At 54.8% G+C, this 56,352-nt stretch carries 58 protein-coding genes, 2 tRNA genes and 1 pseudogene (1 of these 61 only partly in view); 33 read left to right on the top strand and 28 right to left on the bottom strand.

Annotated features, from left to right (window positions below; all coding sequences use genetic code 11):
* From malX to add, 3 genes are all read left to right on the top strand, one after another.
* A protein-coding gene (gene malX, locus ACOTZD_RS19885; protein WP_032658247.1) for a maltose/glucose-specific PTS transporter subunit IIBC crosses the window boundary here: on the top strand, positions 1-1,155 show its 3' portion. 438 nt of this gene lie to the left of the window's left edge; the window shows 1,155 of its 1,593 coding nt (coding positions 439-1,593); its start codon lies off the left edge, out of view; it ends in the stop codon at positions 1,153-1,155.
* 50 nt (positions 1,156-1,205) lie between these two features.
* The gene (locus ACOTZD_RS19880) at positions 1,206-2,378 is read left to right on the top strand and encodes a MalY/PatB family protein (RefSeq protein ID WP_174402254.1); all 1,173 of its coding nucleotides are present in this window, start codon (positions 1,206-1,208) and stop codon (positions 2,376-2,378) included.
* A 96-nt stretch (positions 2,379-2,474) separates the two neighbouring features.
* Complete coding sequence (add, locus tag ACOTZD_RS19875; protein WP_015570661.1) at positions 2,475-3,473, top strand: adenosine deaminase; 999 nt, start codon at positions 2,475-2,477, stop codon at positions 3,471-3,473.
* Positions 3,474-3,529: 56 nt separating this feature from the next.
* Here add and ACOTZD_RS19870 read toward each other — a convergent pair whose 3' ends face one another.
* A complete protein-coding gene (locus ACOTZD_RS19870; protein ID WP_045346491.1) occupies positions 3,530-4,570 on the bottom strand; it encodes an oxidoreductase in 1,041 nt (346 codons plus the stop codon).
* A gap of 239 nt (positions 4,571-4,809) precedes the next feature.
* Here ACOTZD_RS19870 and blr point away from each other — a divergent pair, with 239 nt between their 5' ends.
* The 12 genes from blr (at position 4,810) to gstA (ending at position 14,994) form a co-directional block, all read left to right on the top strand.
* Positions 4,810-4,935 carry a division septum protein Blr gene (blr, locus tag ACOTZD_RS19865; RefSeq protein WP_151884424.1) on the top strand — a complete coding sequence of 42 codons (126 nt, stop codon included), beginning with the start codon at positions 4,810-4,812 and terminating at the stop codon, positions 4,933-4,935.
* A 229-nt stretch (positions 4,936-5,164) separates the two neighbouring features.
* Complete coding sequence (gene ydgT / locus ACOTZD_RS19860) at positions 5,165-5,380, top strand: transcription modulator YdgT (RefSeq protein WP_000217941.1); 216 nt, start codon at positions 5,165-5,167, stop codon at positions 5,378-5,380.
* Between the two features lie 85 nt (positions 5,381-5,465).
* A complete protein-coding gene (locus tag ACOTZD_RS19855) occupies positions 5,466-5,906 on the top strand; it encodes a DUF2569 domain-containing protein (protein ID WP_015570663.1) in 441 nt (146 codons plus the stop codon).
* A 76-nt stretch (positions 5,907-5,982) separates the two neighbouring features.
* Entirely contained in the window at positions 5,983-6,564 is a 582-nt protein-coding gene (rsxA, locus tag ACOTZD_RS19850; RefSeq protein ID WP_003857582.1) for an electron transport complex subunit RsxA, read from the top strand.
* On the top strand, positions 6,564-7,142 hold the full coding sequence (rsxB, locus tag ACOTZD_RS19845; RefSeq protein WP_003857583.1) for an electron transport complex subunit RsxB: 579 nt from the start codon (positions 6,564-6,566) through the stop codon (positions 7,140-7,142). Before rsxA ends, rsxB begins: the two co-directional genes overlap by 1 nt.
* Positions 7,135-9,156 carry an electron transport complex subunit RsxC gene (gene rsxC, locus ACOTZD_RS19840; RefSeq protein ID WP_003857585.1) on the top strand — a complete coding sequence of 674 codons (2,022 nt, stop codon included), beginning with the start codon at positions 7,135-7,137 and terminating at the stop codon, positions 9,154-9,156. Before rsxB ends, rsxC begins: the two co-directional genes overlap by 8 nt.
* Positions 9,157-10,209, top strand: coding sequence for an electron transport complex subunit RsxD (rsxD, locus tag ACOTZD_RS19835; RefSeq protein ID WP_003857588.1), 1,053 nt, complete (start codon positions 9,157-9,159; stop codon positions 10,207-10,209).
* A 10-nt stretch (positions 10,210-10,219) separates the two neighbouring features.
* Positions 10,220-10,840: an electron transport complex subunit RsxG gene (gene rsxG, locus ACOTZD_RS19830; RefSeq protein ID WP_003857590.1), complete on the top strand. Its 621-nt coding sequence runs from the start codon at positions 10,220-10,222 to the stop codon at positions 10,838-10,840.
* A 2-nt stretch (positions 10,841-10,842) separates the two neighbouring features.
* The gene (locus ACOTZD_RS19825; protein ID WP_174402253.1) at positions 10,843-11,529 is read left to right on the top strand and encodes an electron transport complex subunit E; all 687 of its coding nucleotides are present in this window, start codon (positions 10,843-10,845) and stop codon (positions 11,527-11,529) included.
* Complete coding sequence (nth, locus tag ACOTZD_RS19820; RefSeq protein ID WP_003857594.1) at positions 11,526-12,161, top strand: endonuclease III; 636 nt, start codon at positions 11,526-11,528, stop codon at positions 12,159-12,161. Before ACOTZD_RS19825 ends, nth begins: the two co-directional genes overlap by 4 nt.
* Before the next feature lie 613 nt (positions 12,162-12,774).
* The gene (gene dtpA, locus ACOTZD_RS19815; protein ID WP_003857596.1) at positions 12,775-14,283 is read left to right on the top strand and encodes a dipeptide/tripeptide permease DtpA; all 1,509 of its coding nucleotides are present in this window, start codon (positions 12,775-12,777) and stop codon (positions 14,281-14,283) included.
* Between the two features lie 105 nt (positions 14,284-14,388).
* Positions 14,389-14,994 carry a glutathione transferase GstA gene (gene gstA, locus ACOTZD_RS19810; RefSeq protein ID WP_003857598.1) on the top strand — a complete coding sequence of 202 codons (606 nt, stop codon included), beginning with the start codon at positions 14,389-14,391 and terminating at the stop codon, positions 14,992-14,994.
* Positions 14,995-15,084: 90 nt separating this feature from the next.
* Here the strand turns inward: gstA and pdxY are convergent, their stop codons facing one another.
* The 5 genes from pdxY to anmK all read right to left on the bottom strand — a co-directional run bounded on the left by pdxY (position 15,085) and on the right by anmK (position 19,667).
* Positions 15,085-15,945 (bottom strand): pyridoxal kinase PdxY, encoded by an 861-nt coding sequence (gene pdxY / locus ACOTZD_RS19805; RefSeq protein WP_047054823.1) that lies wholly within the window; start codon positions 15,943-15,945, stop codon positions 15,085-15,087.
* Positions 15,946-16,011: 66 nt separating this feature from the next.
* Entirely contained in the window at positions 16,012-17,286 is a 1,275-nt protein-coding gene (gene tyrS, locus ACOTZD_RS19800; protein ID WP_003857600.1) for a tyrosine--tRNA ligase, read from the bottom strand.
* Between the two features lie 125 nt (positions 17,287-17,411).
* Positions 17,412-18,068 carry a pyridoxamine 5'-phosphate oxidase gene (gene pdxH / locus ACOTZD_RS19795; protein WP_003857601.1) on the bottom strand — a complete coding sequence of 219 codons (657 nt, stop codon included), beginning with the start codon at positions 18,066-18,068 and terminating at the stop codon, positions 17,412-17,414.
* 57 nt (positions 18,069-18,125) lie between these two features.
* Entirely contained in the window at positions 18,126-18,449 is a 324-nt protein-coding gene (mliC, locus tag ACOTZD_RS19790; protein WP_003857602.1) for a C-type lysozyme inhibitor, read from the bottom strand.
* Between the two features lie 93 nt (positions 18,450-18,542).
* Positions 18,543-19,667 carry an anhydro-N-acetylmuramic acid kinase gene (gene anmK / locus ACOTZD_RS19785; protein ID WP_023313969.1) on the bottom strand — a complete coding sequence of 375 codons (1,125 nt, stop codon included), beginning with the start codon at positions 19,665-19,667 and terminating at the stop codon, positions 18,543-18,545.
* A 255-nt stretch (positions 19,668-19,922) separates the two neighbouring features.
* Between anmK and slyB the strand changes: the two genes are divergently transcribed.
* Together slyB and ACOTZD_RS19775 are read left to right on the top strand one after the other, a co-directional pair.
* Positions 19,923-20,390 (top strand): outer membrane lipoprotein SlyB, encoded by a 468-nt coding sequence (slyB, locus tag ACOTZD_RS19780; protein WP_003857604.1) that lies wholly within the window; start codon positions 19,923-19,925, stop codon positions 20,388-20,390.
* A gap of 193 nt (positions 20,391-20,583) precedes the next feature.
* Positions 20,584-21,948: a GGDEF domain-containing protein gene (locus ACOTZD_RS19775; protein ID WP_023313968.1), complete on the top strand. Its 1,365-nt coding sequence runs from the start codon at positions 20,584-20,586 to the stop codon at positions 21,946-21,948.
* Between the two features lie 35 nt (positions 21,949-21,983).
* Here ACOTZD_RS19775 and slyA read toward each other — a convergent pair whose 3' ends face one another.
* Complete coding sequence (slyA, locus tag ACOTZD_RS19770) at positions 21,984-22,424, bottom strand: transcriptional regulator SlyA (protein ID WP_006808997.1); 441 nt, start codon at positions 22,422-22,424, stop codon at positions 21,984-21,986.
* A gap of 187 nt (positions 22,425-22,611) precedes the next feature.
* On the opposite strand from slyA, the gene ACOTZD_RS19765 reads away from it, so the two are divergent.
* Genes ACOTZD_RS19765 through ACOTZD_RS19755 form a run of 3 tightly spaced genes read left to right on the top strand, consistent with a single transcriptional unit; the run spans position 22,612 to position 25,744 of the window.
* On the top strand, positions 22,612-22,848 hold the full coding sequence (locus ACOTZD_RS19765; RefSeq protein ID WP_003857607.1) for a DUF1656 domain-containing protein: 237 nt from the start codon (positions 22,612-22,614) through the stop codon (positions 22,846-22,848).
* A gap of 2 nt (positions 22,849-22,850) precedes the next feature.
* Complete coding sequence (locus ACOTZD_RS19760; protein WP_032610212.1) at positions 22,851-23,711, top strand: HlyD family secretion protein; 861 nt, start codon at positions 22,851-22,853, stop codon at positions 23,709-23,711.
* Entirely contained in the window at positions 23,711-25,744 is a 2,034-nt protein-coding gene (locus tag ACOTZD_RS19755) for an FUSC family protein (protein ID WP_032610210.1), read from the top strand. Before ACOTZD_RS19760 ends, ACOTZD_RS19755 begins: the two co-directional genes overlap by 1 nt.
* Here the strand turns inward: ACOTZD_RS19755 and sodC are convergent.
* The 3 genes from sodC to ACOTZD_RS19740 all read right to left on the bottom strand — a co-directional run bounded on the left by sodC (position 25,723) and on the right by ACOTZD_RS19740 (position 27,507).
* Positions 25,723-26,241, bottom strand: coding sequence for a superoxide dismutase [Cu-Zn] SodC (gene sodC / locus ACOTZD_RS19750; RefSeq protein ID WP_023313963.1), 519 nt, complete (start codon positions 26,239-26,241; stop codon positions 25,723-25,725). The genes ACOTZD_RS19755 and sodC overlap by 22 nt on opposite strands.
* 81 nt (positions 26,242-26,322) lie before the next feature.
* On the bottom strand, positions 26,323-27,219 hold the full coding sequence (locus tag ACOTZD_RS19745) for an aldo/keto reductase (RefSeq protein WP_003857612.1): 897 nt from the start codon (positions 27,217-27,219) through the stop codon (positions 26,323-26,325).
* Between the two features lie 48 nt (positions 27,220-27,267).
* A complete protein-coding gene (locus tag ACOTZD_RS19740; protein ID WP_126542501.1) occupies positions 27,268-27,507 on the bottom strand; it encodes a DUF1289 domain-containing protein in 240 nt (79 codons plus the stop codon).
* A gap of 147 nt (positions 27,508-27,654) precedes the next feature.
* On the opposite strand from ACOTZD_RS19740, the gene eptA reads away from it, so the two are divergent.
* The 5 genes from eptA (at position 27,655) to rnt (ending at position 32,335) form a co-directional block, all read left to right on the top strand.
* Positions 27,655-29,280: a phosphoethanolamine transferase EptA gene (eptA, locus tag ACOTZD_RS19735; protein WP_032628380.1), complete on the top strand. Its 1,626-nt coding sequence runs from the start codon at positions 27,655-27,657 to the stop codon at positions 29,278-29,280.
* Positions 29,281-29,321: 41 nt separating this feature from the next.
* Entirely contained in the window at positions 29,322-29,921 is a 600-nt protein-coding gene (locus tag ACOTZD_RS19730; RefSeq protein WP_003857618.1) for a TetR/AcrR family transcriptional regulator, read from the top strand.
* A gap of 53 nt (positions 29,922-29,974) precedes the next feature.
* The gene (locus ACOTZD_RS19725; protein WP_015570682.1) at positions 29,975-31,072 is read left to right on the top strand and encodes an alkene reductase; all 1,098 of its coding nucleotides are present in this window, start codon (positions 29,975-29,977) and stop codon (positions 31,070-31,072) included.
* 99 nt (positions 31,073-31,171) lie between these two features.
* The gene (gene gloA, locus ACOTZD_RS19720) at positions 31,172-31,579 is read left to right on the top strand and encodes a lactoylglutathione lyase (protein WP_174402251.1); all 408 of its coding nucleotides are present in this window, start codon (positions 31,172-31,174) and stop codon (positions 31,577-31,579) included.
* Between the two features lie 96 nt (positions 31,580-31,675).
* Positions 31,676-32,335, top strand: a complete 660-nt coding sequence (gene rnt, locus ACOTZD_RS19715; protein ID WP_003857625.1) for a ribonuclease T — start codon at positions 31,676-31,678, stop codon at positions 32,333-32,335.
* Positions 32,336-32,413: 78 nt separating this feature from the next.
* On the opposite strand, the gene grxD is transcribed toward rnt, so the two are convergent.
* Complete coding sequence (grxD, locus tag ACOTZD_RS19710) at positions 32,414-32,761, bottom strand: monothiol glutaredoxin 4 (protein WP_003832760.1); 348 nt, start codon at positions 32,759-32,761, stop codon at positions 32,414-32,416.
* A 338-nt stretch (positions 32,762-33,099) separates the two neighbouring features.
* Between grxD and ACOTZD_RS19705 the strand changes: the two genes are divergently transcribed.
* Both ACOTZD_RS19705 and sodB read left to right on the top strand, forming a co-directional pair.
* The gene (locus ACOTZD_RS19705; RefSeq protein WP_023313959.1) at positions 33,100-33,858 is read left to right on the top strand and encodes a C40 family peptidase; all 759 of its coding nucleotides are present in this window, start codon (positions 33,100-33,102) and stop codon (positions 33,856-33,858) included.
* A gap of 122 nt (positions 33,859-33,980) precedes the next feature.
* Entirely contained in the window at positions 33,981-34,562 is a 582-nt protein-coding gene (gene sodB / locus ACOTZD_RS19700; protein ID WP_003857629.1) for a superoxide dismutase [Fe], read from the top strand.
* 37 nt (positions 34,563-34,599) lie between these two features.
* Here sodB and ACOTZD_RS19695 read toward each other — a convergent pair whose 3' ends face one another.
* Together ACOTZD_RS19695 and ACOTZD_RS19690 are read right to left on the bottom strand one after the other, a co-directional pair.
* Positions 34,600-35,766: an MFS transporter gene (locus ACOTZD_RS19695; RefSeq protein WP_003857631.1), complete on the bottom strand. Its 1,167-nt coding sequence runs from the start codon at positions 35,764-35,766 to the stop codon at positions 34,600-34,602.
* 161 nt (positions 35,767-35,927) lie between these two features.
* A complete protein-coding gene (locus tag ACOTZD_RS19690; protein ID WP_003857632.1) occupies positions 35,928-36,017 on the bottom strand; it encodes a YnhF family membrane protein in 90 nt (29 codons plus the stop codon).
* 297 nt (positions 36,018-36,314) lie between these two features.
* Between ACOTZD_RS19690 and purR the strand changes: the two genes are divergently transcribed.
* Positions 36,315-37,340, top strand: coding sequence for an HTH-type transcriptional repressor PurR (purR, locus tag ACOTZD_RS19685; RefSeq protein ID WP_003857634.1), 1,026 nt, complete (start codon positions 36,315-36,317; stop codon positions 37,338-37,340).
* A gap of 17 nt (positions 37,341-37,357) precedes the next feature.
* Here purR and punR read toward each other — a convergent pair whose 3' ends face one another.
* A complete protein-coding gene (gene punR / locus ACOTZD_RS19680) occupies positions 37,358-38,269 on the bottom strand; it encodes a DNA-binding transcriptional activator PunR (protein WP_003857638.1) in 912 nt (303 codons plus the stop codon).
* Positions 38,270-38,381: 112 nt separating this feature from the next.
* Here punR and punC point away from each other — a divergent pair, with 112 nt between their 5' ends.
* Together punC and cfa are read left to right on the top strand one after the other, a co-directional pair.
* The gene (punC, locus tag ACOTZD_RS19675; protein WP_061856167.1) at positions 38,382-39,581 is read left to right on the top strand and encodes a purine nucleoside transporter PunC; all 1,200 of its coding nucleotides are present in this window, start codon (positions 38,382-38,384) and stop codon (positions 39,579-39,581) included.
* Between the two features lie 298 nt (positions 39,582-39,879).
* Positions 39,880-41,028 (top strand): cyclopropane fatty acyl phospholipid synthase, encoded by a 1,149-nt coding sequence (cfa, locus tag ACOTZD_RS19670; RefSeq protein ID WP_003857641.1) that lies wholly within the window; start codon positions 39,880-39,882, stop codon positions 41,026-41,028.
* Positions 41,029-41,059: 31 nt separating this feature from the next.
* Here the strand turns inward: cfa and ACOTZD_RS19665 are convergent, their stop codons facing one another.
* Positions 41,060-41,701 carry a riboflavin synthase gene (locus ACOTZD_RS19665; protein WP_003857643.1) on the bottom strand — a complete coding sequence of 214 codons (642 nt, stop codon included), beginning with the start codon at positions 41,699-41,701 and terminating at the stop codon, positions 41,060-41,062.
* A gap of 225 nt (positions 41,702-41,926) precedes the next feature.
* Here ACOTZD_RS19665 and mdtK point away from each other — a divergent pair, with 225 nt between their 5' ends.
* The 3 genes from mdtK to ACOTZD_RS19650 all read left to right on the top strand — a co-directional run bounded on the left by mdtK (position 41,927) and on the right by ACOTZD_RS19650 (position 43,611).
* Entirely contained in the window at positions 41,927-43,300 is a 1,374-nt protein-coding gene (gene mdtK / locus ACOTZD_RS19660; RefSeq protein WP_045346480.1) for an MdtK family multidrug efflux MATE transporter, read from the top strand.
* Positions 43,301-43,453: 153 nt separating this feature from the next.
* Positions 43,454-43,530: transfer RNA gene (locus ACOTZD_RS19655), tRNA-Val, on the top strand.
* Between the two features lie 4 nt (positions 43,531-43,534).
* Positions 43,535-43,611, top strand: a tRNA-Val gene (locus ACOTZD_RS19650).
* A 302-nt stretch (positions 43,612-43,913) separates the two neighbouring features.
* On the opposite strand, the gene ACOTZD_RS19645 is transcribed toward ACOTZD_RS19650, so the two are convergent.
* The 13 genes and pseudogenes from ACOTZD_RS19645 to ACOTZD_RS19585 form a co-directional block, all read right to left on the bottom strand.
* Entirely contained in the window at positions 43,914-44,384 is a 471-nt protein-coding gene (locus tag ACOTZD_RS19645; protein ID WP_003857647.1) for an Hsp20 family protein, read from the bottom strand.
* Positions 44,385-44,556: 172 nt separating this feature from the next.
* Complete coding sequence (glgS, locus tag ACOTZD_RS19640) at positions 44,557-44,757, bottom strand: cell surface composition regulator GlgS (RefSeq protein WP_022650936.1); 201 nt, start codon at positions 44,755-44,757, stop codon at positions 44,557-44,559.
* Positions 44,758-45,113: 356 nt separating this feature from the next.
* Positions 45,114-45,509 (bottom strand): hypothetical protein, encoded by a 396-nt coding sequence (locus ACOTZD_RS19635; RefSeq protein ID WP_045339057.1) that lies wholly within the window; start codon positions 45,507-45,509, stop codon positions 45,114-45,116.
* 331 nt (positions 45,510-45,840) lie between these two features.
* Positions 45,841-46,284 (bottom strand): type VI secretion system baseplate subunit TssE, encoded by a 444-nt coding sequence (gene tssE / locus ACOTZD_RS19630; protein ID WP_003857652.1) that lies wholly within the window; start codon positions 46,282-46,284, stop codon positions 45,841-45,843.
* Positions 46,284-46,808, bottom strand: a complete 525-nt coding sequence (tssJ, locus tag ACOTZD_RS19625) for a type VI secretion system lipoprotein TssJ (protein WP_174402261.1) — start codon at positions 46,806-46,808, stop codon at positions 46,284-46,286. The genes tssE and tssJ overlap by 1 nt, the downstream gene beginning before the upstream one ends.
* Positions 46,789-47,883, bottom strand: coding sequence for a type VI secretion system baseplate subunit TssG (tssG, locus tag ACOTZD_RS19620; protein ID WP_174402250.1), 1,095 nt, complete (start codon positions 47,881-47,883; stop codon positions 46,789-46,791). Before tssG ends, tssJ begins: the two co-directional genes overlap by 20 nt.
* On the bottom strand, positions 47,838-49,601 hold the full coding sequence (gene tssF / locus ACOTZD_RS19615; protein ID WP_174402249.1) for a type VI secretion system baseplate subunit TssF: 1,764 nt from the start codon (positions 49,599-49,601) through the stop codon (positions 47,838-47,840). Before tssF ends, tssG begins: the two co-directional genes overlap by 46 nt.
* Positions 49,602-49,614: 13 nt before the next feature.
* Complete coding sequence (locus tag ACOTZD_RS19610) at positions 49,615-50,355, bottom strand: hypothetical protein (RefSeq protein ID WP_058647760.1); 741 nt, start codon at positions 50,353-50,355, stop codon at positions 49,615-49,617.
* A gap of 56 nt (positions 50,356-50,411) precedes the next feature.
* Positions 50,412-50,592 (bottom strand): annotated as a pseudogene (locus ACOTZD_RS19605) (hypothetical protein); the annotation flags it as partial.
* A 37-nt stretch (positions 50,593-50,629) separates the two neighbouring features.
* Positions 50,630-54,010, bottom strand: a complete 3,381-nt coding sequence (locus ACOTZD_RS19600; RefSeq protein WP_371875506.1) for an ImcF-related family protein — start codon at positions 54,008-54,010, stop codon at positions 50,630-50,632.
* Positions 54,011-54,067: 57 nt separating this feature from the next.
* Positions 54,068-55,252 carry a hypothetical protein gene (locus ACOTZD_RS19595; protein WP_058658207.1) on the bottom strand — a complete coding sequence of 395 codons (1,185 nt, stop codon included), beginning with the start codon at positions 55,250-55,252 and terminating at the stop codon, positions 54,068-54,070.
* 3 nt (positions 55,253-55,255) lie between these two features.
* Positions 55,256-55,513: a PAAR domain-containing protein gene (locus ACOTZD_RS19590; protein ID WP_072202906.1), complete on the bottom strand. Its 258-nt coding sequence runs from the start codon at positions 55,511-55,513 to the stop codon at positions 55,256-55,258.
* Between the two features lie 96 nt (positions 55,514-55,609).
* On the bottom strand, positions 55,610-56,352 hold a 743-nt coding region (locus ACOTZD_RS19585), incomplete at its 5' end, for a formylglycine-generating enzyme family protein (protein ID WP_421636360.1).

Below are 56,352 nucleotides of genomic sequence, written 5' to 3'. Positions count from 1 at the left end.
GGGATCCTTGGAGCCGTGATCGCGGGGGTGATTATCTGGATGCTGCACGAGCGCTTCCACAACATCCGCCTGCCCGATGCGCTGGCCTTCTTCGGCGGGACCCGCTTTGTGCCAATCATTACGCTGGTTGTGATGGGTCTGTTTGGTCTGATCATCCCTCTGATTTGGCCGATTTTTGCCATGGGGATCACCGGGATTGGCCGCATTATCAACGGCGCGGGTGATTTCGGCCCGATGATTTTCGGTACGGGTGAACGTCTGCTGCTACCGTTTGGTTTACAGCACATCCTGGTTGCCCTGATCCGCTTTACGGAAGCAGGCGGCACCATGGACGTTTGCGGTCATTCCGTTAGCGGCGCGCTGACCATCTTCCAGGCCCAGCTGAGCTGCCCGACCACTCACGGCTTCTCTGAAAGTGCGACGCGTTTCCTTTCTCAGGGTAAAATGCCTGCCTTCCTCGGCGGCCTGCCGGGTGCTGCGCTGGCGATGTACCACTGTGCCCGTCCGGAAAATCGTCATAAAATTAAAGGTCTGCTGATCTCCGGCGTTATTGCCTGCGTGGTGGGCGGTACGACAGAACCTATCGAGTTCCTGTTCCTGTTCGTGGCACCGGTACTGTACCTCATCCACGCCGTACTGACGGGCCTGGGCTTTACCGTGATGGCTGTGCTCGGTGTGACCATCGGTAACACCGACGGTAACGTGATTGACTTCGTGGTATTCGGTATCCTGCACGGCCTGTCCACCAAGTGGTATCTGGTGCCGGTTGTGGCCGCCATCTGGTTCGCGGTTTACTACGGGATCTTCCGCTTCGCCATCACCCGCTTTAACCTGAAAACGCCAGGCCGCGATGCCGATACGGCCACCAGCGTTGAACAGGCGGTGGCCGGTACCGTTGGGAAATCCGGATATAACACGCCGGCTATTCTGGCGGCGCTGGGCGGTGCGGATAATATTACCTCTCTGGATAACTGCATCACCCGCCTGCGTTTGTCGGTGGCGGACATGTCCAAAGTGGATACCAACGCACTTAAAGCTAACCGGGCTATTGGCGTAGTACAGTTAAATCAGCACAATTTGCAGGTCGTCATTGGCCCGCAGGTACAGTCAGTGAAGGATGAGCTGGCAACCCTGATGCGAACCGTCGAAGCCTGATGCCTCGCCCCCCCTCGTCATGAGGGGGTTTTACTTTACGGAGCACCGTCATGTTTGATTTTTCAACCGTCGTGGATCGACACGGCACCTGGTGTACCCAGTGGGATTATGTCGCTGACCGTTTTGGCGCTGCCGACCTGCTGCCCTTCACCATCTCTGATATGGATTTCGCCACCGCCCCCTGCATTACCGATGCGCTGCACCAGCGAATAAACCACGGGGTGTTTGGTTACAGTCGCTGGAAAAATGACGAATTTCTGGCCGCCGTGGCGCACTGGTTCCGGCAACGCTTTAACAGTCAGATTGATACCGAAACCGTGGTGTATGGGCCGTCGGTCATTTATATGGTCTCGGAGCTGATCCGCCTCTGGTCCTCGCCTGGCGACGGCGTGGTGGTCCATACTCCGGCTTACGATGCCTTTTATAAAGCCATCGAAGGCAACCAGCGTACCGTTGTTTCCGTGCCGATGCAGAAAACAGCGCATGGCTGGGAGGGGGATATGGCCTCGCTGGAAGCGGCGCTGGCAAAACCGGAAAACAAGGTGTTGCTGCTGTGTAGCCCGCAAAACCCGACCGGAAAAGTCTGGACTCGGGAGGCGCTGACCACAATGGCGGCCCTGTGTGAACGTTATGGCGTAGCGGTGATCAGCGACGAAATTCATATGGACATGGTATGGGGCACGCATCGTCATACCCCGTGGAATGAGGTTGCGCGCGGTAAATGGGCGCTGCTGACCTCGGGTTCCAAAAGCTTCAACATTCCGGCGCTGACGGGCGCCTGGGGGCTTATCGCCGATGACGCCAGCCGTAACGCCTATCTGAATGCATTAAAAGGTCGGGACGGACTCTCTTCCCCTTCCGTGCTGGCGCTGACCGCGCATATTGCTGCTTACCGACAGGGCGAACCCTGGCTGGACGCGCTGCGGACCTATCTCGAAGAGAATCTGCGGTATGTTGCTCGCGAATTAAACAGTGCTTTTCCGACACTCAACTGGCAACCGCCCGAGGCAACCTATCTGGCCTGGGTCGATCTCAGCCCTCTTGGCATTGATGACAAGACGCTGCAAAAGGTGCTTATTGAGCAGCAAAAAGTGGCCATCATGCCGGGATATACCTATGGAGCCGAAGGGAAAGGCTATGTGCGACTGAACGCTGGCTGTCAGCGTAGTAAGCTTGAACAGGGCGTTCAGCGCCTTATCGCTGGCATCAACACTCTGCTGTAAATCATTTGCGCAACGGAATATTCCCTTGCGCAAATAGCTTTTTACCCCGTTTTGTTTTTATAATATGGCGCACTTTAACCAGCAAAGAGTGCGACCATGATTGATACACGCCTGCCTTTAACTGATATTCACCGCCACCTCGACGGAAACATTCGTGCCCAAACCATTCTCGATCTTGGTCGCCAGTTCAATTTAACCCTCCCTGCCGAAACGCTTGAAACCCTGATCCCCCATGTTCAGGTCACGTCGAACGAACCGGATCTGGTGAGCTTTCTGAGCAAGCTCGACTGGGGCGTGAAGATGCTGGCCTCGGTCGATGCCTGTCGCCGTGTCGCCTTTGAAAACATCGAAGATGCCGCGCGCAACGGCCTGCACTATGTCGAACTGCGTTTCTCCCCGGGCTATATGGCGATGACCCACAATCTCCCCGTAGCGGGCGTGGTTGAAGCGGTCATTGAAGGCGTGCGTGAAGGCTGTAAAACCTTTGACGTTCAGGCGCGTTTGATCGGCATTATGAGCCGTACCTTCGGTGAAGCGGCCTGTCTTCAGGAGCTGGAAGCATTACTGGCGCATCGCGACCAGATCACCGCCATCGACCTCGCCGGTGACGAGCTGGGCTTCCCGGGCAGCCTGTTCCTGTCTCATTTCAACCGCGCACGTGATGCAGGATGGCATATTACCGTTCATGCAGGCGAAGCCGCGGGGCCGGAAAGCATCTGGCAGGCCATTCGTGAACTGGGTGCGGAACGTATTGGTCACGGCGTGAAAGCCATTGAAGATCGCGCGCTGATGGATTTCCTCGCCGAACAACGTATTGGAATCGAATCCTGCCTGACCTCCAATATTCAGACCAGTACAGTGGCATCGCTGGCGCAACACCCGCTGAAAACCTTCCTTGAACACGGGGTGCTGGCTTCACTGAACACGGACGATCCGGCGGTTCAGGGCGTGGATATTATTCACGAATACAACATCGCCGCGCCGCAGGCCGGGCTGAGCCGCGAGCAGATCCGTCAGGCGCAAATCAACGGGCTGGAGATCGCCTTCCTGACGCCTGAAGAGAAACAGGCGCTGCGCGATAAAGTTGCTCAGTAGTCCTCTTTACTGCCGGGTGGCGCTGCGCTTACCCGGCCTACGAAAGCGTTTGGCACTTATGCCAGACAGAGCGTTGCGCGATGTTTGGCAGATTCGATCCCCAGCTCAATGAGCTCCATAATCTGGATTGCCTGGCTTGCGGGAACCGGATTTTCACCTGAACCGTTCAGCGCGTCACGAATGGCGGCGTAATACGCCGGATAGTTCCCCGGCAGGGTCAATACCGTCTCTTCAACCAGCGCCTCACCCTCCGCACGCGTCACCACCCCGTCGCGCATGTCGTAGCCCCAGTCCTCCTGCGGTAAGCGTTCGCCATTTTTGAGGCGCTCTTCCTGCGGATCCTGGCCGAACTTCACATAGCTGCCGCGCGCCCCATGAATGATATAGCGGGCCGATTCCGCCGCCGCAAGCATTGTCCCGTGCAGCACAATGCGCCGCTGCGGATAACTCAAAATGGCATGGAAATAGTCGGTGGTCTGCGCCCCCGGCCTGAGCTGCGCTAAATCGACCGCCATGCTTACGGGCAGACCAAACAGATGAACGGCCTGATCGAGAAGATGCGGCGCTAAGTCATACCAGATGCCGCTGCCCGGTCCCGCCTGCTCGCGCCAGCGATCTCGCACCTGCGGACGATAACGATCGAAGTGCGACTCAAAAAAGGCAATTTCGCCGAGCGTGCCTTCGTTGATCAGCGCTTTGACCGTCAGGAAATCGCTGTCCCAGCGCCGGTTGTGAAAGACCGATAATAACCGACCCAGACTTCGCGCCAGCGCATCCAGCTCGCGCGCCTGTGACAACGTCACGGTGAAGGGCTTATCGACAACAACATGTTTGCCTGCCTCCAGCGCCGCTTTCGCCAGGGGGAAATGAGTGTCGTTAGGGGTAGGAATGACAATAAGGTCAATATTAGGATCGTTAAACAGATGCTTAGGCTCCGTTACCACCGGCACAGCTGGCCAGTCGGCGCGGACCTTAGTCTCATCGCTGCTTGTGATGGCCGCCAGTTCCATTCCCGGCGTGCCGGCAACCAGCGGTGCATGAAAGGTTTTGCTTGCGTACCCGTAGCCAATAAGACCGACGCGGATGTTTTCACTCATCGTTTGCCCCCTCGCTGTGCGCTTATTTATCACTGGCCTTGTGCTTAACGCACACATTAATAATGTGCCCTGTGAGTTAAAATAGCATCTCACGACAGCGTTTTTTGTTACCTCGCATTAAAGTGTGCATAGGGGCCCGGGGAATCGTTCCCAAAGCGCTTGCTCTGAAGAAAAGGGCGCTGTAACATTTGTAATCTGTATTTATGGATAAATTACAAACACAAATTATGACGTCAATAATTAATCGAATCATTGAATTAGCGGGATGGATTGTCCTTGGGGTTTCAGTCGTGTTGCTCGGCATTGCCAGCCATATCGATAACTACCAGCCGCCGGAGCCTGTGACTGTCGCACAACAAAAGTAAGCCGTGTCGTCATAAAGCGTGACACATTACGTCATGGAACATATTGCCAGCCGTAATGAACGGGGTTACCCTTCTCTTTCAGGCATCTCCTGATGCCTGATTCTTCGCAAAGAAAACTCCTAATTTCGTCGCGTTACCCGAGTGGACAGTTTACGTCTTTATTAATCCGTTTATTATTCGAACGCATTACCTTTATGGGTATTACCCTTTTATATGGAAACTTATTAATATGACAGTTCAGGACTATTTATTAAAATTTCGCAAGATCAATTCCCTTGAAAGCCTGGAAAAACTGTTTGACCATCTGAACTACACGCTGTCGGATAATCAGGACATCATCAATATGTACCGCGCTGCTGACCATCGTCGCGCCGAACTGGTCTCTGGCGGTCGTCTGTTCAATGTGGGGGAAGTGCCTAAATCCGTATGGCGTTACGTTGTATAAGAAAGTAGCCTTCGGCGTGAAATGTTATATACTCTCCGCCCTGCAAATTTCTGTATAACATTTCGCGCAGACTATGGGAGAGCGTATGACCGCATTGCCTGGAGAGAGAATTGGGGGCTGGTTAATCGCCCCGCTGGCATGGCTGCTGGTGGCATTACTAAGCGCTTCACTGGCGCTGTTGCTTTACACCACCGCACTGGTTACGCCTCATGCTATCCAGACACTGATGTCCCAGAGTGCGCTCAATATTGCGACGTGGTTTGTGTCGTTCGTTTTCGCGATCGCGATGTGGTATTACACGCTGTGGCTGACTATCGCCTTCTTCAAACGCCGCAAAAGCGTGCCAAAGCATTACATTATCTGGCTGCTGGTCTCCGTGCTGCTGGCTGTCAAAGCGTTCGCTTTCTCGCCTGTGTCTGACGCGCTGGCGGTTCGCCAGTTACTGTTTCCGCTACTGGCGACGGCGCTTCTGGTCCCTTATTTCAAGCGTTCGACGCGCGTTAAGAAGACCTTTGTCAACCCGTAATAACCTTACAGTTAACCTGTTGTGGCCTGTTGTCGTTTATCCGATAATAGGCGGCTATTTTATTTCAGGCTAAATAATGACCGATTACTTACTGCTCTTTGTCGGAACTGTGCTGGTGAATAACTTCGTACTGGTGAAGTTCCTTGGCCTGTGCCCGTTTATGGGCGTCTCCAAAAAGCTGGAGACGGCAATGGGCATGGGGCTGGCAACCACCTTCGTGATGACGATGGCCTCCATTTGCGCATGGCTGATTGATACCTGGATCCTAATCCCGCTCGACATGCTCTACCTGCGCACTTTGGCCTTTATTCTGGTCATTGCGGTCGTGGTGCAATTTACCGAAATGGTGGTGCGGAAAACCAGCCCTGCCCTGTATCGCCTGTTGGGTATTTTTCTGCCCCTCATCACCACTAACTGTGCGGTGCTGGGCGTGGCGCTACTGAATATCAACCTTGGGCATAATTTCCTGCAATCGGCGCTGTATGGTTTTTCCGCCGCGGTCGGTTTTTCTTTTGTTATGGTCCTGTTCGCCTCGATTCGCGAGCGTCTGGCCGCGGCGGATATTCCCGCGCCGTTTCGCGGTAACGCCATCGCTCTGGTGACCGCAGGTTTAATGTCTCTGGCCTTTATGGGCTTTAGTGGTCTGGTGAAGTTGTAATGAGTGCTATCTGGATTGCCATCGCGTCCATCAGCGTGCTGGGACTCGTCTTTGGCATCATTCTGGGTTACGCCTCCCGCCGGTTTGCGGTGGAGGACGATCCGGTGGTTGAAAAAATTGATGAACTTTTACCCCAGAGCCAGTGCGGGCAGTGCGGCTACCCTGGCTGCCGCCCTTACGCTGAGGCGGTGGGCGTGCAGGGAGAAAAGATCAACCGCTGCGCGCCGGGTGGCGAAGCGGTCATGCTTAAAATAGCTGCCCTGCTGAACGTCGATCCCCAGCCTGTCGACGGCGATGAACAGGCCCAGGAGCCTGTTCGTGCCCTTGCTGTTATCGACGAAGCCAACTGCATTGGCTGCACAAAATGTATTCAGGCGTGTCCTGTTGACGCCATTGTGGGCGCAACGCGCGCGATGCATACCGTTGTGGCGGATCTGTGCACCGGCTGTAATCTCTGCGTGGCGCCCTGCCCGACGCAGTGTATAGAACTGCGCCCGGTTGAAACGACTACCGAAAACTGGAAGTGGGACCTTCAGACCATTCCGGTTCGCAATATTCCTGTGGAACAACATGCTTAAGTTATTTTCTGCCTTCAGAAAAGAGAAGATCTGGGATTTCGACGGCGGCATTCATCCGCCTGAGATGAAATCGCAGTCTAACGGCACGCCGCTGCGCCAGATCCCGCTGGCGACCCGTTACGTTATGCCCCTGAAACAGCATATCGGCGCGGAAGGCGAATTGTGCGTGAAAGAAGGCGATAGCGTTCTTCGCGGCCAGCCGCTGACCTTTGGTCGCGGACGGATGTTGCCGATACATGCCCCGACTTCCGGTAAGGTGGTGGCTGTTGCCCCCCATACCGTTGCCCATCCGTCGGCGTTGTCTGAGCTGAGCGTGATCATTGAAGCCGATGGTGAAGACCGCTGGATCGAGCGTGACGGCTGGAGCGACTACCGTTCCCACAGCCGTGAAGCGCTGATTGAACGCATTCATCAGTTCGGCGTGGCGGGTCTGGGGGGCGCAGGCTTCCCGACCGGCGCTAAGCTTCACGGCGGCGGCGATAAAATCGAAACGCTGATCATCAATGCCGCCGAGTGCGAACCGTACATCACCGCCGATGACCGTCTGATGCAGGACTGTGCCGCGCAGGTGGTGGAAGGTATTCGCATTCTTGCGCATATCCTGCAACCCCGCGAAGTGCTGATCGGTATTGAGGACAATAAACCGCAGGCCATTTCGATGCTGCGTGCGGTTCTGGCGGACAGCCATGATATCGCCCTGCGCGTGATCCCGACCAAATATCCGTCCGGCGGGGCAAAACAGCTGACGCAGATCCTGACCGGCAAACAGGTCCCCCACGGAGGCCGTTCGTCCGACATCGGCGTGCTGATGCAAAACGTGGGGACCGCCTACGCGGTGAAACGTGCGGTGATTGACGGCGAGCCATTGACCGAGCGCGTCGTCACACTGACCGGCGAGTCCGTCTCCCGTCCCGGCAACATCTGGGCGCGTCTGGGTACGCCGGTGCGTCATCTGCTGGAACAGGCTGGCTTCTGCCCGGGTAGCGATCAACTGGTCATTATGGGCGGCCCGCTGATGGGCTTTACCCTGCCGTGGCTTGATGTGCCGGTGGTGAAGATTACCAACTGCCTGCTCGCCCCTTCCCTGACGGAGATGGGCGAAACGCAGGAAGAGAAAGGTTGCATACGCTGTAGCGCCTGTGCGGACGCATGCCCGGCAGATTTACTGCCGCAGCAGTTGTACTGGTACAGCAAAGGCCAGCTGCACGATAAAGCCCAGGCGCATAACCTGGCTGACTGTATTGAATGCGGTGCCTGCGCCTGGGTCTGCCCAAGCAATATTCCGCTGGTGCAGTATTTCCGTCAGGAGAAAGCTGAAATCTACGCCATCTCCATGGAAGAAAAACGTGCCGCTGAAGCGAAGGCCCGCTTTGAAGCGCGCCAGGCGCGACTGGAGCGCGAGAAACAAGCCCGTCAGGAACGCCATAAGCAGGCTGCCGTGCAGCCTGCGGCGAAAGATCAGGATGCCATTAACGCAGCCCTGGCCCGCGTACGCGAGAAGAAAGCCACCGCCGCCCAGACGGTTGTGATCGCTCCGGGAGAAAAACCGGACAACAGCGAAGCGATTGCAGCCCGCGAAGCGCGGAAAGCCGAAGCACGCGCGCGTCAGGCGGAGAAAGCGCAAAACGCCAAACCGGAAGCCGACATCGACCCGCGTAAAGCGGCGGTGGAAGCGGCTATTGCCAGGGCAAAAGCCCGCAAAGCCGGTCAGCAGACAGTGGTGGTTGAACAGGAAGCGACGGATCCGCGCAAGGCGGCCGTTGAAGCCGCTATCGCCCGCGCCAAAGCACGTAAAGCGGCACAGCTACAACCTGCCGAAGAGAGTGAAGCCCCTGTCGATCCGCGTAAAGCCGCCGTTGAAGCGGCCATCGCCCGTGCCAAAGCACGAAAAGCGGCACAGCAGGACGAACTGCCTGCGGCCGCTAATGACGATCCACGCAAAGCCGCAGTCGCCGCCGCGATTGCGCGCGTTCAGGCAAAGAAAGCCGCGCAGCAAGCCGTTAACGAGGATTAAATGGTTTTCAGAATTGCAAGTTCCCCTTATACCCATAACCAGCGCCAGACATCGCGTATTATGATGCTGGTGTGCCTGGCCGCGCTGCCAGGTATTGCCGTACAGTGTTGGTTTTTCGGCTGGGGTACGCTTTTCCAGTTAGTTCTGGGTTGCGCCAGTGCCGTCGCAGCGGAAGCCGCGATCCTGAAGCTGCGCAAAATGGAGGTGACTCGCATCCTGAGCGATAACTCCGCCCTGTTGACCGGCCTGTTGCTGGCCATCAGCATTCCCCCGTTCGCCCCGTGGTGGATGGTGGTATTGGGAACGGTGTTTGCGGTGATCATCGCCAAGCAGCTGTACGGCGGGCTGGGCCATAACCCGTTTAACCCGGCGATGATTGGCTACGTAGTACTGCTGATCTCCTTCCCGGTACAGATGACCAGCTGGCTGCCGCCGCATGAGATCGCCGCCACGGTGCCCGGCTTTATGGATGCCCTGCACGTTATCTTTACCGGCCACACCGCGCTGGGCGCAGATATGAACGCGCTTCGCATGGGCGTGGACGGCATCAGTCAGGCCACTCCGCTCGATACCTTCAAAACCTCCCTGCGTGCCGGACAAAGCGTGGAGCAGGTGATGAAATCGTCTATTTACAGCGGCGTACTGGCAGGTGCTGGCTGGCAGTGGGTCAATCTGGCCTACCTGTTGGGTGGCGCGTTCCTGCTGCAACAGAAGGCGATCCGCTGGCATATTCCGGTGAGCTTCCTGGTGACGCTGGCCGTCTGCTCGACGCTCGGCTGGGTTATCTCACCTGAGTCACTGGCCAGCCCGCAGCTCCATCTGCTCTCCGGCGCGACCATGCTCGGGGCATTCTTTATTCTGACCGATCCGGTCACCGCCTCTACCACCAACCGTGGTCGTCTGATTTTCGGCGCGCTGGCAGGCTTGCTGGTCTGGCTTATTCGCAGCTTTGGCGGCTATCCGGACGGCGTGGCATTTGCCGTGCTGCTGGCTAACATCACCGTTCCGCTCATCGACTACTACACGCGTCCACGCGTGTACGGTCATCGCTAAGGGTCGCGCCATGCTAAAGACAATGCAAAAACACGGCGTCACGCTGGCGATCTTCGCCGCCGCCCTCACCGGGCTGACCGCGCTGGTAAATGAACTGACGAAAACCACCATTGCAGAGCAGGCAATGAAGCAGCAAAAAGCGCTGTTCGATCAGGTGATCCCATCCGATCTCTACGATAACGACCTGCAAAAAAGCTGCTTTGTCGTGCAGGCTCCGCAGCTTGGTAAAGGACCCCATCGCGTTTATATTGCCCGCAAGGGCGATAACCCCGTGGGCGCCGTCATGGAAGCCACCGCGCCGGACGGTTACTCCGGTGCGATTCAGCTGCTGGTGGGCAGCGATTTTTCCGGCACCGTACTGGGTACGCGCGTGACGGAACATCACGAAACGCCGGGCCTTGGCGACAAAATTGAAACACGCTTAAGCGACTGGATCTTACACTTCGCCGGAAAGATGATTCATGGCGAGGACGATCCTGCTTTCGCGGTGAAAAAAGATGGCGGCGAATTTGACCAGTTCACGGGCGCCACGATTACCCCGCGAGCGGTGGTCAACGCCGTAAAGCGCGCCGGGCTGTATGCCGAAACGCTGCCCGCGCAGATCAATCATCTTTCCACCTGTGAGGAGTGACCATGAGCCAGGTTAAAGAGGTTATCGTCCAGGGTCTCTGGAAGAACAACTCCGCGCTGGTGCAGCTGCTTGGGCTATGTCCGCTGCTGGCGGTGACGTCTACCGCCACCAACGCGCTCGGGCTGGGGCTGGCGACCACGCTGGTGCTGACCCTGACTAACTTTTCCATTTCTGTTTTGCGCCGCTGGATGCCGTCAGAAATCCGTATTCCGATTTATGTCATGATCATTGCGTCGGTGGTCAGCGTCGTGCAAATGCTGATTAACGCCTACGCATTTGGCCTGTACCAGTCGCTCGGGATCTTCATTCCGCTTATCGTGACTAACTGTATTGTCGTAGGCCGCGCTGAAGCCTTCGCGGTGAAAAACAATCCGGCCATATCCGCGCTGGATGGGTTTTCCATCGGCATGGGCGCGACTGCCGCCATGTTCGTCCTCGGCTCTCTGCGTGAAATTTTGGGCAACGGTACGCTCTTCGACGGTGCGGACGCGCTGCTTGGCGGCTGGGCGAAGTCGCTGCGTATTGAGGTGTTCCATACGGACACCCCGTTCCTGCTGGCCATGCTACCTCCTGGCGCCTTCATTGGCCTTGGGATGATGCTGGCGTTAAAATACCTGATTGATGAAAAACGTAAACGCCGCGCCGCTGAACGCAGCGTACAGGAAGGGATCCCCGAGAAAGCAGTATGAATAAAGAGAAACGCATTGCGATCCTGACGCGCCTGCGCGATGAGAATCCTCATCCAACGACAGAGCTGAACTTTAACTCGCCGTTTGAACTGTTGATCGCGGTGCTGCTCTCTGCACAGGCGACGGACGTGAGCGTCAATAAAGCCACTGCCCTGCTCTACCCTGTCGCCAATACGCCGCAGGCCATGCTGGAGCTGGGCGTTGAAGGTGTGAAATCCTATATCAAGACCATTGGCCTGTTTAACAGCAAGGCCGAAAACGTCATTAAGACCTGCCGGATCCTGCTGGAGAAGCACGGCGGTGAAGTCCCTGAAGATCGCGCCGCGCTGGAAGCGTTGCCGGGCGTCGGGCGTAAAACGGCAAATGTGGTGCTGAACACGGCGTTTGGCTGGCCGACCATCGCCGTGGATACCCATATCTTCCGCGTCTCAAATCGCACCCGTTTCGCGCCGGGTAAAAACGTGGAAGAGGTTGAAGAGAAGCTGTTAAAAGTCGTTCCTGCGGAATTTAAGGTGGACTGCCACCACTGGCTGATCCTGCACGGCCGGTATACCTGTATTGCCCGTAAGCCACGCTGCGGTTCCTGCATTATCGAAGATCTCTGCGAATACAAAGAAAAAGTCTATCCCTGAGCGTAAACCACCTTACTTCTTACCTTTTCAAGCCCTTAGAATTAACAAGGGCTCTGATATCTTCTCATTTGACCATAAATTACCCTCTTTTTCTCCTTTACGCATTGTCGATTCTTCGGTCATTTAACACTCAAACAGGTTAATAGTTTTTTCATCACCAAAAATTTCTATACATCTGTGATCGCGATCACTCTGATAACCTGATGTTGGATTTTTGTTGTTAAAACCCGCCCAACCCCTTTGTCAGACAAGATTTCGTCTATTCCACACCGCACATAAGACCAGTCATTTTTCAGAACATGGGCTATATCACTGCCAATCACCCGAAATAGCAGAACATATCGCCATACAGCCATTAAACAGGGTCACTCACAGTCAAAAAAACCACTAATTTTCAACCAATGAAATTTAAAGCTGCATAACATTTGCGTGAACCGATGATTATACCGCCAGAGTTATATGTAACAGATTATTACAAACGTATTGCCAGATGGGGCTGGATAGTGAACATTACCCGCCGTTTCCCCTCCCAATATAACTATAAAGCGGATGGACTACGGTCATCACGCTATGAACACCCCCGTTAATATGGGATGTAAAAAAAGAGGTATATGTGTCTACTGCAAACAATAAACCAACAGATGAGAGCGTAAGTCTTAACGCTTTCAAACAGCCTAAAGCGTTCTATCTCATTTTCTCTATCGAATTATGGGAACGTTTTGGCTACTACGGCCTGCAAGGGATCATGGCGGTTTACCTGGTTAAACAGCTGGGTATGTCTGAAGCCGATTCCATCACGCTATTCTCTTCCTTCAGCGCCCTGGTGTATGGCCTCGTCGCTATCGGCGGCTGGTTAGGCGATAAAGTCCTCGGTACTAAACGAGTCATTATGCTGGGCGCCGTTGTTCTGGCGATTGGCTATGGGCTGGTTGCCTGGTCCGGGCACGATGCAGGTGTGGTTTACATGGGCATGGCTACCATCGCGGTAGGTAACGGCCTCTTCAAGGCGAACCCATCTTCCCTGCTCTCTACCTGCTACAGCAAAGATGACCCACGTCTGGACGGTGCATTTACCATGTACTACATGTCCATCAACATCGGCTCCTTCTTCTCTATGCTGGCAACCCCATGGCTGGCCGCAAAATTCGGCTGGAGCGTAGCGTTTGCGCTGAGCTTCGTGGGTATGCTGATCACCGTTGTGAACTTCCTGTTCTGCCGTAGCTGGGTTAAAGACTATGGTTCAAAACCAGACTTCGAACCCGTGCACATGGGCAAACTGCTGGCAACCATCGTCGGCATCGTGATCCTGGCCGCTGTCGCCACCTGGCTGCTGCATAACCAGGGCGTTGCACGTGCCGTACTGGGCGTGGTTGCGCTGGGTATCGTGATTATCTTCGCGAAAGAAGCCTTCGCGATGCAGGGTGCGGCACGTCGTAAGATGATTGTGGCGTTCATTCTGATGCTGGAAGCAATCATCTTCTTCGTTCTGTACAGCCAGATGCCAACGTCTCTGAACTTCTTCGCTATCCGCAACGTTGAGCACTCCATCCTCGGTATCGCGTTCGAGCCGGAGCAGTATCAGGCCCTGAACCCGTTCTGGATCATGATTGGTAGCCCGATTCTGGCCGCTATCTATAACAAGATGGGCGACCGTCTGCCTATGCCGCACAAATTCGCTATCGGTATGGTGCTGTGCTCTGGCGCATTCCTGGTGCTGCCGCTGGGGACGAAATTCGCGACCGACGCGGGTATCGTTTCTGTTAACTGGCTGATCCTGAGCTATGCGCTGCAATCCATCGGTGAACTGATGATCTCCGGTCTGGGCCTGGCGATGGTTGCGCAGCTGGTCCCTCAGCGTCTGATGGGCTTCATCATGGGTAGCTGGTTCCTGACTACCGCTGGCGCGGCCATCATCGCAGGTAAGATTGCGAACCTGATGGCGGTACCAGACAACGTTACCGACCCGCTGGTTTCCCTGAATGTCTACGGCACCGTGTTCATGCAAATTGGTATCGCGACCGCCGTGATTGCCGTACTGATGCTGCTGACCGCACCTAAACTGAATCGTATGACGCAGGACGACGACAAATCCGCTAAAGCGATTAAAACCGCGAACGCGTAATGTCATCGGGAAACGACTGAACAGAAGCCGCTAATTGATTAGCGGCTTTTTTTTTATCCGAACGCGCACTAACATAGCTGGAACCTCAGCAAAAAGGAGTTACCGATGAAACTATTCTATAAACCGGGCGCCTGCTCTCTTGCTTCCCATATTACGCTTCGCGAGAGCGGTAAAGATTTCACGCTGGACGGCGTTGACTTGATGAAAAAGCGCCTGGAAAACGGGGATGACTTTTTTGCGATTAACCCAAAAGGGCAGGTTCCGGCCCTGCTGCTGGATGATGGCACCCTGCTGACCGAAGGGGTGGCGATTATGCAATTCCTGGCGGACAACGTACCGGATCGTCAGCTCCTAGCCCCCACCGGCAGCATTGCACGTTATAAAACGCTGGAGTGGCTGAACTATATTGCCACCGAACTGCACAAAGGCTTTACGCCCCTGTTCCGCCCGGACACGCCAGAAGAGTACAAACCTACCGTGCGCGCGCTGCTGGAGAAAAAGTTGCAGTACGTTAACGACGCGCTGAAAGACGACCAGTGGATCTGTGGCTCGCGTTTCACTATCGCCGATGCCTATCTGTTTACCGTTCTGCGCTGGGCGCGCGCGGTTAAGTTGAACATGGAAGGATTAGACCATGTCGCATCGTATATGACGCGCGTGGCGGAGCGTCCTGCGGTGGCGGCGGCGCTGAAAGCGGAAGGGTTGAATTAACGGAGCGGCCTGGGGAGCCGGGTGGCGCTGACGCTTACCCGGCCTACAAATTCCGTAGGCCCGTGCAAGCGCAGCGCCGCCGGGCAGTGTCTATAGCTGCGTTGCGCTAAAATAGTGCTCCGGCTTCGCGATGCGATCCTGTGCCGCGACGACCTGGAGCTCATATTCCTGCATCGTCTTCGTCGCAATCATGATTTCATAAACGGCTGCGGTTACGTGCTCCAGCGCATCGCGCAGGCTCGCGCCCTGCAATAGCTTCACCAGCAGCAAACCGCTGGTCACATCCCCGACCCCGACAGGCTGACGTGTACCGAAATCCACCAGCGGTCGACTGATATGCCAGGCTTCATCCTTCGTCACCAGCAGCATTTCAAAACGGTCCTGGCTCAACCCTGCGCGTGCCAGGTGCTTAACCAGCACAATCTCTGGCCCCTGGGCGATCAGCTCGCGAGAGGCGCTTACAGCCTCTTCTACGCTGTTAACCGGATGCTCGCTGAGGATCTCCAGTTCAATCAGGTTGGGGGCAATAATATCGCTGGCGGGCAATGCATGACGGACATGAAACTCCGCAACGCCCGGCGCTACGATGCAGCCTTTTTCAGGATGTCCCATCACCGGATCGCAGAAATATTTCGCCGCGGGGTTTGCCGCTTTCACCTGGCGCACAATGCCGAGGATATGTTCCCCCTGCTCCGCCGAACCCAGATAGCCGCTCAGTACGGCATCGCAGCGTTTAAGCTGGTCGATATCCGCAATCCCCTGAACGACTTCCGTCAGATGCGACGGCGGCATCACGCAGCCGGTCCATTTACCGTACTGGGTGTGATTCGAAAACTGGACGGTATTGAGGGGCCAGACGTTAACGCCGAGGCGGCGCATCGGGAATTCCGCAGCGCTGTTGCCAGCATGTCCAAACACAACGTGGGACTGAATGGCGAGGATGTTCTTCATGTTGTACTTACCAAACCCTGTCAAAACAAAAGGGGCGTGGTTTCCCACGCCCCTGCATACTTTTAATTACTTCCAGCAGACCAGGCAGTAATTTTTCTTACCGCGACGCAGCAGCGTGTAGCGACCATAGAGACGGTCGTTCTCGGTAAAGGTGTATTCCGGATCGGCCTGTTTTTCGCCATTAATGGTGATCGCGTTAGAGGCGATGGTTTTACGCGCCTGACCGCGAGACGGCTGGAGCTCGGAGTCCACCAGCGCCTGCATCAGATCGGCGCCTTTTTCCATCTCCACCATCGGTACGCCATCCTGCGCCAGCTGTTCGAAATCCGCTTCGCTTAAATCGCTCAGGGTCCCGTTGAACAGGCTCGCCGTAATGCGTTTCGCCGCCGCCAGACCTTCTTCGCCGTGAACCAGTTTGGTTACTTCGTCCGCCAGCACGTACTGGGCGCGTGGTGCTTTACCGCTGTTCTTGTCTTCTTCTTCCAGCGCATTGATTTCTTCGATATCCATAAAGGTGAAGAACTTCAGGAAGCGATAAACGTCGGCATCCGCCGTGTTGATCCAGAACTGGTAGAATTTATACGGGCTGGTTTTCTTCGGATCCAGCCATACCGCGCCGCCTTCGGTCTTACCGAACTTGGTACCGTCTGCTTTGGTGATCAACGGCACGGTCAGACCAAACACCTGATTCTGGTGGAGGCGACGGGTCAGATCGATACCGGAGGTGATGTTACCCCACTGGTCGGAACCGCCAATTTGCAGAGATACGCCGTGCAGCTTGTTCAGGCAGGCAAAGTCATACCCCTGCAACAGGTTGTAGGAGAACTCGGTGAAAGAGATACCTTGGTCGTCACGGTTAAGACGCTGCTTCACTGCTTCTTTGTTAATCATCTGGTTAACAGAGAAGTGTTTGCCGATGTCACGCAGGAACGTCAGCACGTTCATGCCACCAAACCAGTCGTAGTTGTTCGCCGCAATCGCAGAGTTCTCACCGCAGTCGAAATCCAGGAATGGTGCAACCTGTTTACGGATCTTATCCACCCACTCCTGCACGGTATCTTCGGTATTAAGCTTACGCTCAGCGGCTTTGAAACTTGGGTCGCCAATCAGACCGGTCGCGCCGCCAACCAGAGCGACAGGCTTATGGCCGGCCATCTGGAAGCGTTTCAGGCATAACAATGGAACAAGATGCCCCAAATGCAAGCTGTCAGCGGTGGGATCGAAGCCGCAATAGAGCGCGATCGGGCCTTGCGCCAGTCGCTCTGCTAACGCTTCCTCGTCCGTCACCTGGGCCACGAGGCCCCGCTCTTGCAATTGTTTAATCAAGTTACTGCTTGCCATCAAATTCTCCATGTATAAACGACTGCACCTTTGCCGGTACACGACTTTTCGCCTGATGCGAAAGGACCATAGAATAAAGCGCCAGCGCGGTGTGCGCTAGCGCTTAAATCAACAAATTTTGGGGATTACGGTGCCAGTCTGTCGATTTTCCAGCCACCGTTGTCGCGCTGGTATAAAAAGCGGTCGTGGAGACGGTGTTCACCGCCCTGCCAGAATTCCATCTGCTCAATGGGGATGCGGAACCCGCCCCAGAAACTCGGCAGCGGTACTTCACCCTGCTGAAACTTCTGTTTGAGTTCGAGGAATTTACTCTCCAGCACGCCGCGGGCTGAGATTCGGCTGGACTGTTTAGAGACCCAGGCACCGATCTGACTGTCGCGCGGGCGGCTGTGGAAATATTTCACCACTTCGAGCGTAGAGAGGCGCTCCGCCTTGCCGGTAACCATCACCTGGCGCTCAAGCATATGCCACGGGAAGAGCAGGCTAATACGCGGATTATTTTCAAGGTGATGCGCTTTACGACTGCCCAGGTTGGTGTAGAACACCAGCCCTTTCTCGTCATAATGCTTGAGAAGAACGATGCGTTGATACGGCTGACCATTTTCATCAACCGTGGCAACAACCATCGCGGTCGGGTCGGCCAGTTTCGCTTCGCAGGCCTGCTTCAGCCAGCGTTCAAAAAGCACCAGCGGTTCGGCGGGAAGATCCTGGCGTCGCAGACCGCCTTTGGTGTATTCACGGCGCAGATGCGCAATTTGCTGTAGTTCGTCGTTATCTGACATGGCGTTAGCTGAAAGTGAGATTGGGTGGCGCTATTGTGCGCGCCCCCTTCAAAAATCTCAACGCTTCGGATTTTGAAGCTGACAATTGTTCAGCACAATGCGGTCACGCTTGTAGACGGTGGCGCTGTCGCCTTTCGACCAGAAGACGTAGATCCCGTCTGAGTAGCGCGCACCGGAGGCCGACATTCCCTGCTTCAGCGTCAACAACTTATTGTCATAAACAAAGCTGGCTTCCTGACGCGGGTTGTTCAGCTTCACCGTCAGCGGTTTTTCATCACAACGATATTCCAGCGTATCGGTTTGCATACGCTCAACGAACTGGTTATAGACGCTGCATCCGGTCATAAGAAAAGGTACAGCAATGAGAAGAAGTTTTTTCATGGGCAGATTCCGAAGACTATCCTGGTCCTGGAGGGCCTAACCGCCCTCCTGTTTTTCCCTATTTTACGGGTTACGCCTCCCGCTGAATTTCAGTTAACTCTGATTATGGCGCGGGTTTGCGGGGAAAATGGCCCCGAGGACGCTCGCCTCCCGCGCACCGGTTACGGAGGGTAAATTACCCGGCAGACCGGCAACCGTACGCCAGGCAAGCCAGGCGAAGGCCAGCGCTTCCATATCGTCTCCGCTGATCCCGGCTTCATCAGTGGTCGTGACTTCGGTGCCCGGCAGCAAGGCGGCGAGGCGTGCCATCACCAGCGGGTTTCGGCTTCCGCCTCCGCATACCAGCAAGCGCTCACACCCGCCGCTCAGCAACACCTGTTCAGAGATCGACACCGCGGTGAGCTCCGTCAGCGTAGCCTGCACATCCTGAGGCGCAAGGCCGGGGAAGCGCGCCAGCTGACGTTCAAGCCAGCCGTAGTTGAAATATTCCCTCCCCGTGCTTTTTGGCGCAGGCAGAGCAAAGAAAGGATCGCTTAACAGGGTTTGCAGCAAGGGAAGGATCACTTTCCCCTGGCTGGCCCACTGCGCGTCTTTGTCATAGGCTTTGCCGCTCTGACGCCAAATCCAGGCATCCATCAGCATATTACCGGGTCCGGTATCGTACCCCCGCACGGGCTGCCCGGGAATAAGCATCGACAGGTTGGCGATCCCGCCGATGTTCAGGACCATCCTGCGCTCTAACGGGTGCGCCAGCAGCGCTTGATGAAAAGCCGGAACCAGCGGCGCCCCCTGCCCGCCGAGGGCCATATCGCGACGACGGAAATCACCCACCACCGTCACGCCGGTTTTTGCCACAATCTGGTTGTTATCGCCAATTTGCATCGTGTGCGGCGCCTCGCCGACAGGTTCATGCCAGACGGTCTGCCCATGGCAGCCTATTGCCACGATATCCTGCGGGTGGAGTCTTTCCTGCTGCATCAGGGCCAGTACCGCATCAGCAAACAGCGCCCCCAGACGCACATCCAGTTGGCCCAGTTGGGAAAGCGTCAGCTGTTGCCCCTGGCAGATGTTCAGGATCTCTTCTTTTAACGAGACCGGAATTGGCCAGGTCAGGCTTGCCTGCTGCGCCACCATGTTTTCATCAATGGCGGCCAGAACGACATCCACACCGTCAAGACTGGTACCAGACATCACACCGATATAGCGACCCGATTTCATGCGCTTTCCTTACGTTACATGGGCTAAGTGCAAACACTCCATCATAAATAACGCGGCTTTGCTATGCGGTGATAATAATTTTTAACAATCTCAGACCTGTAGCACAGGCGATGTTTGTTTATGTCCCGTTAAGCCCTGTTCAGGTAAAATTTATTTATTCGGCATGCAAAGATATGAACTGTGGTCAGGAATGCCATATAATTTAGCCATGACGGATGCCCCAACCGGGCGTTTTTTGGTGAACAGGAGAGTCAAATGATTTTACGTGTACTGGGCGTTTCGCTGATTGGTTTAACACTGGCGGGTTGTGTGAATGACAGTTCACTCTCCGGCGACGTATATAGTGCTTCTGAAGCTAAACAGGTACAGAACGTGACATACGGTACTATCGTTAATGCCCGTCCTGTTCAGATTCAGGGTGGCGATGACACGAACGTGGTGGGCGCAATCGGCGGTGCTGTGCTGGGTGGTTTCCTGGGTAATACCATTGGCGGCGGCACCGGACGTTCTCTGGCGACCGCAGCGGGCGCAGTTGCAGGCGGCGTAGCGGGTCAGGGCGTTCAGGGTGCGATGAACAAAACTCAGGGCGTTGAGCTGGAAATCCGCAAAGACGATGGCAGCACTATTATGGTTGTGCAGAAACAGGGTAACACCCGCTTCTCTGCTGGCCAGCGTGTTGTTCTTGCAAGCAACGGCAGCCAGGTCACCGTCTCCCCGCGTTAATATCCTGATGGATGTGGTCTTTCAGACCGCATCCATTTACCAAAATCATCATTTCCAATAATATATTGGCACAATATATTCACATGGTGAATTATTCATTTCACCCGTTCTTGTCCGTGCGCAAAGTATTTTTTATTTCCCTCGCTTAGACTCTTCGCAATCTCTTTTTCCTTTTTTAATTTTTAAATTCTCTATGCTTGCGATCTGTCGATTTGTAAAGAACCGCTTTGTGGCCTTCGCGCTTGGGTGCATTGTTATCATTGCCGTATTACAAGGTTTTTTTATAAAACTTGTTGAATGGGTTCCTTCGTTTTCACCTTTGTTTTTCCCTACGCTGACGATATTTCTTCTGGTGTTCCATCTGTTTATTGCCTGTTTTATGGCAATGAAATACTGGTGCGACAAAAGGCGATTATATCTTGTTCCCATTGCCCTGGCCTTTGCCGGTTCGGCGTTACTGATGGTGGGGACACTGGCCAGCTTCCCGGCCTGGCTTGATCTCTATCAGTTCAACGAAGCGAACTATAACGACGCCATGATTTTCTACATGTTCCGCCACTTTTTAATGGCGGTGCTGATGATCGTCGCAGCATTACTGTATACCCTGCGCAATTCTGCGCTCTCACGAAGCGCCCATGTTGGTATCGTTGTCGGCGCCTCGCTCTTTACGGGCTGTATGCTTGGGCTGGCATTGTTCTATTCCAGCCATTCAACCCTGCTCACACTGGACCTGGTGGATAATGAAACCCGACAGTTTATGGTTCTCTGGAGCCAGGCGATCAATATCATTTTGATCGTCCTGTGGGTAGTAACGTTAATCACCCTGTTGGCCATTACCCGCGTGAGGAATTTGTTTTGGGTCGGCGGCAATTTTTTATGTGTCTGTTATATCGTCACTCTGCTCATGCTATTGTTAGGCGGACACGCTGAAGATATTTCATGGTACCGGGCACGGTTATTCGAAACTGTCGCTACGTTAATGATTATTTTCATCTTACTTTCCGACGTATTTAATTTGTATCGTGACTCGCATGTAAAATATCAGCAGTCTTATCAAAATTCCATCCGCGACCCCCTCACCCGTCTTTATAATCGCAGCTATTTCTATGATTCATTAAATCACGCGCTAAACACGGCCACGGTGACACATCCGGTGTCGGTGGTCGTGAGCGATCTTGACCGTTTTAAACGCATTAACGACTGCTACGGTCATTTGCAGGGGGATAGGGTTTTACAGTTTGTCTCAAACCTGTTGACCGATTCGGTGCGACCGCAGGATATCGCGGCGCGGATCGGCGGCGAAGAGTTTGTGCTCATGCTGACAAATACACCGTCCGATGTCGCGCATCAGGTTGCCGAACGTATTCGCCTCAAGTTGAGCGGGTTTGACAAGGCCAGCAGCGGTGGGCAGCTTCCGGAACCGATTACCATTAGTATGGGAGTATTCACCGCAACATCGCCGGAAACCAGCGCTGAAACCTGTGTGGAAAGCGCGGATAAAGCCATGTACGAGGCAAAAGAGACGGGCCGCAACCGGGTGGTGGTGTTCAGAACATGACAAAGGCCTTGCACGAGCAAGGCCAGTGAACAACGTCAGTCGCGCGACTGTAAATCGTGGATGTTTTGCTCAAGACGGGCGATGAGTCCGATCAGCATCTCCAGCTCAGCGGGTGAAATACCGGCCAGGATCTCCCCTCGCGTTTTACTGATGACGGTTTCCATCTCAGTAATAATCGGGGCCGCTTTTTCCGTCAATTTGATCCGCTTGGCGCGACGGTCGCTGGCGCAGGTTTGTCGGGAGATGAGTCCCTTCTCTTCCAGCTGGTCAAGGGTACGCACCAGGGAAGGCTGTTCAATACCAATCGCTTTTGCCAATTGGATCTGTGACTGATCGGGCGGAAGCTGATGGATGTTGTGCAGCGTAACCCAGTGCGTCTGTGTGAGTTCCAGAGGTTTCAGGCGATGGTCAATCAGAGCACGCCAGATGCGTACCAACCTTGCCAGATCAGAACCTAATGGCGATTCCAATTTCATCTCCTTATAATTAGCTTGCTAAGTGATTATAGTGATTTTAGAATAGTTTGCAGTATTTGTATTGCCAAAACAAATGCAATCACGGTATTCATCATTCCTTAAAGGATGATTTACACTGAACGGTAATGCGCCATCGCATTGAAATCTGCCATTGTGGCCCTCATTCCACCGCAAAGGATCGCTGCTTGTGACGTTGTTTTCCTTCTCCGCAGGGTTGCCCCTCCAGGATCTGATTGTTGGCGCATCGGTCTACTTTCCGCCACTGTTTAAAGCCGTGATGGTCGGTTTTGTGATCTGGCTCATTGCGCATCGTCTGCTGCGCGACTGGATGTATTCCGGTGAAATCTGGCACCCGATGTTAATGGATCTCTCCCTGTTTACCCTCTCCGTCTGTCTTGGCCTTGCCGTGTTAACCGTGTGGTGAGAATAGCATTGAAAACGTTAAAATATTTTTCCACTCTTTTCGTCTTAGCGCTGGCGCTTATCGCCGGCTGGTGGCTCTGGAATTATTACATGCAGTCGCCCTGGACGCGTGACGGCAAGATCCGCGCGGAACAGGTCAGCATCACGCCACAGGTGTCCGGCAGTATCAGCGCGCTGCTGGTGAAGGACAACCAGTTCGTTCATGCGGGTGATGTGTTATTCCGCATCGACGAGACCCCTTTTCACATTGCGGTGCTCAATGCCCAGGCGCAGCTCGCAAAAGCTCAATCCGATCTGGCAAAAGCCAATAACGAAGCCGAACGTCGCCGACATCTGTCGAGGAATTACATCTCTGCGGAAGATCTCGATACCGCCAATATCAATGTAAAAGCCATGCAGGCCAGCCTGAAGGTTGCAGAGGCAACGCTGAAACAGGCCGAGTGGCAACTGACCCAGACCGTTGTCAAAGCTCCGGTGGATGGATGGATCACGAGCCTGTCGACCCGTGTGGGGGATTACGCCACCACAGGCCAGCCGGTCTTTGCCCTGGTCGACAGCCGCTCTTTCTATGTTGTAGGTTATTTTGAAGAGACCAAGCTGCGCCATATCCGCGAGGGAGCGCCTGCCCGAATCACGCTTTACAGCGGCGCAGAAACGTTACAGGGTCACGTTAGCAGCATAGGTCGGGCAATTTACGATCAGAGCGTGGAAACCGATTCTGGCCTGGTGCCCGACATCAAACCCAACGTACCGTGGGTGCGTCTGGCTCAGCGGGTGCCTGTTCGCGTCGAGTTTGATCAACTGCCGAAAGACATTACCCTGGTCTCTGGCACAACCTGCACCGTCGCCATCGGATCGCGATGATGAACCTGGGAGCTCTCTCCTGGCGCAATACGCCGTGGATAAAAGCGACACGGCCGCAGTGGCGTTACGCGCTGCGTAACGGCATCGCCATGTGCCTTGCGCTTACGGTTGCCTATTATCTGAATCTGGATGAGCCTTACTGGGCGATGACCTCTGCGGCGGTCGTCAGCTTCCCAACCGTCGGGGGCGTTATCAGTAAAAGCCTCGGGCGCGTGGCGGGTAGCCTGCTGGGGGCAACCGCCGCACTGCTTCTTGCCGGCCATACTCTGAACGATCCCTGGCTCTTTTTGTTAAGCATGTCGGCATGGCTGGGGCTGTGTACCTGGGCCTGCGCTCATTTTACCAATAACGTTGCCTATGCGTTTCAACTGGCGGGTTACACCGCGGCCATTATCGCCTTTCCGGTCGTCAACGTGCTGGATACCACTGAGCTGTGGGATATCGCCCAGGCACGCGTGTGTGAAGTGATGGTCGGCATTCTGTGCGGGGGCGTCATGATGATGATCCTGCCCAGCACCTCAGATGGCACTACGCTTATCACCGCCCTTAAAACGATGCACGCACGTTTGCTGGAACATGCCAGCCTGCTCTGGCAGCCTGACAGCAGCGATGACATCCGCCTCGCGCACGAAAAGGTCATCGGCCAGATCCTGACCATGAACCTGTTGCGCATCCAGGCTTTCTGGAGCCACTACCGTTTTCGTCGCCAGAACACGCTTCTGAACTATTTATTGCACCAGCAATTGCGGATGACGAGCGCGATCTCGAGCCTTCGTCGGATGTTGCTGAACTGGCCTGCACCGCCAGCCCATACCCGGGAGATTATCGAGGCGCTGCTCGCTACCCTTGCGCGTTCGGATGCCGATATTTATACCGTGGCCCGCATTATCGCGCCGCTCGCCCCAGCGGATGAATATGACTACCGGCATCGCGCCTTCTGGCAGCGTCTGAACTATTTCTGCCGCCTGTATCTGCGCAGCAGCCGCTGGTTAAAAGCCGTCGAGAATGCCACGCCCGTCACCGAATTTTCCGTTCCCGGTAGTCCTGCTCTGGCGCGGCATACCGACGCAATGGAGGCGCTGTGGAGCGGTTTTCGTACGTTTTGCGCGTTGACGGCCGTAGGCGCATGGGCCATCACCACGCAATGGGATGCGGGCAGTGCGGCCCTGACGCTTGCGGCAATCAGCTGCGTGCTCTATTCCGTCGCCGCTTCCCCCTTTAACTCCCTGACGCTTCTGCTGCGTACGCTGGTGCTGCTGTCGCTGTTCAGCTTCGTGGTGAAATTTGGTTTGATGGTGCAGATAACCGACCTCTGGCAATTTCTGCTGTTTCTCTTCCCGCTATTAACCACCATGCAGTTGCTCAAACTGCAAATGCCTAAACTGGCCGGTCTGTGGGGTCAGTTAATTGTTTTTATGGGCTCATTTATCTCTGTAACGAATCCACCGGTTTACGATTACGCTGATTTTCTCAACGACAACCTGGCGAAGATCCTCGGCGTGGGGCTGGCGTGGCTGGCTTTCGCCGTGCTACGCCCGGGCTCGGACGCGCGTAAAAGCCGCAGGCATATTCGGGAGTTGCGCAGGGGTTTTGTCGATCAGCTGAGCCGCAGGCCGCATCTGCGCGAAAGCGAGTATGAATCGCTGGTTTACCATCATGTCAGCCAGCTGAACAACAGCCAGGATTCACTCTCCCGTCGCTGGCTACTGCGCTGGGGCGTGGTGCTGCTAAACTGTTCGCACGTGGTGTGGCAGCTGCGCGCCTGGGAGACGCGTTCCGATCCGCTGTCGCAGGTCCGTGATAACTGTATTTCCATGCTCCGCGATGTGATGAGCGAGCGCGGGGTGCAGCAGCGCCCCCTGAGCGTCACGCTCGCCGAGCTTCAGCGTATTTGCGACACGCTGGCGCACCATCATCAGCCTGCGGCCCGCGATCTGGCATCCATTATCTGGCGGCTGCACTGCTCCCTGTCACAGCTTGAACAGGCGCCGCCACCCGGAACGATTGGCGATCAGATCACCCCGCAGGCATAGCGCGCCCCGCCGCCGCCAAGCGGTTCAGGTTGATCGGACATGTTATCGCCGCCCACGTGGACCATCAGCGCCTTGCCTTTGACCTCGTCAAGCTTTTTGAGTCGTGGCGCCACAACCGGATCGGTGGCTTTACCATCGTTATTTACCACCAGCACCGGCAGATCGCCGAGGTGCCCCATCCCTTCCGGGCCTTCATGCTTACCGGAGTTCTGCGGGTCGAGATGCCCCCCTGCGGCTTCCGCAGCTGTTGGTTTCCCCTCTTTCATCGCGGGTTGACAGCTGCCTTTAGCATGAACGTGAAAACCATGTTCGCCGGGTGGAAGAGCCTTGAGATCGGGAGCAAATTCCAGCCCTTTATCGGTTTCGGTGATTTTCACCGTCCCGATGGACTGACCTACCCCCTGAGAAGTGACGAGATTCATTTCAACGTCCTCGCTGGCTGCCTGCGCCCCTGCGCAAACAACCAGCGTGACCATTGCCAGAGCAAAACGCTTCATATGACCTCCACGGGTTATTTTTTGCACCTTAAGTCTATACCAGAGGCGCAGATTTCACCGGAAAGTCAGGTTCAGGCGTGCTCAGGGTACGTCGTAGCCCAGCGCCGCCTTACGAATGCGGAACCACTGCTGACGCGTCATATCCAGCTCCTCAGCTACAAGCGCAGCGCGGACACGCTCAATTTTGCCGGAGCCAATAATTGGCAGCGGTTTAGACGGCAGGCGCAGGATCCAGGCGTAAACCACCTGCTCGATACTCTCCGCATTCAGTTCGCGCGCCACCGTTTCAAGCTCGTTACGCAGCGGCTGGAATGCCTCATCGTTAAACAGACGGCCGCCTCCCAGGCAAGACCATGCCATTGGACGGATGCGCAGCTGTTGCAGTTGGTCGAGCGTGCCATCCAGCAGCAGCGGCTGATGAACAGGCGAGATCTCCACCTGATTCGTCGCCAGCGTAAACGGCAGGCGAGACTGCAATAGCGCAAACTGTGCCGGGGTGAAGTTAGACACGCCAAAATGGCGCACTTTGCCGCTCTGGTGCAGCGTCAGGAAGGCTTCCGCGACCTCATCCGCATCCATCAACGGATCGGGACGGTGGATCAGCAGCAGGTCGATACGATCGGTGGCCAGGTTGACCAGTGACTGCTCGGCGCTTTTAACGATATGCGCGCTGTCAGTGATGTAATGTCCAAGCGCATGCTCCGGTTTTGCTGTGGTGGCAATACCGCATTTGGTCACAATCTCCATACGTTCACGCAGCGCTGGCGCTCGCTTCAGCGCTTCGCCAAAGGCGGCCTCGCACTGATAGCCGCCATAAATATCAGCGTGATCGACGGTGGTGATCCCGAGATCGAGATGCTCTTCTATAAAGTCCGCCAGCTGGACCGGAGACATATTCCAGTCCATGAGGCGCCAGTAGCCCATAACGAATCGGGAGAATTCCGGGCCCTGTGGGGCAAGGGTAATACGCTGAACCATAACATTTTCCTCAAGGAAGTCATGTCACAAGTATACGCAATTACCCTGCTAAAACAGTGAAGGTTGCTGAGGTTCTTCGGGTTCAACCGCTTTGTTTGCACGAATTTTACGCAGCAGACGCTGTCGGCAAAGCCGTAAGACCTCCTGCTTTTGCGCGTCGCTGAAATTTTGCCAGTTAAAACGTTCATCGCGCGTGCGCATGCAGCCACGACAGTATCCTCGTTCATCAACCTGGCAAATAGCCCGGCACGGGCTCTGGACAGGGAAAAATTCCAGTTGCTCTGCCACACCTACCTCCAGAACGTCATTATTCCCTACAGTGAAGACCCTAAATGGCTTGCATGCAAGGATGTCTGCCACAAACAGGACATTAAGGTTTCGCTAATCTTCCCTTCTTATACTCGCCGCATTGATATAACGAATGGTCTGCTCATCATGTGGTTCGCAAAAAAGTTACACTGTAACGATATAAAATTTACTCTGGGCTGTGCACTTTTCTTTACCGTACTGAATGCACTGTTTATCCAGCGCAGCTGGTCAATTATTGCGCCTGCGCATCTGCACGATGTCCTGTTTGCTGCCAGCGTGCCGCTGGTACTGTTCTGCGGCTGGGTGATTGTCTTCAGCCTGTTAAATATCCCCTATATTCGTAAGCCGCTCCTGATTGTCCTGACCCTGGGATGTGCCGCCGCGACCTGGTTTATGTATACCTATGGCGCGGTTATCGATCAGAACATGATTGTGAACGTGTTCGAGACTAATTCTCAGGAAGCGACAGCCCTGGTGACGCCGCAGATGATCCTGTGGCTGGTCGTAGCGGGTCTGGTTCCATCTGTTGTGTTAGCCCTGACGCGCATTCGCACCGGAAAATGGTGGTATGCCCTCCTGACGCGCTTCGCCGCTATGCTGGGTGCGCTGCTGGTGATCATCCTGGTCGCGTCAGTGTTCTATAAAGACTATGCTTCGCTGTTCCGCAATAACAAAAGCATCGTAAAAATGGTCACCCCGGCGAATTACGTGAGCGCCGTGGTGAAATACAGCAAAATGCGCTGGTTTGCCGGCGACCAGACGCTGGTCCGCATTGGCGAAGATGCTCATAAAGGCGCGCTGATTGCCAGCCAACGCAAGAAAACCGTGCTGGTTGTGGTGGTGGGCGAAGCCTCCCGCGCCGCAAACTACTCGTTAAATGGTTACCCGCGTGAAACCAACCCCGAGCTGAAAAAGCAGGATGTCATCAACTTCCCGCGGGCCTCCTCCTGTGGCACGGAAACCGCTGTTTCCGTCCCCTGCATGTTCTCCGGCATGACGCGGAAAAAATATGACGCGGACCTCGCCCATCATCAGGAAGGTCTGCTTGATGTGCTTAACCACGCCGGGTTCAACCTGCTGTGGCGCGATAACGACGGCGGGTGTAAAGGCGCCTGCGACCGCGTGCCGCACACGGACATGACCCAGTGGAAACTGGATCAGTTCTGTAAGGACAAATCCTGTATCGACGACGTTAACCTGTACCGCCTGGACAACGTGCTGGATGGAATAAAGCAGGATACGGTTCTGGTTATTCACCTGATGGGCAGCCACGGTCCGGCCTATTACAAACGCTACCCCGACAGCTTCCGCAAGTTCACCCCAACCTGCGATACCAATGAAATTCAGGATTGCGATCATCAGTCGCTGATCAATACCTATGACAACACGATTCTGTATACCGACAGCGTCGTCAGCCGAACCATCGACGCACTGAAAGCCCGGCAGGCCAACATGAACACGGCGCTCATTTACCTCTCCGATCACGGGGAATCGCTGGGCGAAAGCGGAATTTACCTGCACGGTACGCCGTATATGCTGGCCCCGGAGCAGCAAACGCATATTCCTTTTATGTTCTGGCTCTCCCCGGATTATGCGAAAAACTTCGGCGTAAACACGGATTGCCTGCGTGACCATGCCGCAAAAGAGGCGGTTTCACAGGACAATTTATTCGCCACCGTTCTGGGCATGATGGACGTGAAATCAGCGGTTTATCAGCCGCAGCTGGATATTCTGTCGCAGTGTCGTCGCTAAGCGGGCTTGCATTAGACCGAACGGTCTATTAGAGTAAGGGCATGAGCAGACACACTGAACACGATACACGAGAACATTTGCTGGCTACCGGCGAGCGCCTTTGCATGCATCGCGGGTTTACCGGGATGGGGCTTAGCGAGTTGTTAAAAACCGCTGAAGTACCTAAGGGATCGTTTTATCACTATTTTCGTTCCAAAGAGGCGTTCGGCGTTGCCATGCTGGAGCGGCACTACGCCAGCTACCATCAGCGCCTGGCAGCCCACTTCGCCAGCGGTGAAGGTGACTACCGGGATCGTGTCCTGAACTACTATCAGGAAACGCTGACGCAGTTCTGTCAGCAGGGCATCATCAGCGGCTGCCTGACGGTAAAACTGTCTGCCGAAGTGTGCGATCTCTCCGAAGATATGCGCACCGCCATGGATAAAGGGGCCAGCGGCGTGATTGCACTGCTGGCTCAGGCGCTGGAGAGCGGGCGCAATGAAAAAACGCTCTCCTTCTCCGGCGATCCGCTCACGCAGGCACAGGTGCTCTATTCCCTCTGGTTAGGCGCCAACCTGCAAGCAAAAATGTCTCGCAGCGCCGTGCCGCTCGAAAGCGCGCTGGCGCACGTGAAAAACTGTATAACCGCGCCTGGCGTGTAGCCGGCGTTTTTATTTACCCTTTTACTAGTCGACTGGTCTACTCAGGAGCCATTATGTCCGCTGAAAAGCTGTTTACCCCACTGAAAGTGGGTGCCGTTACTGCCCCAAACCGCGTGTTTATGGCCCCACTCACCCGTCTGCGCAGCATCGAGCCGGGCGATATCCCAACGCCATTGATGGGTGAGTATTATCGTCAGCGCGCCAGCGCGGGCCTGATTATTTCCGAAGCCACGCAGATTTCTGCCCAGGCAAAAGGCTACGCCGGTGCGCCGGGTCTGCACAGCCCGGAACAGATCGCCGCGTGGAAAAAAATCACCGCAGGTGTTCATGCTGAAGATGGCCGTATTGCGGTTCAGCTGTGGCACACCGGTCGTATCTCACACAGCAGCATCCAGCCTGGCGGTCAGGCGCCGGTTTCTGCTTCTGCCCTGAACGCCAATACCCGCACTTCCCTGCGCGATGAAAACGGTAATGCGATCCGCGTTGACACCACCACGCCACGCGCGCTGGAGCTGGACGAGATCCCGGGTATTGTGAATGATTTCCGTCAGGCCGTCGCCAACGCCCGTGAAGCGGGCTTCGACCTGGTTGAGCTGCACTCTGCGCACGGTTACCTGCTGCATCAGTTCCTGTCCCCTTCTTCCAACCAGCGTACCGACCAGTACGGCGGCAGCGTTGAAAACCGCGCGCGTCTGGTGCTTGAAGTGGTGGATGCTGTCTGTAATGAGTGGAGCGCAGACCGCATTGGTATTCGTGTCTCCCCGATCGGTACTTTCCAGAACGTCGACAACGGTCCGAACGAAGAAGCAGACGCGCTGTATCTGATTGAAGAGCTGGCGAAACGCGGTATCGCCTATCTGCACATGTCCGAGCCGGACTGGGCAGGCGGCAAGCCTTATAGTGAAGCCTTCCGCCAGAAAGTGCGCGAGCGCTTCCACGGCGTGATTATCGGGGCGGGCGCGTATACGGCAGAGAAAGCTGAAGATCTGATCGGGAAAGGCCTGATCGACGCCGTGGCCTTTGGCCGTGACTACATTGCTAACCCGGATCTGGTTGCCCGTTTGCAGAAGAAAGCCGAACTGAACCCGCAGCGCCCTGAAAGTTTCTATGGCGGCGGCGCGGAAGGTTATACCGACTACCCTTCACTGTAATCCCGCTTTGTACATTGATAGCGGCGACCTTTCGCCGCTATACTAAAACATCGTTTCTGTTCAAAAAGATAATCCATTCCACTGGTTAATGAGGAAATTATGCGCCTACTTCACACCATGCTGCGCGTTGGCGACCTGCAACGTTCCATCGATTTCTACACTAACGTTCTGGGCATGAAGCTGCTGCGCACCAGCGAAAATCCGGAATATAAATACTCTCTGGCGTTTGTCGGTTACGGCCCGGAATCTGATGAAGCGGTCATCGAGCTGACCTACAACTGGGGCGTAGACAGCTATGAGCTGGGTACGGCTTACGGACACATCGCGCTGGAAGTGGATAACGCCGCCGAAGCCTGCGAACGTATCCGCAGCAATGGCGGTAACGTCACCCGTGAAGCCGGTCCGGTTAAAGGCGGTACCACCGTCATTGCGTTTGTGGAAGATCCGGACGGTTATAAAATCGAACTGATTGAAGCCAAAGACGCTGGTCGCGGTCTGGGCTATTGATCCCTCAGGGCGCACTATGCGCCCGTTGTTTTGCTGCATCCCCTCTCAAAATTTGCCATAATGCGCACTGCTTTTTCCCCCTTGTAAGAGACCCTGATGTCCGATAACGCTCAATTTACCGGTCTGTGCGACCGTTTTCGTGGTTTTTATCCCGTTGTCATTGATGTAGAAACAGCCGGATTTAACGCTAAAACCGATGCGCTGCTTGAGATTGCCGCCATCACGCTGAAGATGGATGAACAGGGCTGGCTTGTACCGGACACCACGCTGCATTTCCACGTTGAACCCTTTGAAGGGGCAAACTTACAGCCAGAGGCGCTGGCCTTTAACGGTATCGATCCGACAAACCCGCTGCGCGGGGCGGTAAGCGAATACGAGGCGCTGCACGCCATATTCAAAATGGTGCGCAAAGGCATGAAAGAGAATGACTGTAGCCGCGCCATCATGGTAGCCCACAACGCTACGTTCGATCACAGCTTCACCATGGCTGCCGCCGAGCGCGCCTCGCTAAAGCGCAATCCATTTCATCCGTTTGTGACCTTCGACACCGCCGCGCTGAGCGGCCTGGCGCTGGGGCAAACCGTGCTCTCGAAAGCCTGCATCACGGCGGGTATTGCGTTTGACGGTACCCAGGCGCATTCCGCGTTATACGACACCGAGCGTACGGCGGAGCTGTTCTGTGAGATCGTCAACCGCTGGAAACGTCTGGGCGGCTGGCCGCTGCCGATGGGCGACGAGGCCGATCTTCAATCGTAGGTTGGGTTATCAACAGCCCCACAGGACAAAAAAAAGCGACCAACATAATGTGGTCGCTTTTTTATAGCCGCAGAAAACTTATTCTGCGTCCGGCTCTTCGGTTTTATACTTCGCCGCAGTCTCTTTGATCAGCTGTTGCAGTTCGCCGCGCTGATACATTTCAATCAGGATATCGCATCCGCCAACCAGTTCACCATCAACCCACAGCTGTGGGAAGGTCGGCCAGTTTGCGTATTTTGGCAATTCAGCGCGAATGTCCGGGTTTTGCAGGATATCAACGTAAGCAAAACGCTCACCACAGGCGGACAGCGCCTGAACCGCTTGCGCGGAGAAGCCGCAGCTTGGCAGCTTCGGAGAACCTTTCATGTACAGGAGAATCGGGTTTTCAGCGATCTGGCGCTGAATTTTTTCAATAGTGGTGCTCATGTCTTGCTTCCTTTAACTTCTGTTACGGCATCAGTCTGACATTGTAGCGGGTCAGGCCGACATCGGAAAATAACATTTTTGTCACGTCTAATTATTTTATCGCTTATCGCATAAAGTTGCATTGCTAATGTCGTTTATCGCCAGACGGGGTGCGGTTTTGCTTAAGGAGCGAACAGGAGTGCGTCAGAATGGTGAATTTTTTTGCACTTGCTAACGAAACATAATTTTTGAATGAAAAATGCTATTAACTTCTTCTGATTTTATGGATTAGAATCGACAGGTTTTGTAAATCTCACGCGGGTATGCATTGTGGCCTGCATTTATCAGGGGACTGCCCAGTGGCGCGGATAACTAAAATCTCGATGACGCTCTGTGCTTTACTGTTTACCACACTCTCATTTACGCCAGCGGCGAACGCCTCTGAACAGGCGCGGCATTCTGCTGTACAAAAAACGCATCTGGCAAAATCCACAGAACGTAAGAAAAAAACCACCAGCAAAACAGTTAAGAAGAAAATCACCGCTCAGACCAAAAAGACCGCCTCCAGTAAAACCAAAACTCTCCGCTCCGGCACGCACAAAACCACCCGCACAACCGCCAGCCTGGTGAATGAAAAATGCACCGTGCGCAAAGGCCATAAAACGAAATGCGCAAAAGTGACGAAGCTGGCTGACGTGCATAAAGCGCGCATGCAGAAAGCGCAAAAAACGGCGATGAACAAACTGATGGGGCAAATAGGTAAGCCGTATCGCTGGGGTGGCACCTCTCCGCGCACCGGTTTTGACTGTAGTGGGCTGGTTTATTATGCCTATAAAGATCTGGTGAAGTTTCGCATTCCACGCACCGCCAATGAGATGTACCATCTGCGCGACGCCGCCCCTGTAAACCGTGGCGAACTGCAAAATGGCGACCTGGTGTTCTTCCGCACCCAGGGACGCGGTACGGCCGATCACGTTGGGGTGTATGTGGGTAACGGTAAATTTATCCAGTCACCGCGCAGCGGTCAGGACATTCAGATCACCTCTCTCAGCGAAGATTATTGGGTGCGCCACTATGTGGGTGCGCGCCGCGTGATGACGCCAAAAACCATCCGCTAGCCCCTGCCCTGCCGCCTCTGTGGCAGGGTAAGTTCCTCTTTTGCATACCCTTTCAATTTGCTATCCTGTCCTTGTTGTCTGTAGGGTTATTGGCAACGTATAAAACTATAAGGAGAGAAGCAATGTCGTTCGAATTACCTGCACTACCGTATGCAAAAGACGCCCTGGCCCCGCATATTTCCGCGGAAACCCTGGAGTACCATTACGGCAAGCATCACCAGACCTATGTCACCAACCTGAATAACCTGATCAAGGGCACCGATTTTGAAGGCAAAACGCTGGAAGAGATCGTGCGCAGTTCAGACGGCGGCGTATTCAACAACGCCGCACAGGTGTGGAACCACACCTTCTACTGGCACTGCCTGGCCCCGAATGCAGGCGGAGAACCTGACGGTGAGCTGGCGGCAGCGATTAACGCCGCGTTCGGCAGTTTCGCGGATTTTAAAGCGAAGTTTACTGACGCAGCCGTTAAAAACTTTGGCTCCGGCTGGACCTGGCTGGTAAAAGAGGCTGATGGCAAACTGGCTATCGTTTCCACTTCTAATGCGGGTACCCCTCTGACCACCAGCGCCACGCCGCTGATGACCGTGGACGTATGGGAACACGCCTATTACATTGATTACCGTAATGCGCGCCCGAACTACCTGGAACACTTCTGGGCACTGGTTAACTGGGAATTTGTTGCGAAGAACTTCGCCGCGTAAGAGACACGCAGAAGGGGCAGCCCTTCTGCGTTTTTGTTTATTCCGCCGTACACACCGCTTGAGGCTGTTTACGACCAGACATTATCACCAGCAGCAGGCCGAGTGCGGCAATGATCGCCCCCATCACCGGCACAAAGCTGTAACCCAAACCACCGGAGATCACCGCCCCGCCCGCTGCGGCCCCCAGCGCATTGCCCAGGTTAAACGCACCGATATTCACCGATGAAGAGAGCCCCGGCGCTTCGTGTGCAACGCGCATTACGCGCATCTGCAACGGTGGCACCACGGCAAAGGTTGCGGCGCCCCACACCACCATGGCAATCGCGGCACCCACTTCGTTACGCGCCAGCCACGGAATCGCCACCATGATGACAATCAGCAGCGTTAAAAAACCTTTCAGCGTCCCACTCACGGAGCGGTCGGCAAATTTCCCGCCGAGATAGTTGCCAATCGAGAACCCGACACCAATCAGCACCAGCATCGCGGTAACAAAGAGTGGCGTTGCGTGGGTTATGTCGTGCAGCACCGGGGAGATATAGGTGTAGAGCGTAAACATCGCCCCGGCCCCCAGCACCGTGGTGAGCAGCGCGGACAACACCTGAGGACGCATCAGCACCGCCAGCTCTTTACGTACTTCCGGACGTTCTCCAGCACTTCCTTTCGGCAGTGAGAAGAACAGCGCAACCATCGCGACCACGCCCAGTCCGGCGGTTGCGAGGAAAGACATACGCCAGCCGATGGCTTCTCCCAGCCAGGTGGCGGCGGGAACGCCGCCGATATTAGCGATGGTGAGGCCCATAAACATAGTGGCTACCGCGCTGGCCTGCTTATGTTTTGGCACCACGCTGGCAGCAACAACCGAGCCCAGTCCGAAGAAGGCGCCATGGTTGAGGCTGGTAAGAATGCGCGAAAGCATCAGAGTGGTGTAATCGGGCGAAATCGCGGAAAACACATTGCCGAGAGTGAAAATCGCCATCAGGAAAATCAGCGCATTGCGGCGCGCACGGTGCGAAAGCAGCAGCGTCATGAGCGGCGCGCCCACCATCACGCCGATCGCGTAGGCGCTAATTAACATACCGGCCGCAGGGATAGATACGTCCACCCCCCGGGCGATAACAGGCAATAACCCCATCGGGGAGAATTCAGTGGTGCCAATCCCAAAGGCGCCAATCGCCAGGGCCAGCAGGGGAAAATTGATTTTCATGAAGAGGCTCCGGATACCGTGCCATAACCCGGCACAGAACTAAGAAGTCAAAAGCATGACATCAATCACAAAAAATGAGAAGTTAACATTTTGGCAAAAGATTTTTGCCGGAGAGGTAACAATAGCGGCAAGAGAGGGAGAAGGTTCTCCCTCCGCCTGAATCAGTGCAGTGCAGCGGTTAAACCACCGGCAACAATCAGAGCAAGAACAACAATAGTGGTAAACAGCGAAAACTTCAGATCGGTACTCATCAATTTTTCTCCTTTTATTCACCCTACGAAAAGTGAGCTTGCTCATTTTTACACAGTTCAGGTCAAAAATCTTCCAGGATTTAAACGGATATCCACTTTACCTCTTCCCCTTTTCATCAAGATAGGACAAAATTCCACGCTAAATTTATTAGCGTACCGGCCACTGACCCCCTCCTGACGTCCTGTGTCGTTTTCCCGGCGTGTCGCAACTCATGTTTGCGTAATAAGGGTGAGAGAAGGCAAACGTTTACCTTCAATTTTTTCAGGAGCTTAGGATATGGTCTGGAGTGACATTTAATGGCAACAATTAAAGACGTAGCAAAACGCGCAAACGTTTCCACTACAACCGTATCACATGTTATTAACAAAACGCGTTTCGTCGCTGAAGAGACGCGTAATGCCGTCTGGGCGGCAATCAAAGAACTGCACTACTCGCCAAGTGCCGTCGCCCGCAGCCTGAAGGTTAATCACACCAAATCGATTGGCCTGCTAGCCACCAGCAGTGAAGCGGCCTATTTTGCTGAAATCATCGAAGCCGTTGAAAAAAACTGCTTCCAGAAAGGCTATACCCTGATTCTGGGCAATGCGTGGAACAACATTGAAAAACAGCGCGCTTACCTGTCAATGATGGCGCAAAAGCGCGTCGACGGTCTTCTGGTAATGTGTTCTGAATACCCTGAGTCGGTCCTTTCCATGCTGGAAGAGTATCGCCACATTCCGATGGTGGTCATGGACTGGGGCGAGGCGCGCGCAGACTTCACCGACTCCGTTATTGATAACGCCTTTGAAGGCGGCTACATGGCGGGGCGTTATCTGGTAGAACGCGGTCATCGTGAAATTGGCGTGATCCCGGGACCTCTGGAGCGTAACACCGGTGCTGGCCGTCTGGCCGGTTTCATGAAAGCGATGGAAGAGGCGCTGATCACCGTGCCGGAAAACTGGATTGTTCAGGGCGACTTCGAGCCGGAGTCAGGCTATCGCGCCATGCAGCAGATCGTCTCCCAGCCGCATCGCCCTACCGCGGTGTTCTGCGGCGGTGACATCATGGCGATGGGCGCGCTATGCGCGGCAGATGAACTTGGCCTGCGCGTCCCCCAGGATATCTCGGTGATCGGCTATGACAACGTGCGCAACGCCCGCTTCTTTACCCCGGCGCTGACCACCATTCACCAGCCGAAAGATTCGCTGGGTGAAACGGCCTTCAACATGCTGCTGGACAGGATCGTCAACAAGCGTGAACAGTCCCAGTCCATTGAAGTTCACCCGCGCCTGATAGAACGCCGTTCCGTTGCGGACGGTCCGTTCCGCGACTACCGTCGTTAATCACTTTCCGGGGCCAGCTATGCTGGTTCCCGCAACCACTCCCGGTTCAGCGTTTCGCTGTCTCCCAGATAATCCAGCAGCCAGGCCATGGCGGGCGAGACGTCGTTTTGCTGCCACGTCAGACAGCATGCGGCATCCGGGAAGGGGTTTTCCAGCGTCAGAGCGACCCACTCTCCCGCGTCGATGCGCGGGCGCGCAAAATGTACCGGCACCATGCCAACGCACAGCCCCGCGCTCAGACAGGTGGCTGACGACTCCCAGTCCGGCGCGACCACGCGGCGCTGATTATCCAGCAACCAGGTAATGCGCTTGGGCAGCGAGCGGGAGGTATCTTCCAGCACCAGCGAGGGCCAGTTGCGTAATGTGTCATCGCTCAGCGGCCCTTCCAGCGCTGCCAGCGGGTGATCGCGCGCGACCACGCAGGTCCAGCTCAGCATGCCCATGTCGCGAAACGCGTAGCGCCCACCAACCGGGATCGCCTGGGTTGCACCAATCGCCATCTCCGCCCTGCCGTCCGCCAGCGCATCCCAGACGCCGTTGAACACTTCCTGCGAAACACGCAGTTCGACGTCGGAAAAATGACGATAGAAATCGACGATCATCTGCCGGGTCCGCTCCGGCTTAACAATGTTATCCACCGCGATAGCGAGATGCCCGCGCCAGCCGTTGGCGATCTGTTGGCACTGCTCACGGGTGATCTGCATTTTTTTGATGACAGACCGCCCTTCCTTCAAAAACCACGCTCCGGCAGGCGTGAGCTCCACGTCGCGATGACGCCGCTCGAACAGCGGCACCGCCAGCCACGCTTCCAGCTGACGCACCGTGTAACTGATCGCCGAGGGAACGCGATGCAGCTCCTGGGCAGCGCCGGTAAAGCTGCCGTTACGCGCCACGGCATCAACCACTTCAAGGGAATAATCTGACCACATCTTTAGCCTGCAAATTTTTTGAATACACCCGCCAAATATTAGCGTTTCACAAGCCGCTTTGCACTCCCTACACTCTGCGCCAACGTACACCTGCCTCCTCAGGAGAAAAAAAGTGCAACCCAGGAAAGGATTTTTAGTCTGGCTCGGCGGCTTAAGCGTGCTGGGCTTTTTGGCGACCGATATGTATCTGCCCGCGTTCGCCGCGATGCAGGAAGATTTGCAAACCCCTGCCGCCGCCATCAGCGCCAGTTTGAGTTTGTTCCTCGCCGGTTTTGCTTTTGCGCAATTGCTGTGGGGGCCGCTCTCGGATCGTTTTGGCCGTAAACCCGTCCTGTTGTTGGGGCTGGCGATTTTTGCCGCAGGCTGTCTGGGCATGCTGTGGGTCCGCGATGCCGCCTGGCTGCTGGCGCTGCGCTTTATTCAGGCGGTCGGTGTCTGTGCCGCTGCGGTGACCTGGCAGGCGCTGGTAACCGATTACTACCCCGCCTCGCGCACTAACCGCATATTCGCCACCATTATGCCCCTGGTCGGCCTGTCGCCGGCGCTTGCCCCGTTACTGGGCAGCTGGATCCTGGCGCATTTCGACTGGCAGGCCATTTTCGCCACGCTCTTTGCTATTACGCTGGTCCTGATGCTGCCCGCGTTCGGGCTTAAACCGGCGCATAAAAAAGAGACGCATCCGGACGCGAAGCCCATCACCTTTACCTCTTTAGTGCGGTCGAAAGCCTATCGCGGTAACGTGCTGATTTATGCCGCCTGCTCTGCCAGCTTCTTTGCCTGGCTGACCGGTTCGCCGTTCATTCTGCATGACATGGGCTACAGCCCGGCGGCTATCGGCCTGAGCTATGTACCACAGACCATCGCCTTCCTGGTGGGTGGCTATGGCTGTCGCGCCGCGCTGCAAAAATGGGAAGGCCAACAGATGCTGCCCTGGCTGCTGGTGCTGTATGCGCTAAGCGTGATTGCGACCTGGGCTGTCGGCTTTATTCCCGGCGCCGGGCTTGCAGAAATTTTGATTCCGTTCTGCGTCATGGCGATCGCTAACGGGGCCATCTACCCTATCGTTGTAGCCCAGGCGTTGCGTCCATTTCCGCAGGCGACAGGCCGCGCTGCCGCGCTGCAAAATACCCTGCAACTTGGCCTGTGCTTCCTGGCAAGTCTCGTGGTCTCTGCGTTGATTGCAACCCCGCTGCTCACCACTACCAGCGTGATGCTGATCACCGTTGCGCTGGCGGGATTGGGTTATCGCATGCAGTCCTCCGCGCTTCGCGAGCAGAATGACAATGCACAAACCGAAACGTCGCACGCCTGATTGCGCGGGAAACTATGTTAAAAACCAGTGATTAGGTAGCTAACAATTTTCTGTTGAATCACCAAATTTTGCGGCCTATACTGAATTTGGTTCGATTAAATACGATAAATATTAAGTGTTAACGGGAGCCGGAGCGCTCCCGTTTTACCATGGAAGGCATTTCGGCAAGGGTTATCTCCCTTCCTCTGTTCTACGTCGGATATTAGCCTCGCGGGCATTTACCGTGAGATTTCTCACAAACCAAAAAAGCGTCTACGCTGTTTTAAGGTTCTGATCACAGCAAGGTGATGGAGAAGCTATGAGTTCATCGTGTATAGAAGAAGTCAGCGTTCCGGACGATAACTGGTCCCGGATCGTCAGTGAACTGTTGGGACGTGCGGGCATTACGATTAATGGCTCATCCCCCTCCGATCCCCAGATAAAGCATCCCGATTTTTTCAAACGCGTGTTACAGGAGGGATCGTTAGGGCTGGGTGAAAGCTATATGGACGGCTGGTGGGAGTGTGAGCGGCTGGATATGTTCTTCTCCAGCGTATTACGCGCCGGTCTTGAAAAACAGCTCCCTCGTCATTTCAAAGATACCTTACGTATCGCCTCCGCCCGCCTGTTCAATCTGCAAAGTAAAAAACGGGCATGGATCGTCGGTAAAGAGCATTACGACCTTGGCAACGATTTGTTCAGCCGTATGCTCGATCCTTTAATGCAGTACTCCTGCGGATACTGGAAAAAAGCGACGACCCTGGAAGAGGCGCAGCAGGATAAGCTGCAACTGATCTGCGATAAATTGCAGTTACAGCCCGGTATGCGTGTGTTGGACATCGGCTGTGGCTGGGGTGGTCTTGCCTGGTTTATGGCGAAAAATTACGGCGTCAGCGTAGTCGGCGTCACGATTTCGGCTGAACAGCAGAAGATGGCGCAGGAACGCTGTCTGGGACTGGATGTTGATATTCGGCTTCAGGACTACCGCGACCTGAATGAGCAGTTCGATCGTATTGTTTCCGTAGGTATGTTCGAGCACGTGGGGCCGAAGAACTACAAGACCTACTTTGAGGTCGCCGATCGTAACCTGAAGCCTGACGGAATTTTCCTGCTACACACCATCGGCTCTAAGCGCACCGATAACAATGTGGACCCCTGGATCAACAAATATATCTTCCCGAATGGCTGTTTACCCTCTGTTCGCCAGATTGCGAACGCCAGCGAACCGCATTTTATTGTGGAAGACTGGCATAACTTCGGCGCAGATTACGACACGACTCTGATGGCCTGGCATGAACGTTTCCAGGCTGCATGGCCTGAAATCGCCGACAACTATTCGGAACGATTCAAACGGATGTTTAGCTATTATCTGAATGCCTGTGCGGGCGCGTTCCGTGCGCGGGATATACAGCTGTGGCAGGTGGTGTTTAGTCGTGGGATTGAGCACGGCTTGCGGGTGGCTCGCTGAAAAATTAACCCCGGTTTCCCGGGGTTAATTTTTATTCTTCTTCCACGGTCTTTATTATCGCCGCCTCTTTCGCCGCCAGCACGCGCTCAACGGTATCCACGACCGCCTGGGTCTGCGGATCAATTTCGATATTTACGCGCTGCCCCAATTTTTTTGCGCCAAGCGTAGTACGTTGCAGCGTTTCAGGAATTAAATGCACGCAAAAACGCGTTGGCGTCACTTCACCGACGGTCAGACTAATCCCATCGATGCCAATAAATCCTTTATAAAGGATGTATTTCATTAATGACGGATCCTGCACCTTGAACCAGATTTGACGGTTATTTTCCGAGGTCACGATTTTCGCCACTTCTGCGGTGGTCATAATATGGCCCGACATCAGATGCCCACCAATCTCATCGCTGAATTTCGCCGCGCGTTCAACGTTGATGATATCTCCTACCACCAGCTCACCCAGGTTAGTGATGCGCAGCGTCTCTTTCATTAAATCAAAGCTAATCTGATTACCGTTAATTTCGGTCACCGTCAGGCAGCAGCCGTTATGCGCTATCGACGCCCCGGTTTCAATGCCGTCGAGCATATATTCAGGCAGCTCAACCACGTGAGTGCGGAAATTCGGTTTTTCATCAATGGACACCACTTTGGCAGTGCCCTGCACAATACCAGTAAACATGCTTACAGCTCCTGTTCATTCCGAACGGCGATGACACCGTATAATCCCACCACAATAACAGTTGAAAAAACAGGTTGCCAGTGATGCGCAATTTCTGGCGATTTTTTCACTAGATAATTAGTTAAACCCCGCTACAATAGCTGGCATCCCTCTGTTTTTTCTTCTTGCTGCCAGTAACGGCGGCCTTTTTAGTCTCTCAAATAACTACAATACAAAGGTGTTCACGTGCAGAAGTATATGATCGAAGCGCGTCAGTTATTGGCACTGGCCATACCGGTGATCGTCGCGCAGGTAGCCCAAACCGCAATGGGATTTGTGGATACGGTAATGGCCGGTGGTTACAGCGCCACCGATATGGCCGCCGTGGCGATCGGAACCTCAATCTGGCTCCCGGCCATTCTGTTTGGTCACGGCCTGCTGCTGGCGCTAACGCCCGTCATCGCACAGCTTAACGGCTCCGGTCGACGTGACCGCGTGGCCCATCAGGTGCGCCAGGGCTTCTGGCTGGCCGGGTTCGTCTCCGTCCTGATTATGATCGTCCTGTGGAACGCCGGGTATATTATTCGCGCCATGCATAATATCGACCCGGCGCTGGCGGATAAGGCGGTCGGTTATCTGCGCGCCCTGCTCTGGGGCGCGCCCGGCTATCTGTTCTTCCAGGTGGCACGTAACCAGTGTGAAGGGCTGGCAAAAACCAAGCCGGGCATGGTGATGGGCTTTATCGGCTTGCTGGTGAACATTCCCGTGAACTATATCTTCATTTACGGTCATTTTGGCATGCCGGAACTCGGCGGCGTGGGCTGCGGCGTGGCGACGGCAGCGGTGTACTGGGTGATGTTCGGAAGCATGCTCACCTACATTAAGCATGCGCGATCCATGCGCGACATTCGCAACGACACCACCTTTAGCACGCCTGACTGGTCGATGTTGACCCGCCTGACACAGCTGGGTCTGCCCATTGCGCTGGCGCTGTTCTTTGAAGTGACGCTGTTTGCCGTCGTCGCCCTGCTGGTCTCGCCGTTAGGGATTATTGATGTGGCAGGCCACCAGATCGCGCTGAACTTCAGCTCTTTGATGTTTGTTCTGCCGATGTCGCTGGCGGCTGCGGTGACGATTCGCGTGGGCTTCCGTCTGGGGCAAGGTTCTACGCTGGATGCGCAAACGGCTGCCCGCACCGGGCTGGGCGTCGGCGTCTGCATGGCGGTCTGTACCGCCCTCTTTACCGTGCTGTTGCGTGAGCAAATTGCCCTGCTCTATAACGACAACCCGGAGGTAGTGACTCTGGCCTCGCACCTGATGCTGCTGGCGGCCATTTATCAGATATCTGACTCCATCCAGGTTATTGGCAGCGGCGTGCTGCGTGGGTATAAAGATACGCGTTCCATCTTCTTTATCACCTTTATCGCTTACTGGGTGCTGGGTCTGCCGAGTGGTTACATTCTGGCGCTCACGGATCTGGTGGTGGATCGCATGGGGCCAGCCGGATTCTGGATGGGCTTTATCATCGGCTTAACGTCTGCGGCCATTATGATGATGCTGCGCATGCGTTTCCTGCAACGTCAGCCCTCTACGGTTATTTTGCAGCGCGCTGCACGTTAATGACCCTGTAGCCGCCGGCTGGCGGCTACTTTCTCTTCACTTTGCGCGGTAATGAAGCAATCGCGTGAAATCAGAGAGAAAAATGCATTTTCCCTCTTGCCACCTTGGTGCTGTGCCGCTAATATTCGTCCCCGTTGTCACCGACAACACAATGCGTTCATAGCTCAGTTGGTTAGAGCACCACCTTGACATGGTGGGGGTCGTTGGTTCGAGTCCAATTGAACGCACCATCTTGCGTCTGTAGCTCAGTTGGTTAGAGCACCACCTTGACATGGTGGGGGTCGATGGTTCGAGTCCATTCAGACGCACCAATCTGTTTTCTCTCACATTTCATTCCCGTTCAGCCTCATGCAGAGGCAGCAAACCTTTTAAGCACATCGAAAGTGACCTCCAGCCCGCGCGTACAGGGAAAAGCGGAATGGCATAAGCCATTTTTATCCGTCCAGGCAAAGCATTGACGACTTCAAAAAATGGAGCTGGAGGCGGTCCTGGTACAATAGCAAGAGGTCGTTACAGCATTCGCGACTTAAATAGCCAGTGGCCAGAAAAGCGCCCCATCAGGTTAGCAAAACGCCCGGCGTTTGCCGGGCGTGAAAACAACGTCAGTCAACGATTACGGCTTATGTTCAATCGCCGGGTTGTTGTTGATAGCGATGCGCTGCGGTTTCTCTTCTTCCGGGATATCCTGGTGTAATTCAATTGCCAGTAAGCCGTTTTCCAGCGAAGCGCCGGTCACTTTCACATGCTCCGGCAGACTATAGCTGGCCCGGAAGTCGCTGCGGCTGATACCCCGATGGATCCACCCTTCTTCGCCGTTTTCGGTTTTCTCCTCTTCACGTTTACCGCTGATATTCAGCTGACCGCCAACGGTTTCAATTTCCAGTTCGCTCTCTTTCCAGCCCGGCACGCTGAGCGTCAGTTCATAGCGGTTATCGCCCAGCCGCCGGATATTGTAAGAAGGCGTGGAGGGCAACGGCGTACTGCCGGTTAGCTGGCTAAAAAGGCGATCGATACGGTTAAAACGGTCCGCAAACAGAGAGTCGGAGAGATCGTTCAACACGGGAAAGGTTCTGAGAGTCATCATGTACCTCCTGAACAGTAAAAAAGAATATTCAAAAAGTTCATGTCTTATGGACAGGTGTTCCTTACCCGCTTTCTATATGAGGTTACCGCAAAATATTTCAACCTCAGGAGCCTGCAAAAATGTAGCTGGAACTTAAAAAAGCAACGGGCCGTTAAGCCCGTTGTTCGTTACATCATCGCAGTTCTATTACTCTCGCCCGCTCAGCCTGCTTTCGGTAGTGGTCATATCGCTCCCGGAACCATGCCTGCTGTTTATTACTCATATTGCCGGTCACGGCATCGATATCAACTGGCTGGCCCAGGGCGTACATACGGGCAAAACTGCGTGCCAGAAAATCAAAATTCTTTAATGCGTTTATATCTTGTCGCTTCATTAGCATATCCCTTCAGTCGCTGTGGTTACTGTTCAAGGTCATATGCTTTTCTGATCTCAGTATCCGCCTGAAAAAGATCGATTTTTGAGCGATGTGTGCGCATCCATCTGCCAGTGTTCACATTTCAGGAGCGACAAAACTCTTCAGCCCTGGTCATGATTTTCCCTCCCTTTTATCACTCATGCAGAAAACCTAAACGCCAGCCATGCAGTAAGTTCGCCACGTATCCGGAAGGTGCGAACGGCGTGCTTTAATGCCAGACGCTGTAACAGGTCGCCCAGCGCGTTCAGGTGGGTTTCCACCTGCAAGCGTCTTATCAGTTCGAATAACAGACAAAGAATATTTACACTGGCGGATTAATACTGATTACCTGAACAAATGGGTAAATGGGTGAATCCGGGCTTGTTGGCCATATAGAGAGGGGCGCATGTAGGTTGCCGCGGTTGTGTATCGAACTGCGCATTGTTTTCTACAACACGCTGCTCCTGGCCTTTCACGGCTATTCTCTTTTTCGTCTGCGCTTTCCTGGCGGAGGGGGAGGGTTTTACCTGCCGGGGCAGTTCGGAGGCACCATAACCTGAACAGAATCGCTTCGACTGGCTCAGACTTCCGTCATTGCAGACAAAACGACCATCCGATGTACAGTGTGCTATGCCACCTTTTGAGCCAGAGCAGGGCTGTCTTCCACGGGCGGCACCAGCCTGCATGTTAAAAAGTACACTGACCGTAAGAAGGAGAATTCTCATTTTCATATCTGTATCCATGATTGACGTCATCATACTCAGGGTATCCCCTCAGCCATTGACCTTTTCGCCAGATAAAATGCAATGACTCATGGCGAAGAAATCAATTATTAATATTTCAGTACCCGCTACAGCACAAGCTCTACAATAACTCATTGAAAAGTAACTCTTTAATGTATCTTTTCTGACCAGGGTAAAATAAATATCTGGTCGTTCATGTTGCCTGCTCGCCCAATTTTCATGAAGTGGTTATTTTCGCAGGCGAAACTCTGCAATATGCATCCTCGCGATGTCGGTAAAAGATGTGGGGTGGTTTTGCGTGCTGAATTTCAAAATTGGCTCACAATCGGGCTGTATTATCCAGATACTGCTGTTGTTTCAGATGACGGATTAATACCCTGCCCTCGGGCATAAACTCCGTGCCGTAGCGCACCAGCCCCACCCCCTTCAGCTCCGCATCAATGGCGTAGCGGAGTTCACCGGGCTGAATCTGTTCCTGCATCACCACATTAATCCGGCTCAGGCGCGGCTCGTATTTCAGCAACACGGCCGACAGTGTGGTAATCAGCTGGTGGGCGGTCCCGGGCATTCCCTGGAGGATTTTTGTCATATCCGGCAGGCCGTAGTCCGGCAGGTGAGCCAGCGTACCGGCGCGGCAGTTGAGGATGCGCTGCATGTTATCGAGTACTGATAAAATCAGCTGGTTCTCCTCACTGACACTGTGCAGGTCAAGCCCGCCGGCGAAGTTACCGTACAGCATGTCATACAGAGACGGACGCGGCATCATTCCCCCTCCAGCGGTTTCAGCGTCAGACGATTATTACTGACTTCGATAACCCGCGCCTTATCCGGGTCAAGGTCGTCACGGGTCAGGGTAATACGCCAGGTATCATTTACCTGGTCCGGTGCCATAAACATCCCCGCCACCGCCACAACCTGCGCGCTCTCTTCCATCGGCATATCCAGCGTCACCGATTCGCCAGGGCGCAGGCGGATATCCTTTTCCGCCACAAGATCGGCTTTAATGGCCTGAGTGTCACTGGCGAACAGCGACGGATAATCAGTACTGTCAAACGCCTTACGCTCTTTAAGCTGGTAAATTCGCACCACCGTTGCCAGCGATGCCCCCTTCGCGTTGTTGTTCACCCCTTCGCGCGCCTGAATATCCAGGTGAAGGGTTTTCTCCTGTCTGTAAAAAATGGACTTCGTGACGGCGACGGTGCCATCCGTCACTTTCTGCGTCAGACCGCAGCCGGTTAACAGGGTCGCCAGAGTGATTGCCAGCGCTTTACCAGCGGTAATCGCCATCTTCATCGTTGTTCCTTCGCTGAATGTTTTCCCGGACGCGCTGAAAGCGTCCAGGGTGAATGGTGATAATGTCGTTTCTGTTCTGTTGCGGATTAAGGGGACGCAGCACTGCCGTGCGCCCGACCTGCGCGATCTGTTCCGCATTGCAGGACAGCCGCGCATCCGGCAGCAAATGCCGGGCAACGCATAACTGCATACGTACATCCAGGTGCGCGCCCAGCCACACGTGCAGCAGCGCCATCAGGTCAGCGTGCAGGTCACCGCCCGGCAGCCAGCCCCGGATCTCTTCCGGGTTGTCCGTGCTCAGGCGCAACAGCACCTGGCCGTTCACATCCGTGGCATGCGTGCCCATCACCGGCCGGTGCTTCAGGCTGACCGGCTGGCATGTACTCATCGCAACCGGCTGCTTCAGCGGGATACGGCAGCGGTCATGGTGATAAACCTGCGTGCGCGTATCCGGTGCCAGCAGCCGCACCAGCGCCCCCATTCCCTCCGCCGTCCGTCCCGGCAGCATCATCACCGGCAGCAGCGCCAGAAATCGCGACAGCGGCGTACCGGCTGCCTGAGCGCAGCCGGGTATCCCCAGCCCCGCCAGGCCCAGCAGGTATTGTGACGTGTTGTCAGCGCCGCCGGCCTTAAAGGTGGCCGGGTACGAATACTTACGCCAGATGCGGTAATACTGGGTAATCAGCCGGTGACTGAAAATATCCAGAAAATCCTGCGTCGCGTCGTGCCCTTCCCGTCGCTGAGCGATATCGTCGGTGTAGTGGGTCGGCAGCGGCGACTCCACGCCGTACAGCCCCATAAAGGTGACGCGCACCGACGGCGGCAGGTGCGGATGTTCCGGGTCTTCCATCCCCCGGATTTCACCGGACGGAAACCCCATCCCCGGATGCGGGCGAAAACGCACTGGCTCCTGCCGCACCCGCCAGTCGCTGCCGGGCACCGGCATCTCCGGCAGGCTCTGTTCCAGCAGCTGGCAGAAGCGGTAAAAATTCATATACGGCAGCTGGTGCCGTACCTGCGCCATCAGCCGGGCAGGCGCGGACTGTGATTCTCTTTCCACCGGATACATTTCCCTTCTGGCTGAACAATCAGCGTGAGCTGGTTAAACTGATTCATGTCGGCATACAGGGCGAAAAAACGGTTAAGCAGTTCGCCAAACAGGTGGATATCGCCCTCTCCGGTAAATCCATTACTGTCGAGCGTCACCTCCACGTCCAGCCCGCGCAGCAAAAAACCGTCCTCAAAGCGCTGAATGCGGTGGTGCCTGACATCCAGGATGGCATCGAGGCGACGGTTGTTCAGCTCGTCGTCCCGCCAGTTATAGAGCGAGAGCGTGCCGCGCAGCACCAAAGCGCTGCTCATCATATTGAGAAACCGGGAGCCCAGATGGCTCATCACCCGCCAGTGGAAACGATCCTCCGCAGGCGGGTATGCGGGCAGCGTCGGCTTGCAGAGATTACGCACGGTGAGGGGCGTGTCATAGACCTGTTCACAGCGGTCCAGCAGCGTGCTCTGCAACGCCCGGCGCGGTAACTGGCCGTTGGTGCCAGTGATGCGCAGCGAGACTGTCTCCCGCTCCAGCATCCGGTCAGCTTCCCACTGCTGGCCGCCCAGTATCAGCCAGGTATCGTGCATCCCGGTGACGCCCCGCTTCACGCGGGTGTGGTAATATCGTTCCGGCGCGTGACGACGCATCATGCCGCCCTGATGGCGAAAACTGGTGAACGGCACATAGTGCGCTTCGCCGGTACGCCCGGAGCCGTTGACGCTGTCCACCGAGTAAATCTCGGTATGCCCGTCCTGAAGACGTTTCGGGCGCAGCAGGTATTCACTCTCCAGTCCGCTGATGATCAGCGGGTCGGCTTCCAGGGTGAACAGGTTAATTACCGGCACGCAGTGCAGGCGCAGGCTGCTGTCTGTTACCGGTAAATCGCTCTGCCATACCTGGCTGAACACCACCTCGATATCGAAATACGCCGTACCCGCCGGAAGCGTGATATTTTCCAGCCCGTTAAGATGGACGAACATAAACTTTTCGCGGAAGGTGAAATACTCCAGCAGCAACTGATAACCGCTGAAGGCGCTGTCGCCCTTTGGCCACAGCCGATCTTCCTCAGCAAAACCGCCCGGGGAGAAATAACCGTCCAGTGCGATCCGCTCCGTCTGCCCGGGCAGGCGAATGTACAGCGCCGCCTGGCGTTTTGTCAGCCAGAGGTGCAGGCTGCTGCCCGTCACCCTATCTTCGCCCAGGTACAGCGGCAGATGCCGGAGGTCCGTCTGCGGCCAGTCCGCCTGCGTACTACAGGCAAAACGCACCCGCAGGAGCGAACGCCCGTCAGGCTCCGTGGTCATAATGACCTTTTCCACCGCGAGCGGATTCAGCGTCAGATCCCGGGTGGTGCGGTAGCGGCAGACGGTGTTTTTAGGACCGACCGGGCGGGAGCTGATTTCCAGCCCGGCGGACAACGTTTCCGCTATTTTCATCGCCGGCACATCCGGGGACAGTGCCACCACCGACAGGGACGGGATGGTACGCAGGTAGTGCGGCCACAGCATACTCACCAGACTTTCGGTCAACTCCGGCAGGTCGTCATCTATCTTTTCGCGCAGACGTCCCATGGAGAAGGCGAAGCCCTCAAACAGCCGTTCAACATACGGGTCAGGTGTGCCGGCTTTGTCGAGGTCGAGCATTGCCGCCCGGTCGGGGTGCGTCTGCGCGAACTCTTTCGCCGCCTCGCGCAGGTAGCGCATTTCAGCGTCAAAATAACGCAGGGTTAAATCTTCCATAATTTTCCGGCTATTAATGTACAGGAGGATGGGTGATGAGCCCTAATACACGCAGTGTTATAGGGAAAAATACAATATCCGCAACGGCCGTGAAGGGTGTTAACACGATGTTTGTTGCCAGTCGCAGAGGATGAAAGTGAGTTGAGTCTTCTGTAGAATAAAATTCCACATTATGTTTTTTAACCAATTTCTCGCTATTATTAAACAGACTGTCGTTCTTATCTCTGGGAATAATTACCCCTTCGAGGCGTATTTGCTTAATATACCTTCCACCCTCATTCCAGAACCCCATTTTTTTAAGGTCATCAATATCCTGAGCGGTAAGGTTGCTGTCGCTTTTATTAACCTGCAGTACAAGCGCATCGGAAAAATGCATGACAAGATCATTTCCACGCGGCATATCCAGTTTTAGCCTTAAACCATCAAATTTCACATAACCGGTAACCAGCGCTACCTGTGTGGATAATTTATCCAGGGCAAATAACTCTTTCGCGCCTTTCGTTAGTATATAGATGTTTTTTTCACCCTTGAAAGCGACACCATCCCGAGGTATTTCTACCCTGACCTGTGTCTTTCCCTGAATAGCCGAAGCAGAGAGATTTTCATAATAAAACGCAGCGGTAACCTCGTCTGAAATCAAAGTACGTTCTTTTATCTTTGTGTCAGCAACTCTGTTTTCTCCCCAAAGAATTGCTGTACAGCCTGAAAGCTGAATAAATATAACCGACAATATTATTTTCATAATCAAATGCATGATTGTTGTATATCCCTGATAATGATTTTTTTGTTACGTTTGTTTAATTATCCGCACTACACGGTGGCTCTGGCAGCGTCAGTTGCAATCAGCCCCGCCAGCAGATGTTCCATCTCCGGATTCAGGCGTGTTTTATCTGTATCATTACGTCCGGCCCTTCATACGGAGCAGCTTCAGGCGGTAGGCTTTGACCTCAAACAGCAGTTCTGGCGCCCACTGCGTGAGCGTGATGGCGCGGCCTGGCAGGCTGTAATCAGTGTGTGAACGGATGCCATCAGTACGTTTCCTCTGTGGGGTCGGTGTCATCGGTCAGGGGGTCAGCGGCGGGCTCGCTGACGGTGAATATCTGCAACGGCAGGCTGAAGTTTCGCAGCTTCAGCAGGGCCAGCGGGCCCTCCCCCGCCTCGGTACGCAGGGTGTAGTTCAGCGGTCTGCCATCCTGCGCCTGCCACGTGAGACTGTAACTGCTGCCCGTGCCGGGATACGCGCTGACTGACGCCTTGTCCAGCAGCCTTATCCAGCCCCACGCCCCGGACATATCCGCATACTGCCGGGTGCCGGCCTGGGTGCTTATCCAGCTTAATGCCGCACCCGGCGCTTCGGTGTCCGCAGGCCAGATAAAACGCTTCCAGGCGGGCATCTGGTTCATATAAGTCAGCTTCTGGCTGTCGATAACCAGCCGCGTCTCCATGATGCCATCCGCCGTTCCCGGGCGCAGTTCAAAGGACAACCCCGCCTCCCCGCGAGTGAACACCACATCGGAAATATGGCTCAGGGTATCAACCGCCCTGAGGAAGGCCGGATTGAAGGTCAGCCCCTGGGCGTTGATGCTGTCCGGCACCCAGTGACTCCCCTCCCTGTGCAGCACGCCGTTAAGACGGGTCTGGAGAAAACGGGTGATACGTCCGGAATCAGCGTTGAGGTATCTGGCCAGCAACGGCAGTGAGACCTCGCTGCTGACATCCTTAAACGGATACCGCCCGCCAAAAACGTTGTTCCAGTCATCCACCACGGCGGTCTGCCACTGTGCATTCAGGCTTTCAGCCGCCGGAGTCAGTACCTGCTGCCAGGCCTGCTCCATAGGCCGCACAAACATCGTCTGCCCGAAACCACTCCATTCCTGCCCGAGTCCCGCTGCCACCAGACTGCCGTAGTCGCGGGTCTCGGTTAAATCCACCGCCTTACCCTGAAACACCGTCTGCGCAAGCAGCCGGGTCATGGCCTGCGGGTCAGCGGCGTTGGTCACCTGCTGTAGCCGCAGGCGCACCTGGGTGACCCGAGTCAGAAACGTCTGGAGGCTCAGGTCGGTATTTCCGCCGCCTTTCTGCTGGCTGTTAATCAGCGCCAGTACCGGGCCGAAGGTCGCCTCCAGCGGGCCGCGCGGGCCGCCGCTCTGGTCAATGGCCGGCTGTTTATCGCCACCGAGCAGATTTTTTGCCGATTTCACCAGCGAATCGGATATCGCCTCGCCGGTCTCACCGGTTCGCCCCTGGATATTCAGGGTGTTCATCAGCGCCACCAGCGGCGACTGACGCACATCCGCCATCAGGGTGAGCTGGTCAATGGCGTCGGACAGGGTCACTGCCCGTTGCCAGCGCAGACTGTTGAGAAAATCGAGCCAGGCGGTACTGAAGTCGGCAAAGTAACGTGCGGTGAGCCGCTGCTTCAGGTCTTCCGGTGGGGTCTGCTGCGTGGCGGGCTGTCTGCTGTCGCTCAGCACCCAGTCCATCTCCTCGCGACGTTCATTCACCACCTTATCAATGGCAGGCTGTACCGCCTCCTCCCACGCCTGACGGGTGAACATTCCCGGCACAATTTCATCCGTGGTGAACAGGCGCGGGGCGTCGGTATCGCCGGTCATGTCCTCCAGGCGCATATCGGCATACTGGTTCGCCACCTGTGCGAGCATTTTCTGATAGAGGGTGGATTCGCTGTTGCGCACCCCCATCTGGCGAACCAGCAGCGTGCGCGTCTGGCTGACCAGCATATCGTCAGCATGAAGACGCCACTGGGGGTGTGACGCCAGGCTCGCGGCATAAAAGGCGTACAGTACCGGGCCGCTGCCCTGCCAGACGCCATTCGCCACGCCCGCACGCTGCGGCCAGTCGCGCATCAGCGTGGTGGAAAACCAGGCCGCATCCATTTTCTCCGGCCGCGAGAGCATCAGGTACAGCCTGAGCTGGTCGTAAACCGGTTTTGCCATGCGCTCACGTAACGGACTATCCGGTGGCAGCTGTACAAAGGCCTGTAGCTGTTTTGCAAGATGTTCCGCCGCCGCATCGCGCAACAGCGGCAGGGCGCTTTCGCCATAGCGCGGAAACAGCGCCGCCAGCAGAGCATCGTTCTGGCTTAAGCCACCGTGCGCGTACCAGGGTACACCGTGTTGCGCACGGTACTGCAAGCGGGCAAGGGTTTTCTGAAGTTCAGACAGGGCGTGCAGACGCGCGCTCAGCGGTTGTTTCTCTGCCACAGACTGCTGAACCTGCTCCTGCGCCATCGTCACCAGGCTACGGTTGGCGACAAAGGAGACGGCCATGGATATCACCCACAGCGCCATCAGCGCTGTAACGCTCACGCCCACCATTTGCGTCCAGCTGACGCCGTGCTTACGCGGACGAAGACCTGCCGGTAAGGCCTGTGCAGACGCCGGGATGGCATCCCAGCGGTTGTCTTTGCCCCAGTGATGAGCAACGCTGCGCACGCCGCCGACCGTGGCCGGACTGAACACCACACCGGCCAGCGGCAGCGGGCGGTACGGGTTGAGCAATACCGATAAGGGACCGGTCAGAGTTTCCGGCTCGCGCGTCAGCTGGTCGGCCAGGGCGAGCAAAAAACTCTGCTGTGGTTTGTCGCAAATCTGCTGAACGCCCTGCGCGGTGAGGGCCGGTATCAGGTCGCTTAGCTGGCGGGCCAGTGCTTCAGGTTTAGAGGCCGCTGACAGCTGGCACCCCACCGGCTGGGTAATCCGCCCCAGTTGCTCTCCAGCTCGCGGATGCAGCGACCAGACGTAAAGCGGCAGTTTCCAGCCCAGCGCGTCATAGCGCCCCTTCAGGGCGTGAGCCAGGGCGTCCATGGATTCAGGAGTCAGCGGCGCTGCCAGTTCAGTATCTGAACCTGCGAGGCGATCAAACGCAGAGGTCACCCACACCACGCCATCCACCGGGCGGCGGCGCAGTTTACGCAGCGCGGTAAGCCAGGCAGCGTCCGCCGGTGCTGCCGGGTCACCGCCCCACAGCAGCAGCGTCCCCTGGTCTTCCTGCCAGAGTTCCTGGGTGAGTTTTGGGGTGAGCTGTTCGACGTCGGCAACGCTACCGGTGACTAGCAGGATGCGGAGTTTGCGGGGCCAGGCGCGGTCATAATTATGACGCAAATACAGACGCATATTTTTTAACGTTTCTCTGTATTTTTCCTTATCAACTAATTGTTTGTCTTCATGCCGAAGACTTTTACCTGACAATTCCCTCAGCCGCTGCAAAAAACTTATTGAGATCAACCAATTCCACAACCTGAGAAATAAATCGTCGCAGAGCAGAATTAAAATACAAATCCCTGCCACTGTCAGCGATGTTGTCAGTTTCTTCTCAGTGGTAAACTGATGAACAAAAGGGTTTTCAGTCCAGATGAGAAATCCCCCCACAACCGCTATCAGCAGGATAATTAACCATGTACTGAGGCGCTTTTTCTTTTTCACATCACTATCCTTTGCGTAAGATTAAGCCGGACGGACAATCACCATTTGTGTGGTTTCATCACCAACCATCAGCCACTGGGTTTGCTCTGAAATCACTGCATGTTCGCAGGCGCAAATTAACGTGATATTTCCTACCGCCGCCCCCGGTCTGCCAAAAGTATCCTCCAGTACCATCTCTCCTTTTTTTTCAGACAAGAATGCCAATTTATCCATTGCAAGAAGAGCCGCAGTCAGTGCGCTACCTTTTACCTGAGCTCGCCAAAAGAACCAGGGCACCGCAGTTGTTATTTTTCCCCAAAGTGCAACATCCGCTACAGCCTCTTCCGTTTTTGCGATCACCACCGGGCGATGTATCCACATTTGCGGCATTACACGATAACAAGTTAGCCATGCCGGAGAGGCCAGCAGCAGCGCTGATACGGACTCTGCCTCTTGGTTACGCGCTTGCAGAAATAAATTGATTTCAACAGAAAGAACAAGCGCCTCGTCCCTCCTGTCCAGCCAGCCATCAAGCCACATCAGCCCACTATTATCAGTACTAACAGTAATATCATTGACAGCATATGACGCTGGGAAAATCTTTCGCCAGATGGTGAGGATGTGCTCATCGTTCAGCACACCATCATGATGAATACGAACGAACAGGTTACCAGTAAACTGAACCAGTTCAGCGTGCAATTGCCCGATGACACTTGCCAATATTGATTCCAGTCGAGTCTGATAATTTGCTTCAGTGAATAAGGTTACTGATGGAAAAATTATTGATGCCGTTGTTAACGTCGACTGAATGGCTGGTGAATAGTGCGTATGAAGTCCACTCCCGCCTTGTAAAAGCGCGACAGCAAGTTTATTTCTGGCAACTGGTGTGACGTAACTCATTCCAAGCACACCAACGGCCTTCTGTCCCAGTAAAATTTGTTCTTCATATTGTTTTTGATATAAGTGGTTCCACCATAGCACGCGATCTCGTTCATTTTCATAGCGGCGTAGCCGGATGATATACCCCATAAATCCAACGGATAAAGGCAGCATCAACGTACAAAACCAAAACCATTCAGAACGAGTAGAAAGGTGCTTAGGCCATAGAGCCAGCACTACAACCGCACCAGCAATCACACACAGAACAATCGTAAGCAGCCAACGGAATTTATCCGGAGCAACTGGCAAAGGTTCTTCTGCTGGGATTTTTTTTAGATCAACAGGCATAAATTAACGTTTTCCTGCATTTGGTAATGATGATATTAGTGAGCAACCACAACCGCAACGATGACCATGCAGAGCTATTGGCTTACCATTGATCTTTGAAGTTTCATCGCCTTCGATAATATATGTTTCACCATGTAGAAGGCAAAATACCTTATCCATAAGACAAGAGACTTCCAGGCCCATAAATTTCACACCAGAGCTACCTTCAAGCACAGTACCACCGTGTGTTGTTTTGTCATTGATACGAATAACACACTGCATATACGTCTCCATATAAACTAACACAACAATGAGCTACACCTTTGAAAAATAATCTTATGGTGGTGACTCATCGTAATCCGAGAGTTATGCCTTGTATTATCTGACCGGTTTCGGGCTGTTGACAACGCAACGAACCGTTTTGTCGCCAGGGAGATATCCCTCATTAGCAGGGTCTGAGTCGAAGCGGAATATCGTTGCGCCGCGTCTTGGTCCGGAAAAATCCTGTGAGCGGATAACTTTTGAGTAATTTCCTTTGTAATCTTTATAGACAGGATTGTCTGGCCCCTGTGGATCTTTCAGTGGTGAATGTTTGTAATAATCCGGGTCGTACCAATCTTTCATCCATTCCCAGCCGTTACCGGCCATGTCATATATACCTAAGGGGTTTGGTGGTCGAGAATCTCGCGGCATGGGAGACGAAATACCTAAAGTTGTGCCTTGTTCTATTGCGAACTTTTCACGATCATCCGAAGTAGTGATGTTAATTCCCGTACGTTCTTTGATATTTATAGTTCCATCATCGGTAGGAGCAATAACAAACTTCCCTCGACTACGCGCTGCATATTCCCATTGCGCTTCTGTTGGTAATGAGAAAGGTAACTCAGTAATAGTAGACAGCCAGTGACAATATTTTTCCGCCTCATACCAGTCGACATGAGCAGGTGTATCGGGTGTCATATTTTTTTCCCGCCAGCGCTGTCCATTTCTGGTTTTCAAATCAATATTCCTTCCAGCTAAATTATTATAAGCCAAATAAAACTGGTACTCTTTGTTACTGGTTTTAAACTTACTTATCGAATAACTTGTCAGCTCGACTTTATGTAATGGTTTACTATGCT

The organism is Enterobacter cloacae complex sp. SHL022, assembly GCF_049237785.1.
GTDB classification, from domain to species: domain Bacteria; phylum Pseudomonadota; class Gammaproteobacteria; order Enterobacterales; family Enterobacteriaceae; genus Enterobacter; species Enterobacter hormaechei_C.
The sequence above is the reverse complement of the archived record's forward strand: the minus strand, read 5'-3'. Positions and strand labels throughout refer to the sequence as shown.

Bases quoted from the DNA above. Each gene is read 5' to 3' on its own strand.
- grxD (WP_003832760.1), bottom strand. From the start codon at position 32,761: ATGAGCACCACTATTGAAAAAATTCAGCGCCAGATCGCTGAAAACCCG.
- ACOTZD_RS19690 (WP_003857632.1), bottom strand. From the start codon at position 36,017: ATGAGTACCGATCTGAAGTTTTCGCTGTTTACCACTATTGTTGTTCTT.
- glgS (WP_022650936.1), bottom strand. From the start codon at position 44,757: ATGAAGCGACAAGATATAAACGCATTAAAGAATTTTGATTTTCTGGCA.
- slyB (WP_003857604.1), top strand. From the start codon at position 19,923: ATGATTTTACGTGTACTGGGCGTTTCGCTGATTGGTTTAACACTGGCG.
- tssG (WP_174402250.1), bottom strand. From the start codon at position 47,883: ATGTATCCGGTGGAAAGAGAATCACAGTCCGCGCCTGCCCGGCTGATG.
- pdxY (WP_047054823.1), bottom strand. From the start codon at position 15,945: ATGAAGAACATCCTCGCCATTCAGTCCCACGTTGTGTTTGGACATGCT.
- ACOTZD_RS19745 (WP_003857612.1), bottom strand. From the start codon at position 27,219: ATGGTTCAGCGTATTACCCTTGCCCCACAGGGCCCGGAATTCTCCCGA.
- rnt (WP_003857625.1), top strand. From the start codon at position 31,676: ATGTCCGATAACGCTCAATTTACCGGTCTGTGCGACCGTTTTCGTGGT.
- add (WP_015570661.1), top strand. From the start codon at position 2,475: ATGATTGATACACGCCTGCCTTTAACTGATATTCACCGCCACCTCGAC.
- ACOTZD_RS19665 (WP_003857643.1), bottom strand. From the start codon at position 41,701: ATGTTTACTGGTATTGTGCAGGGCACTGCCAAAGTGGTGTCCATTGAT.
- gstA (WP_003857598.1), top strand. From the start codon at position 14,389: ATGAAACTATTCTATAAACCGGGCGCCTGCTCTCTTGCTTCCCATATT.
- eptA (WP_032628380.1), top strand. From the start codon at position 27,655: ATGTGGTTCGCAAAAAAGTTACACTGTAACGATATAAAATTTACTCTG.
- ACOTZD_RS19595 (WP_058658207.1), bottom strand. From the start codon at position 55,252: ATGCCTGTTGATCTAAAAAAAATCCCAGCAGAAGAACCTTTGCCAGTT.
- rsxD (WP_003857588.1), top strand. From the start codon at position 9,157: ATGGTTTTCAGAATTGCAAGTTCCCCTTATACCCATAACCAGCGCCAG.
- ACOTZD_RS19635 (WP_045339057.1), bottom strand. From the start codon at position 45,509: ATGAAAATGAGAATTCTCCTTCTTACGGTCAGTGTACTTTTTAACATG.
- ACOTZD_RS19855 (WP_015570663.1), top strand. From the start codon at position 5,466: ATGACCGCATTGCCTGGAGAGAGAATTGGGGGCTGGTTAATCGCCCCG.
- punR (WP_003857638.1), bottom strand. From the start codon at position 38,269: ATGTGGTCAGATTATTCCCTTGAAGTGGTTGATGCCGTGGCGCGTAAC.
- ACOTZD_RS19610 (WP_058647760.1), bottom strand. From the start codon at position 50,355: ATGCATTTGATTATGAAAATAATATTGTCGGTTATATTTATTCAGCTT.
- ACOTZD_RS19870 (WP_045346491.1), bottom strand. From the start codon at position 4,570: ATGAGTGAAAACATCCGCGTCGGTCTTATTGGCTACGGGTACGCAAGC.
- rsxG (WP_003857590.1), top strand. From the start codon at position 10,220: ATGCTAAAGACAATGCAAAAACACGGCGTCACGCTGGCGATCTTCGCC.
- pdxH (WP_003857601.1), bottom strand. From the start codon at position 18,068: ATGTCAGATAACGACGAACTACAGCAAATTGCGCATCTGCGCCGTGAA.
- tssF (WP_174402249.1), bottom strand. From the start codon at position 49,601: ATGGAAGATTTAACCCTGCGTTATTTTGACGCTGAAATGCGCTACCTG.
- tssJ (WP_174402261.1), bottom strand. From the start codon at position 46,808: ATGGCGATTACCGCTGGTAAAGCGCTGGCAATCACTCTGGCGACCCTG.
- anmK (WP_023313969.1), bottom strand. From the start codon at position 19,667: ATGAAATCGGGTCGCTATATCGGTGTGATGTCTGGTACCAGTCTTGAC.
- gloA (WP_174402251.1), top strand. From the start codon at position 31,172: ATGCGCCTACTTCACACCATGCTGCGCGTTGGCGACCTGCAACGTTCC.
- ydgT (WP_000217941.1), top strand. From the start codon at position 5,165: ATGACAGTTCAGGACTATTTATTAAAATTTCGCAAGATCAATTCCCTT.
- rsxC (WP_003857585.1), top strand. From the start codon at position 7,135: ATGCTTAAGTTATTTTCTGCCTTCAGAAAAGAGAAGATCTGGGATTTC.
- ACOTZD_RS19645 (WP_003857647.1), bottom strand. From the start codon at position 44,384: ATGATGACTCTCAGAACCTTTCCCGTGTTGAACGATCTCTCCGACTCT.
- ACOTZD_RS19590 (WP_072202906.1), bottom strand. From the start codon at position 55,513: ATGCAGTGTGTTATTCGTATCAATGACAAAACAACACACGGTGGTACT.
- ACOTZD_RS19880 (WP_174402254.1), top strand. From the start codon at position 1,206: ATGTTTGATTTTTCAACCGTCGTGGATCGACACGGCACCTGGTGTACC.
- ACOTZD_RS19775 (WP_023313968.1), top strand. From the start codon at position 20,584: ATGCTTGCGATCTGTCGATTTGTAAAGAACCGCTTTGTGGCCTTCGCG.
- tssE (WP_003857652.1), bottom strand. From the start codon at position 46,284: ATGCCGCGTCCGTCTCTGTATGACATGCTGTACGGTAACTTCGCCGGC.
- ACOTZD_RS19730 (WP_003857618.1), top strand. From the start codon at position 29,322: ATGAGCAGACACACTGAACACGATACACGAGAACATTTGCTGGCTACC.
- cfa (WP_003857641.1), top strand. From the start codon at position 39,880: ATGAGTTCATCGTGTATAGAAGAAGTCAGCGTTCCGGACGATAACTGG.
- purR (WP_003857634.1), top strand. From the start codon at position 36,315: ATGGCAACAATTAAAGACGTAGCAAAACGCGCAAACGTTTCCACTACA.
- rsxA (WP_003857582.1), top strand. From the start codon at position 5,983: ATGACCGATTACTTACTGCTCTTTGTCGGAACTGTGCTGGTGAATAAC.
- ACOTZD_RS19825 (WP_174402253.1), top strand. From the start codon at position 10,843: ATGAGCCAGGTTAAAGAGGTTATCGTCCAGGGTCTCTGGAAGAACAAC.
- ACOTZD_RS19695 (WP_003857631.1), bottom strand. From the start codon at position 35,766: ATGAAAATCAATTTTCCCCTGCTGGCCCTGGCGATTGGCGCCTTTGGG.
- ACOTZD_RS19755 (WP_032610210.1), top strand. From the start codon at position 23,711: ATGAACCTGGGAGCTCTCTCCTGGCGCAATACGCCGTGGATAAAAGCG.
- slyA (WP_006808997.1), bottom strand. From the start codon at position 22,424: ATGAAATTGGAATCGCCATTAGGTTCTGATCTGGCAAGGTTGGTACGC.
- mliC (WP_003857602.1), bottom strand. From the start codon at position 18,449: ATGAAAAAACTTCTTCTCATTGCTGTACCTTTTCTTATGACCGGATGC.
- sodC (WP_023313963.1), bottom strand. From the start codon at position 26,241: ATGAAGCGTTTTGCTCTGGCAATGGTCACGCTGGTTGTTTGCGCAGGG.
- sodB (WP_003857629.1), top strand. From the start codon at position 33,981: ATGTCGTTCGAATTACCTGCACTACCGTATGCAAAAGACGCCCTGGCC.
- tyrS (WP_003857600.1), bottom strand. From the start codon at position 17,286: ATGGCAAGCAGTAACTTGATTAAACAATTGCAAGAGCGGGGCCTCGTG.
- nth (WP_003857594.1), top strand. From the start codon at position 11,526: ATGAATAAAGAGAAACGCATTGCGATCCTGACGCGCCTGCGCGATGAG.
- rsxB (WP_003857583.1), top strand. From the start codon at position 6,564: ATGAGTGCTATCTGGATTGCCATCGCGTCCATCAGCGTGCTGGGACTC.
- ACOTZD_RS19725 (WP_015570682.1), top strand. From the start codon at position 29,975: ATGTCCGCTGAAAAGCTGTTTACCCCACTGAAAGTGGGTGCCGTTACT.